This window comes from Mesorhizobium sp. M1143 (assembly GCF_040318435.1).
GTDB lineage: Bacteria > Pseudomonadota > Alphaproteobacteria > Rhizobiales > Rhizobiaceae > Mesorhizobium.
This window is the reverse complement of record NZ_JAMYMJ010000002.1, coordinates 114,280-171,534: the sequence shown is the minus strand read 5'-3', so window position 1 is coordinate 171,534 and position 57,255 is coordinate 114,280. Positions and strand designations below refer to the sequence as shown.

Sequence of the window (57,255 nt, the reverse complement as noted above, 5' to 3'; positions counted from 1 at the left end):
TTCAGCCGGCCTTGGCGGCGTCCTCGGCAGGGTTTTCGAACTGCCACCGCTGCTGTCACTGGGCCGCATCAGCTACGGCGTCTATCTTTACCATCCGATCCTTCTGTCGCTCGCCGTCAAGTCACAGCCCTGGATCCCGCTCAATGTCTCGGAGCAGGGGCCAGGGCGTTTCCTGGTCGCGAGCGCCGCCACGATCGCCGTCGCTTCGATCTCGTGGACGGCTTTCGAAAAGCCGCTCAACGGCCTCAAGCGCCGCTTCCCCTATGTAGCGCGCCGCCGCTCCCAGGCACGCTCTGGCGATGCCGGCTGGCTCGGCAGGGCGGCGGACGCCTATCCCGGCGGATCCCCCGATGGCCGCGCCGCACTCGAACTCCGGCGAACGGATGCACAGAGATGACCACCGCGCCGCTCGTCTCCGTCCTGCTGCCGGTCTACAATGCCGGGCCTTATCTCACCGCTGCGCTGGAGAGCATTCTGCGGCAAGACTACGATCGCCTGGAGGTCATCGCTATCGATGACGGATCGACTGACAACTCGCTCGAGATTCTCGAACGATACCGCCGGGCAGACAATCGCGTTTCTGTCATCTCGCGTGAGAACCGCGGCCTCGTCGCCACCCTCAATGAAGGGCTACGACTGGCCCAGGGCGAGCTTGTTGCGCGAATGGATGCGGACGATGTCGCCTATCCCCGGCGCCTCTCGCGCCAGGTCGCACTGTTCGAGCGGCGGCCCGATCTCGGCTTCTGCGGCGCCTGCGTCGATACCTTGCTTCACGGCCGTATCGCCAAAGGCAGGCTAGACCCGGTGTTCCGGCTCGGCCGGCTCGACATATTGTCGATGTTCTTTACGATATTCTTACATCCGACGGTGATCTATAACAGGAAGGTTATTGGGAACAACGATCTCTATTACGATCCAAAATATAGGCATGCCGAGGATTTCGATCTCTTCAGACGGCTTGCCGGCCGTTTCCCGGCGACCATATTGCCCGATAGCCTGCTCGTCTATCGCATCCATGCGGGAAGCGTGACCATGCGGCATGCCAAGGAAATGCGCAGGACGCATTTGCGGATCGTGGCCGAAAATCTCGAGCGTGAGGGGCTTGCGGAAACCACAGCGGATCTGCGCGACATCGGCGAGGCCGTCTCTTTCGACACGGTTTCGCGCGCAGCCGATTTCATCCGTGCGCTTGAAGAGCGGATTTCCGAGCTGCCGACCGACACACGGCCAAGCTTCGAGGCAGGCGCGCTGAACCTGTTCTATTTCCTCTACCAACTCGTCGGCGACGAAGGAGAACCGCCGCTGACCCACGAATTGCTCACGCGGACGGCGAGATGGAATTTCATCCGGCGCCGCGAACAATATGCGCTGCGTCCCGGCGTCTGGGCGCCTTGGCTGAGCCTGCTCTCGATAAGGGCCGGAAAGCGGGCGGACGCGGTGGCCTACTTCTTCAAAACCACGCCGGCCGAAGCGGTGCTTGCGCGTTATCAGCGGGGACTGGTATGACCGACAGGCCCCACCCGCTCCTGCGCGATCACCAGTTTGCGAGTGCGCCTGTCCCGACATCTCCCCGATCGGAGCGGCCGTCGCTCGAGGTCAGTTTCATCGTCTGCACGCGCGACCGCGCCGCTGTGCTGGAGGCTTGCATAGCCTCGATCCAGGCGGCATGCCGGGTGCACGCCACCTTCGCGGCAGAGTTGGTGGTGGTCGATAATGGTTCACGGGACGGCACGTCAAAGCGGCTGGCCGCTATCGCCGAAACTTCCGACATCCCAGTCACAGCCGTCTCGGAGACTCGCCCCGGATTAGCCGCTGCCCGCAATGCCGGATTGGCGCGAGCGCGAGGCCGCGTGCTGGTCTTCGTCGACGACGACTGCAAGCTCGACCGCGACTATCTCCGCGACCTGGAGCGGCACTACCGGAGTGGCGAGAAGTGGCTGATCCGCGGCGGCCGGGTCGAGCTCGGTGATGCCCGGGACCTGCCCTTCACCATAAAGCTCTACGAGGCAAGCGAGCGGCTGACCCCGGCGGTCCACCCCGGCGGCTTCGTGCTCGGCTGCAACATGACCATGCACCGCGACGTCGCGGCCCGCATCGGGTCGTTCGACGAACGCTTCGGCGCTGGCGGCCCGCTACGCTCGGCTGAAGATACTGATTATCTCGTGCGGGCGATGCTGCTCGGCATGCCGGTCGAGTATGTGCCCGACATGACGGTCTTGCATCATCACGGCCGGCGAGACCGCAAATCGATCGACAGGCTGCACCGCGACTATAGCCTCGGTAATGGTGCGCTGTGCCTGAAACATGTCCGCCACGCCCCTTGGCTGCTTCGCCATGTCTATTGGTCCGCGCGGGCCGCGTTCAGGGAACTGGCGGGCCGTCCTCGCTTTGACCGCGACCTCGATCTGTCGCACTGGCCTATTGTCGTTATGAATCTGGCAGGTGCCGCCAGATTTGCGCTGCTCGTCATGATGGGATGGCCAAAACGGCTGCCGCTGCGCCACGACCGAGAAGCCAGCGAAGCCAATGCGGAGGCCAGAGCGCGATAATGTCACTGATTCCGTCAGCCCTGCCAATGCTGCGCCGCGCACTTGGTGGCAGGCTGTTGCGGCTCGTTCCCGTCGTGGTGGGGCTCGGGCTTGCAGGCGCCGCGCTGGAAGGCCTCGGCATCGGTCTCATCATTCCGCTGCTCGGCATCATTATGGGACGTGGCGAAACATCAGGCATGGCCGGTTTCTCCGCCCTCCTCCAGCAGGTTGGAGCGGACCTCGGCGAGCGCCAGCGGCTGATCGCCATTTCGGCCGCGATCCTCGGTTCGATCGTACTGAAAAATGTCTTTGCCTTCGCCAACACTCTGCTGACCAGCTACATCTACGGCAAGGCAGGTTATTCGATCCGTAGCGCACTGTCGGAGCAGTTGCTCAGGGTCGGCTACCCCTTTTTCCTGCAGCAAAGCCCCGGGCGGCTGCTCAACATCATCTCCAACGAATCCTGGCGAGCATCCGACGCTATCCAGGCCCTGCTCGGCGCGATCGTCAGTGCCTCGGCCGCCGTCATCCTGCTCGCCTTCCTCCTGCTCCTCTCTTGGCAGATGACGCTGCTGGTGACTCTAGGGCTGGCGCTTGTCCAGCTGGCGCACGGGGTTTTGTCGTCCAATCTGAAGGCGCCGAGCCGCAGCGTCGTCTCGCGCAACAGCGCACTGGCGTCGCAGATGCTGCATCTGGTGCATGCCGGGCGCCTGATTCGCATCTTCGGGCAGGAGAACCGCGAAAAGGCGGTCTTCGCCAAAGCGTCCGACGGGGTGCGGCGGGCGGCTTTCGTGCTTTCAATCCGCCAGGGCGTCTTGCCGCCACTGACCGAGGTATTGCACGCAATGCTGTTCCTGGCGGTGGTGATCGGAGCCTGGCTGGCGAATGTAAGCTTCCCGCTGACCGTCGCCTTCCTCATCCTGCTCTACCGACTGCAGCCGCATATGCGCGCCTTGCAGATGTCCTGGAGTCAGTTGCAAGGCATGAGCGGCTCGCTGGAGGAGGTACAATGGCTGCTCGATCCTTCCGACAAGCCCGAGGCGCCGCAGGGCAGCCTGCCGTTCGACGGCTTGCGCCAAGGGATCAGCTTCGATGATGTGAGCTTCGCCTATTCCGGTCCCCTGTCAGGCCCCGACGCGCGCGAGGCGGTGCTGCATAAGGCGGTGTTCGACATCCGCAGCGGCCGCTCGACTGCGCTGATCGGCCGCTCGGGCGCCGGCAAGACGACGATCGTCAATCTCCTGTGCCGCTTCGTCAAACCCGACAGCGGCAGGATCCTCGTCGATGGGGCACCGCTCGATGAAGTCGACCCAAGCCAGTGGCGGCGGAACATTGCCCTGGCCAGTCAGGAGCTGGAACTGGTCGATGGCACCATTTTTGAAAACATTATCTACGGCTACGACACGGCCTCGGCCAGCGACGCCATGCGCGCCGCAAGGCTGGCCGAGGCACATCAATTCATCGAGCACCTGCCGCAGGGTTACGCGACGCTGGTCGGATACCGGGGCATCAACCTGTCAGCCGGACAAAGGCAAAGGATCGCCCTGGCGCGGGCGCTGGTGCGCGATCCCGATATTCTCATCCTCGACGAAGCCACCAGTGCGGTGGATGGGTTGTCAGAAGCCGCTATTGTCGAGACGCTGAAATCGCGGGCCGGCCGCCGCACCACCATTGTCATCAGTCATCATTACAGCACCATATCGTTCTGCGACGACGTGGTGATCTTGAGCCGCGGTCGGGTGAAAAAACAGGCCCCCTTCGCAACCCTGGCAATGCTCAGCATGGACGAGCTTTACCAGCACGGAGCGGGTGAGTGATGGGGCGCACCCCAACCTGCGACGCGGCTTGCGCCCGGCAGCTCGCAGATCGCGATCAATCCTGCCGGCAAACCACCGCCGCGACGCATTTCGATTGTTCAAAAACAATTCTCGGTGAGAGGTCAGGCGGCCTTCTTCTTCGCCAACCGCGCCTTGATCGAGGCGACGTCGGCGCGCGGCGTCGCGGCGAACAGCGTTCTGGTGTAGTTGTGCTTGGGGTCGGCGAAGACCTCCTCGCGCGAGCCGTATTCGACGGCTTCGCCGAAATACATCACCATCACATCGTCGGCGATGTAGCGCACGACCGACAGATCGTGGCTGATGAAGACATAGGTCAGCTGGAATTCGTCCTGCAGGTCGGCGAGCAGGTTGAGCACCTGCGCCTGCACCGAAAGATCAAGCGCGGAGACCGGTTCGTCAAGCACCAGCAGGCTCGGGTTCAGCATCAGCGCGCGGGCAATGGCGATGCGCTGGCGCTGGCCGCCCGAGAACATGTGAGGATAGCGATTGTAGTGCTCGGTTCCGAGGCCGACTTTCTTCAGCATCCTCATGGCGAGGTCGCGCCGCTCTTCGGCCGGCTTGTCGGTGTTGATGAGCAGCGGCTCGCCAAGCACATCTCCGATCTTTTGGCGCGGATTGAGCGATCCGTAAGGGTTCTGGAAGACGATCTGCACCTTGCGGCGCATCTCCCTGGTCAGGCCGTTCCTTGCGATGTCGACCTTGTTGCCGTCGATGAACAGTTCGCCCGACGTTGCCGGATCGATCAGCGTGATGATACGCGCCAGCGTTGACTTGCCGCAGCCCGATTCACCGACGATGGCCAGCGTCTTGCCCTTGTCGACGCTGAACGAGACGCCCTTGACCGCATGCACGGTGCGCGCGCCGCGAAACAGGCCGCCGCCGACGTGATAGTCGCGCACGATGTCCTTGCCTTCGACGACCTTGATGCTCATCAGAAGCCCCCGGCAGCTGGTTCGAACAGCATGTCCGAGACGGTCGGCAGCCGGTCGCCGACGGCATTATCCGGCAGCGCCGACAAAAGTGCGCGGGTGTAATTGCTCTTCGGCGATTCAAACAGCGACAGCACGTCGGCCTCTTCCATCTTGCGGCCCTTGTACTGGACGATGACGCGGTCGGCCGTCTCGGCGACCACGCCCATATTGTGGGTGATCATGATCAGGCCCATGCCGTATTTGACCTGCAGCGACACGAGGAGGTCGAGGATCTGCTTCTGGATGGTGACGTCGAGCGCGGTGGTCGGCTCGTCGGCGATCAGAAGCTTCGGATTGCAGGCGATGGCGATGGCGATCATCACGCGCTGGCACTGGCCGCCCGACATCTGGTGCGGAAACGAGTTCAGCCGTTCGGCCGGCTCGGCAATGCCGACCTGCGTCAGCAATTCGATGGCGCGCTCGCGACGCTGGGCCTTGTCCATGCCCATATGGAAGCGCAGCACCTCCTCGATCTGAAAGCCGACGGTGAAGCACGGATTGAGACTGGCCATCGGCTCCTGGAAGATTATCGACATGTCCTTGCCGACGATCTTTCGCCGGTCGGCCGGGCTCATCTTCAGGAGATCGCGGCCGTTGAAGCTCATCTCGTCGGCAGTGACCGTCGCCGTCCACGGCAACAGCCCCATCACAGCCAACATCGACACCGACTTGCCGGAGCCGGATTCGCCGACGATGGCCAGCACTTCACGTTCGTTCACATGGAGCGAGACGCCATCGACCGCGCGGAACGGGCCGGATGCGGTCTGGAACTCGACGACGAGATTGCGGATGTCGAGCAGCGCCATTACGACCTCCTCAGCTTCGGATCGAGCGCATCGCGCAGACCGTCGCCGATCAGGTTGATGGCAAGCACGGTGATGAGGATGGCCAGACCGGGGAAGGTCACCACCCACCAGGCGCGCAGGATGAATTCACGCGCCGAGGCGAGCATGGTTCCCCATTCCGGTGTCGGCGGCTGGGCGCCAAGGCCGAGAAAGCCGAGAGCGGCCGCCTCCAGGATGGCGTTGGAGAAGGACAGCGTGCCCTGGACGATCAGCGGCGCCAGGCAATTGGGCAGGATGGTGCGCAGCATAAGCCTTATATGGCCGGCGCCGGCGACCTTGGCGGCGACCACATATTCGCGGCTCTTTTCGGCCATGACGGCAGCGCGCACCAGACGGGCAAAGTGGGGTTGCAGGACGAGCGCGATGGCCAGCATGGCGTTGAACAGGCCGGGGCCGAGGATGGTGACCAGAACCAGCGCCAAGAGCAGCGACGGGAAGGACAGGATCAGATCCATGACGCGCATGATCGCCACGTCGACCCAGCCCCGGAAATAGCCGGCCAAAAGGCCGAGCGTGATGCCGCCGACAAGCGCCAGTGTGACCACGACGGCGCCGATGAGCAGCGAGAAACGCGCGCCATAGAGCAGGCGCGAGAGCATGTCGCGGCCGACCGCGTCGGTGCCAAGCAGATATTCCATGCTGCCGCCCGCCTGCCAGGCCGGCGGACGCAGGAAAGCGGTCTTGTCCTGGATGTCGGGCGCATAGGGCGCCAGCAGCGGTGCAAAGAGCGCGGCCAGCACCAAAAGGATGAAGACGAACAGGCCGATGACGGCGCCGCGGTTTACCGAGAAATAGTGCCAGAAGGTCCTGAAGCCGGTCAGACGGTCAGGGTTGCCGGCGGCCATCGGGGCGATTTCGGTGGACTGGCTCATCACGCCGCCCTGATGCGCGGGTTGATGACGGCATAAAGCACGTCGACAATCAGGTTCACCGCCATGACGATAAGGGCGATCAACAGCAAGCCTGACTGCACGACGACATAGTCGCGCTTGGATATGGATTCGACCATCCACTTGCCGATGCCCGGCCAGGCGAAGATGGTTTCTGTGAGAATGGCGCCGGCGAGCAGGGTACTGACCTGCAGGCCGATGGTGGTGACCACCGGGATCAGCGCATTGCGCAGCGCATGCACGCCGATGACGCGGGACGACGACAGGCCCTTGGCGCGGGCGGTCCGCACATAGTCTTCGCCCAGCACTTCGAGCATGGCCGAGCGCGTCTGGCGCGCGATCACCGCCAGCGGGATGGTGCCGAGCACAATTGTCGGCAGCACCAGGTGACTCAATGCCGAGCGGAAAGCATCCCACTTGCCGTAGAGCAGGCTGTCGAGGGTCAAGAAGCCGGTGATCGGCTTGATAAAGAACTGAAGGCCGATGCGGCCTGAAACCGGGGTCCAGCCGAGATAGCCGGAGAAAAAGATGATCAGCAGCAGGCCCCACCAGAAGATCGGCATGGAATAGCCGACGAGGGCGGTGCCCATCAGCCCCTGGTCGAACCAGGAGCCGCGTTTGACCGCAGCAATGATGCCGGCCGGGATGGCCAGCACCATGGCGAAGATCATGGCGAAGACTGAGAGCTCGATGGTTGCCGGGAAGAGCGTCATGAAATCTTCGATGACCGGCCGCTTGGACGAAATCGACACGCCGAAATTGCCGGTCGCGGCATCGCGGACATAATGCGCGTATTGCTGCCAGATCGGCAAATTGTAGCCGAACTGTTCCTTCAGTTCCGCGTAGCGCTCGGGCGACACGCCATGCTCGCCGGCCATGGCAAGAATGGGATCGCCGGGCAGCAGCCTGACGAAAGCGAAGGCGCAGATGGTGATGCCGATCAGCGTCGGCAGCACCAAGACGATTTTGTTTAGGAGATATCGGAGCATCTTGAAAAGCGGGCGGCGCCTGATTGCGCGCCGCCCGCCTAACAGTTCTATTCGGCCTTGTCGACGCCGTCGAAGCGATGAATGCCGAGCGGGTCCATCATGAAGCCGCTGACATTCTTGCGCACGACTGCGTAGACTTGGCTATGTGCCATGAGGAAGGCCGGAGCCTGCTTCTGGAAGACAACCTGCGCCTCTTCATAGAGCTTGGTGCGTTCGGCCTGGTCGCTGGTCTTCTTGGCCTTCTGGATCAGATCCTCGAAGTCCTTGTCGCACCAGCTGGAGTAGTTCGACACGCCGATGGCCGAGCAGGCGAACAGCGTGGCGAAGAAATTGTCCGGATCGCCATTGTCACCGGTCCAGCCGATCTGGAAGGCGCCCGGGCGTTCCTTCTTCTTGCCTTCTTCGCGGTACTTCGTCCACTCGTAGCTGACGATCTCCGCCTTGACGCCGACCTTGGCCCAGTCAGCCTGGATCAGTTCGGCGGCGCGTTGGAAGTTCGGGTTGTAGGGACGGACGCGGTCGGAGGCCCAAAGCTGGATCTCCTTCAATCCGGCATCGGCCAGCACCTTCTTGGCTGCTTCCGGATCATAGGCGTCGGACCTCACGTCCTTGTTCCACGACCACATGGTCGGCGGGATCAGGTTTACGGCCGGCGTGGCGCCGGCGTCCTGGAACAGCGACTTGATGAGCGATTCCCGATCGATCGCCTGGTTGAGCGCATGGCGCACTTCAGGCTTGTCGAGCGGCGGGATGGTGGTGTTGTAGCTCATATAGCCGATGTTGAGGCCAGCCTGATCCATCAGGGTCACGTCGGCGTTGGCCTTGATCGTGCCGATGTCGGCAGGATTCGGATAGGGCGCGATATCGCATTCGCCGGCGAGCACCTTCTGGATGCGGGCGGTGGCGTCAGGCGTGATCGCGAAGACGAGATCGTCGATCTTTTCCTTGCCCTTGAAGTAGTCCGGGTTGGCCGCATAGCGGATGACCGAATCCAGCTGGTAGTCGACGAACTGGAACGGACCTGTACCGACCGGCTTGGTCGAGAAGTCGGCCATCTTGCCGTCTTTTTCCAGCTGGTCGGCATATTCCTTCGACACGATCGAGGCGAAGTCCATGCCGAGATTGGCCAGCATCGGCGCGTTCGGCTCGGTCAGCGTCAGCTTCACGGTCAGGTCATCGACCTTTTCCCACTTGGCGACGTATTTCGGCATGTCCATGCCGGTGTAGTAGTCCCAGGTCAGGTTCGGCAGGTACTTCTCGCCGTTCCAGGGGTTTTCCTTGTTGAACTGGCGATCGAACGAAAAGACAACGTCGTCGGCATTGAAATCACGCGTCGGCTTGAAGAAATCCGTCGTCTGGAACTTCACGCCCGGATGCAGGTGGAAAGTATAGACCAGGCCGTCGTCCGAAATCTCCCATTTGTCGGCGAGACCGGGCACAACTTCGGTGCCGCCATGCTTGAACTCGACCAGGCGCGAATAGACGGTGCGCGACGAGGCGTCGAAGTCGTTGCCGCCCGTCGTGGTACCCGGGTCGAAGTTGGCCGGCGAGGCCTCCGAGCAATAGACCAGCGTCTTGGCATTGGCCACACCGCCGAGGACGCTTGCAGCCAGCAACGCGGCTGCAAAAGTCAGTTTCTTTTTCATTGAGCACTCCCTGATGTTCTTCCAAGCCCCTCTATAGGCTCGCGAAGCGCGCATATAAGCACCGTTTTTCCGGCTTTGGAACACCCTGTTTGCCTACCCCACCGTAAGCAGAAAATATTTCTCGGTCTTTGACGAACTGCAGAAACGAATAGCAAAATCTGCTAATCACGGGATTGTTAACGACCGCATTTTTTCGTTGATCGCAGCAATCGTAGCCAAAAATCCACAAGCCTGGGTTTCGCCACCGAGATGACAGGACGGCATTGCCTGAGCTGGCATCGCGGGAAGGATTTCGGCGGCAAATCTTTGCCGTCCTGCCGCTGGGGCAAGACTTGCACGGCCGCCGATAGTCGCAATAGATAGATGACACGCTGGATTTTCCGGAAATCCGCGACATCGCTGCAGCGGAGGACGCCTCACCACATCGAGGCGGCGCAGCAGGAGCAGGCAACAGAACGACCGAGGGAGGCTAGAGGTGGCGAAAGCAACAAAGACAACGGCCCCGGCGAAAGCAAAAGCGGCGAAAGCTTCAAAACCGGCCGCCGCTGCCGCCAAGTCGAAAGCGCCACCGGCCAAAGCCACTCCCGCTGTCAAGCCAACGGCAACCTCGACGCCGGCGAAGGCAAGCGCCAAGCCGGCAGCGAAACCTGTGGTCAAGCGCGCGGCGAAGACAGCACCCGCTGCAAAGCCCGCCCAGCCGCCAGCCGCCAAGACAGCTGCGGCGAAGCCCGCCTCGAAGCCGTCGCCGGGCGCGGCCAAAAAACTGCCGAATACGTTGACGGCGCTTGCCGCGGGCTTGCCGGAAAAGCCATGGCTAAAAAGCTATTCGAAAGTAGTGCCGGCGGAGATCGGCGCCCTGCCCTACAGTTCGATCGGCGACTTCCTCGTCGGCGCCTGTAAGCAGTTTTCCGGCCAGCCGGCATACGTCTGCATGGGCAAGTCGATCTCCTATGCCGAACTCGAGCGGCAATCGGCCGCCTTCGGCGCTTATCTGCAATCGAAGGGCCTGCAGAAAGGCGCACGCGTGGCGCTGATGATGCCGAATGTGCTGCAATATCCGGTGGCGATGATGGCCGTGCTTCGCGCCGGCTATGTCGTGGTGAACATCAATCCGCTCTACACGCCGCGCGAGCTCGAACATCAGCTCAAGGATTCCGGCGCGCAGGCGATCGTCATTCTGGAGAATTTCGCCAGCACCCTGGACGCGGTGATTGCCAGGACGGCGGTCAAGCATGTGGTGGTCGCGGCGATGGGCGACATGCTCGGCGCCCTCAAGGGCACGATCGTCAACCTCGTCGTGCGCCGGGTGAAGAAGATGGTGCCGGCCTGGTCGCTGCCCGGCCATGTCAAATTCAATGCGGCGGTGAAAGCCGGCGCCGGCATCGCCTTCAAACCGGCCAAGATGGAGGCCGGCGACGTTGCCTTCCTGCAATATACCGGCGGAACCACGGGGATTTCCAAAGGTGCTGTGCTGCTGCACTCCAATGTGCTGTCCAATGTCGCGCAGAACACGCTGTGGCTGCAGGACGCCTATGCGATCAAGCCGAAACCGGCGCATCTCAACTTCATCTGCGCACTGCCGCTCTACCATATCTTCGCGCTGACGGTGAACGCGCTGATGGGCATGCAGCAGGGCGCCCAGAACGTGCTCGTTCCCAACCCGCGCGACATTCCCGGCTTCGTCAAGGAGCTGCAGAAATACCCGATGCACATTTTCCCCGGCCTCAACACGCTGTTCAACGCGCTGCTCAACAACGAGGATTTCCGCAAGCTCGACTTCAAGCCGCTGATCATGACGCTGGGTGGCGGCATGGCGGTGCAGAGGGGGGTTGCCGAGCGCTGGAAGGCGCTGACCGGCAATTCGATCACCGAGGGCTACGGGCTGTCTGAGACCTCGCCCGTGGCCACCGCCAACAAGTTCAGCGACGGCAATTTCACCGGTACGATCGGCCTGCCGCTGCCGTCGACCGAGATCGTCATCCGCGACGATGACGGCAACAACCTGCCGCTGGGCGAAGTCGGCGAGATCTGCATCCGCGGGCCGCAAGTCATGGCCGGTTACTGGAACCGGCCGGACGAGACCGCCAAGGTGATGACCAAGGACGGGTTTTTCAAATCCGGCGACATGGGCTTCATGGACGAGCGCGGCTACACCAAGATCGTCGACCGCAAGAAGGACATGATCCTGGTCTCCGGCTTCAACGTCTATCCCAACGAACTCGAGGAAGTCGTCGCCCAGCATCTGGGCGTGCTCGAAGTAGCGGCGATCGGCGTGCCGGACGAGCATTCGGGCGAGGTGCCGAAGCTGTTCGTGGTCAAGAAGGACCCGACGCTGACCGTCGAGGCGCTGACCGCCTATTGCCGCGAGAACCTGACCGGCTACAAGCGGCCTAAATACATCGAGTTCAGGACCGAGCTGCCGAAGACTCCGGTGGGCAAGATCTTGCGCCGGGCGCTGCGGGAATAAATTTGAACGGCGAGCCTGGCGACGGCGGGATAGCGGACGATAGTCGGCGTCCCGATGCAGTAGTGTTCATCAAGGCGAACCTGCGGCTTGCGCCCGTTCCCGCACTTCCTGAAATCCAGCTCTATACGGCTCATCCCGGCAGCGGCCTGAGGCGGCTTGTCGAGTGGCGAGCTCATGGACCGGAAGACGGCAGCCAGACCGAGGAGCACGAAGCTGAGCCGCAGCCGCCCTACTGGGCCTATGCCTGGGCCGGCGGCGCCGTGCTTGCGCGCTATGTACTCGACCATCCGCAAAGCGTGGCCGGCCGCCGCGTGCTCGACCTCGGCGCCGGCGCGGGCCTCGTCGGCATCGCCGCCGCCAAGGCCGGCGCCAGCGCGGTGGTCGCGGCGGAGATCGACCGCAACGGCGTCGCCGCGATCGGCCTCAACGCGTTGGCCAACGGCGTCGAGATCACCATTGTCGACCAGGATATCACCACGGGCCCGCCGCCAGCGGTCGACCTCGTGCTTGCCGGCGACGTGTTCTACGGCCGCGAGGTTGCTCTGCGGGTGATCCCGTTCCTCGACCGCTGCCTGGCAGCCGGCATCGAGGTGCTGGTCGGCGATCCCCGCCGCGCCGATCTGCCGCTGTCGCGGCTACGATTGGTTGCGGAATATCAAGTGCCGGACTTCGGTGACGCGAAGGGCGCTGCGGGCAGGCTGAGCGGTGTGTTTTGGTTCGAGCCGGAAGATTTGCTAGCGCGACGCGGCAAAGCCCAGTCGCTCTGAATGGCCGGATTCTACTCATTGTGGACAAACCTCAAGGGGCAGAAAATAGATTCGATTAGCCGTTGATAGGAGAAGTCGAATGGCGTGGATTAAAGTTGTTCAACGTATCGGTTTCACAGTTTGCCCAAAGTGCGAAAATCGCGGCTTCGACCTTCAGCCGGGCGAAGACATCGATAACGCAAGCGCCAAGATCAGGTGCGGCAAATGCGGGTACGTTTGCTCTGCTGATGAGTGGCCCACTGTGTCCGAAAACAAACCAGAAGCTCCATAGTTTTCATGGGCTGCTTCGCCCAACTCGGCCATTGGCGGGAAATCTCGAGTCGAATTGAGTTTGCCCCAGGCCCCCTTCAGACCGTCTCCTTGACCCGCGCCGAGAGAAAGTCTGGCAAGTCGGCAACCGAATCCAGCACGACGTCGGCGATCGCCGACAGCGATTCACGCGTGCCGGTGCCGGAGAGCACGCCGACCGCCAGGCCGCAGCCGCCAGCACGCGCCATCTCCAGGTCGTGGCGGTTGTCGCCGACCATGGCGATCTCGGACGCCTTCAACCCGGTCAGGTCGCAAAAGGCGACGATCGTGTCCGGCGCCGGTTTCGGATTGGCGACCGCGTCATAGCCATAGGCGGCGGTGAACAGCTGGGCGACGCCGAGCGTGACCATGGTCTTTTCGGCACCGGCAGTCGAATCGTTGGTGGCGACGCCGAGCCGGTAGGATCGCTTGTGCAGAGCCGTCAGCGCCGCGACGATGCCGGGCAGGGCCACCGCCATCGATGAGCCTTGCACCGAGGTGATCTCGTTGAAGCGGGCGACGGCCAGCATCTGGTCCTCGTCGGACAGGCGCGGGAACCATAGTTCGACGACATCCATGTTGGTGCCCGAGGCGAAGATGGAATCCGGCTTGAAACGCTTGGCGACAAAATCGAAGCCCGCCGCCGAAAGCAGCCTGTCGGCTTTCCAGCGATCGCCCTCGGCGGCGTCCATGGCCATGAAATCGGCGATGCCGAGCCAGGTCGCGTTGAAATCGACAAGCGTGCCGTCCTTGTCGAACAAGATGCCCTTGATGTCGGCCGGATTTTTCATTGAGCCCCCCGCAGTTGCTGGATGCGCGCCACCAGCCCGACCGTCGATGCGTCGCGCTTGGCGGCGCTCTCCTTGCCTTCCACGACTGGCAACAGGCCGGTCGCCAGCTCCTTGCCGAGCTCGACGCCCCATTGGTCGAAGGAATTGATGTTGAACAGAGTGCCTTCGACGAAGACGCGGTGCTCGTAAAGCGCGATCAGCCGGCCGAAGGTGCGCGGGTCGAGCTTGCGGTAGAGGATCGTCACCGAGGGGCGGTTGCCGGAGAAGACGCGGTGCGGGGCTATTCTGTCGACATCGGCCGGCTTCATGCCCTTGGCCAGCATCTGCGCGCGCGCCTCGTCCAGCGTGCGGCCCTTCATCAACGCTTCCGATTGGGCCAGGCAATTGGCAAGCAGTAGATCGTGTTGGTGCTTGAGATCAGGCTCATGGCCGACGGCAGCGGCAAGGAACTCGACCGGGATGAAATCGGTGCCCTGGTGCAGCAGCTGGAAGAAGGCGTGCTGGCCATTGGTGCCGGGCTCGCCCCAGACCAGCGGTCCGGTCGGCGTCGTCACCGGCGTGCCGTCGAGGGTGACGCCCTTGCCGTTCGATTCCATGTCGAGCTGCTGCAGATAGGCCGGCAGCCTGGAAAGGCGCTGGTCATAAGGGATGACCGCACGCGCCGGATAACCGCAGATCACGCGATGCCACCAGCCGACCAGCCCCAGCAGCGCCGGCAGGTTCTTCTGCAGGGGTGCGGTGCGGAAGTGCTCGTCCATCTCATGCGCGCCATCGAGGAAGGCGCGGAAGTTGCGCGGGCCGATGGCGATCATCACCGGCAGGCCGATGGCGCCCCACAGCGAATAGCGGCCGCCGACCCAGTCCCAGAAGCCGAACACGCGATCCGCTTCGATGCCGAACTTGGAAACCAGGTCGAGCGCGGTCGAGACGGCGGCGAAATGCTTGCCGACTGCTTCCTTGCCGAGCGCCTTCTGCACCCATTCGCGTGCCGTCTCGGCATTGGTCATCGTCTCAACCGTGGTGAAGGTCTTCGAGGCGATGATGAACAGGGTGGTTTCGGCCGACAGGCCCTTCAGCGTGTCGTGGATATGGGCGCCGTCGATGTTGGAGACGTAGTGCGCGCGCGGGCCGTCGTGATAGGGCGCCAGCGCCAGCGTCGCCATGGCCGGGCCGAGATCGGAGCCGCCAATGCCGATGTTGACGATGTCGGTGATTTTCTTGCCGGTGGCGCCGGCGGCCTTGCCGGAGCGAATGGCATCGGCGAAAGCGCCCATGGCGTCGAGCACGGACAGCACATCCGCCTTGACGTCCTGGCCATCGCCCGGGCCGCCCGGGCCCGAGCGGGTCCGGAGCGCGGGGGGCAGCACGGCGCGATCCTCGGTGATGTTGATCTTCTTGCCGGAAAACATTGCGGCCCGGCGACCTTCGAGATCGGCGGCGGCGGCGAGCTTCTCGAGCAGTTCCATCGTGCGCTGGTCGACCGCGCATTTCGACCAGTCGAGCAAAAGGTCGCCGTCGCTGGCCGAAAATGTCTCGAAGCGCTTGGGGTCCGCGGCAAACGCCTCGCGCATCGTGCCCGATGCCGCCGCGCGCGCAGCACGCAAGGCGACAAGCTGTTTGTCGAAGGAGGAATGATCCACTGCCGGCTCCTGATCGTTTTTCACGACATCTTATCAGACCGGATGTTTCCGGCGCGTGTCGTCGCGCTGATCTTATTGAGCCGAATTCCCCATGTTTCAATGCGTGGGGATGACGCAGTGCAGCATAGTGCGATGTGATGGAGCTACGACGCTGCGCGTCGCGCTGGATGATGTGATGGGAGTAGCGACGACGCTTCGCATCGCGCTGGGAATAATGAGGCGCGACGACGCTGCGCGTCGCGCGGGCGTCGCGCTGCGGGATGACGCAAGCGTCACCCGGGGATGCGACGACGCTGCGCGTCGCGCATAGATCACTGGCATAAATCCCAGCGATCAGAAAAATTGATTGGCGCAACCCCTTGTGCCACGGTTACCTTCCGCTGGTCCAGCCAAGCAAAAAAGACTGGCCATCGAGGAACACCTTCCATGCCACAGCGTAACGACACGGCCATATGGTCCGGCCTGTTCCGGATTTCGGCGGAATCGGGCCAGACCCTGCAGGCGCAGATCCGTCAGGCGATCGTCGCCGCCATTCTCGACCGGCAGATCGCCGCTTCGATGCCGCTTCCGTCCTGCCGCATCCTGGCTGAAAAACTCGGCGTCGCACGCGGCACTGTGGTGCTGGCGTTCCAGCAATTGGTCGACCAAGGTTTCCTGGTGGCGCGCGAACGGCGCGGCCATTTCGTCAATCCGGATGTGCTGGCCACCCCCGCCAAGCCGCACCAGAAGGCGCCGGACCAGCAAAACGAGATCGACTGGAAGGCACGAAGGCAGATCGCCGCCAGCGACATGCCGCCACCGGCCAAGCACGACAACTGGATCAAGTCCTCCTACCCCTTCGTCTACGGCCAGTTCGACCCGGCGCTGTTCCCGACAGCCGAGTGGCGTGAGTGCAACCGCATGGCGCTGGCCGTGCTCGAAATCCGCAACTGGGCCTCCGACATGGTCGATCGCGACGATCCGCTCTTGATCGAGCAGATCCAGGCGCGGCTGTTGCCGCGGCGCGGCATCTTCGCCAATCCGGACGAGATCATCGTTACGCTGGGCGCCCAGAACGCGCTCTATATGCTGGCGACACTGCTGATGACAAAGGGCTCCAAGGTCGCGATGGAAGACCCGGGATACCCCGACGCGCGCTCGATCTTCCGCCTGGCAGGCGCCGAAATCCAGCCGGTTCCGGTCGATCAGTCCGGCATCGTCACCTCGTCCATCCCCAACGATTCCGGCTTTGTCTTCGTCACCCCCAGCCACCATTGCCCGACCATGGTGCCGCTGTCGGCAGAGCGGCGGCAGGACCTTCTGGCGCGCGCCAACCGCCACAACCAGATCATCATCGAGGACGGCTATGACAGCCAGCTTCTCGACGAGGCGCCGCAGCAGGCGCTGAAGAGCCTCGATCGCTCGGGTCGCGTCGTCTATGTCGGCTCGATGTCGAAGACGCTGGCTCCGGGCCTGCGGCTTGGCTACATCGTCGCTTCGGCTGGACTAATCTCCGAGCTTAGGGCGCTGCGCCGCTTCATGCTCAGGCACCCGCCGGCCAACAACCAGCGCGCGGTAGCGCTGTTCCTGTCGCTCGGCCATCACGAGGCGCTGGTGCGGCGGCTGTCGTCGGCCTTCGACGAGCGGCGCAAGCGTCTGGTCCATGCGATTTCCGCATTCCTGCCGGAATGGCGCTCGACCGATTCGGCCGGCGGCACATCGCTCTGGCTGGAAGGCCCGCGCGGCACCGATTCACGTGGACTGGCCGAGGCCGCGGCCTCGCGCAGCGTCATCATCGAGCCGGGCGACCGCTTCTTCGATCGCACCGAAAAGCCGTCGCGTTTCATGCGCTTGGGCATTTCCTCGATCGCACTGCAGCACATCGAGCCGGGTATTCGCGAGCTCGCGACCGCCGCCGGACGCAGGCCCGCTGCAGCCTGATTTGCCTGTGCCGGGGCTTTGAACAGCCCCGGCCCTAGGCATGATCACCAACATTCTGCACTAGCTCTCTGGCATACTCGGCTGCGTTGACTGGCCCATAGGCTGGGCCAATGGCAACGGCATAGTCGGCTGACAGAGGGACGAAGCAAGCCGACGGTGGACCAATCATCGCGTCGTGTTTCGCAAGCTAAAGGTGGAGTGCCCCCCCATGTCAGTGGCTGTTGAGAAGCAGGATGCGGCTCCTAAAGATGCATCAGCCGACCAGCGTTCGCGCCGATCCGGCGGGCGCGAAGCGCGCCGCGCCATGCGGGCCGCACCGCTTGCCGACGATATCCGGCCGGTGCGCGCCGGCCTCGAAGGCGGCAGCTACGGGCCGCTCAACCAGAACGACCAGGAACGCATCCATGAAGCGGTGCTGACGCTACTGGAGACCGTCGGCTTCGCCAATGCCATTCCCTCCTGCATCGAGGCTCTGACCGGGGTCGGCGCCGTCTATGGCGATGACGGCCGCGTCCGTTTCCCACGTGGGCTTGTGATGGACACGATCAGACGAGCCGCGCGAAATTTTACGCTGCACGGCCAAGACCCCAGGCATGACATGCTGATCCAGGGCAAGCGCGTGCATTACGGCACGGCGGGTGCGGCGGTGCATCTGGTCGATGTCGAAAAGCGCGAATACCGAGAGTCGCTGGTGCAGGACATTTACGACGCCGCCCGCCTCGTCGAAGGGCTCGACAACATCCATTTCTTCCAGCGGCCCATGGTGCCGCGCGACATTCCCGATCCGCTCGAAATGGACTTCAACACGCTCTACGCCTGCGTGATGGGGACGTCGAAGCATGTCGGCACCTCGTTTACGGTGCGCGAGAACGTGCAGCCGGCGCTGGAAATGCTTTATGCGATCGCCGGCGGCGAGGAGAATTTCCGCGCCCGGCCGTTCGTGTCGAACTCCAATTGCTTCGTCGTGCCGCCGATGAAGTTTGCCGAGGACGCCTGCGGCGTGCTCGAAGCCTGTGTCGAAGGCGGCATCCCGATCCTGCTGCTATCGGCCGGCCAGGCCGGCGCCACCGCTCCGGCGGCAATTGCCGGCGCTGTGGTGCAAGCGGTGGCCGAAGTGCTTGTCGGCCTCATCTACGTCAACGCCATTAAGCCCGGGCACCCGGCGATCTTCGGCACATGGCCGTTCGTCTCCGACCTCAGGACCGGTGCGATGTCGGGCGGCTCGGCCGAGCAGGCAGTGCTGACTTCGGCCTGTGCGCAGATGGCGCAGTTCTACGATCTGCCGGGCGGTTCGGCCGCCGGCATGACGGATTCGAAACTGCCCGACATCCAGTCCGGCTATGAAAAGGGGATCACCGATGTGATGGCCGGCCTTGCCGGCCTCAATCTGGTCTATGAATCGGCGGGCATGCACGCCTCGCTGCTCGGCTTTTGCCTGGAGAGCCTGATCATAGACAATGACATGCTGGGCCACTGCCTGCGCTGCGTGCGGGGCATCGAAGTGACCGACGAAGCGCTGTCGATCGACACCATCACCGAAGTCTGCATGAATGGCCCAGGCCACTATCTCGGCAACGAGCAGACGCTGCGCCTGATGCAGACCGAGTATTTTTATCCGGCCGTCGGCGACCGCTTTTCGCCCAAGGAATGGAACGAGAAGGGCCGGCCCGACATCTTGCAGCGGGCGATCATCGAAAAGAAGCGCGTGCTTGCCGAGCGCTTCCCGCGCCATGTGCCGAAGCTGCTCGACGACAAATTGCGTGCCCACTTCGGCGAGATGATCAAGCTGCCACGCAGCGGCATGGGCGGGTAAGCTTCACCTTACGAAGGTCAGTCCGCACTTAGCCCAAAGCGCTCGACGACTTCGGCGCTGATCAGCTTGCCATGCAGCGCCATCAACACGATCTGGGCATCCAGGCTGTCGCCGGTTTCAAGCGCAGCCTCGATGCGGCGCTCAGCCTCCAGCCGCCGCTCCGGCCCATTGGCCTGCTCGAAGGTTTGTGGGCCCGCGATGCAAAAGCCGAACAGCTGCGCCACGGACCGGTAGGCGTCGGGCGGCGGCTCGTCCGGCCAACGATCCTTCATCAAATTGACGATGGTGAGCTTTACCCCCTCGGGAACAATCGCCGGATGAAGATCGGCGCCGCGCAGCGCGTTGTCCAGTTCCCGCAAGTCACCCGAGCGGCCGAACATGCCGAGGAAACCGAGGGAAGAGCGCCGCTTCGTCATTGATGGGTGTTATCCCTCGTGCAGGACCTGTCGAGACGACGTATCTGTAGACTTGGCCCAATCGATACAAGAGCGTTGCCATGAGAAAAGGCGGCCTACCCGATGGCAAGCCGCCTTCGATTTCACCAAACTTGCAACGCTTAGTGGTTGTCCCTCGGCACGCCGCTGGTATGGGCGACGTCCTGGTATTTCACCGCCGGCTTCAGCACCATGCCCTCCGAGAACTGGTCGACCATGGAGCGCTGGATTTCCTGCCATGGCGTCTGGTGCTTGGGATAGTGATAGCCGCCATCGTCCTGCAGTTCGGCACGGCGCCGCGTGATTTCCTCGTCGGAGACGAGGATGTTGGCAGTGCCTTTGCGTAAGTCGATGCGCACACGGTCGCCGGTCTTGAGCAGCGCCAGGCCGCCGCCAATGGCGGCTTCCGGGGAAGCGTTGAGGATAGAGGGCGACCCCGATGTGCCCGACTGGCGGCCATCGCCGATGCAGGCCAGCGCGTGAATGCCCTTCTTGATGAGATAAGCGGGCGGCTGCATGTTGACGACCTCGGCGCCGCCGGGATAGCCGATCGGGCCGGCGCCGCGCATGAATAGGATGGTGTGCTCGTCGATGCCTTGCGCCGGATCGTCGATGCGGGCGTGGTAGTCCTCCGGCCCGTCAAAGACCATGGCGTTGCCTTCGAAGGCTTCCGGGTCGTTCGGGTTGGAGAGATAGCGCTCGCGGAATTCCGGCGAGATGCCACTCATCTTCATGATTGCGGAATCGAACAGATTGCCGCTGAGATTGATGAAGCCGGCATTGGCCTTCAGCGGCTCGGCGACGGTGCGGATGACGTCGGTGTTCTCGTTGGCGACACCCTTGCAATTGTCACCGATAGTCTTGCCATTGACGGTCATCGCTTCGGGATAAGGCAGCAGCTTGGCCTTCATCAACTCGGCCACCACAGCCGGCACGCCGCCGGCATGGTGATAGTCTTCGCCGAGATATTCGCCCGATGGCTGCAGATTGACGATGAGCGGCACATGGAGGCCGACCGTCTGCCAGTCATCATTGGTGAGCGGCACGCCGAGATGACGGGCAATCGCGTTGAGGTGGATCGGGGCATTGGTCGAGCCGCCAATCGCCGAATTGACGACAATGGCGTTCTCGAAGGCCTTGCGCGTCATGATGTCGGACGGCTTCAGATCCTCATGCACCATCTCGACGATGCGCTTGCCGGTCTCATAGGAGATCTGGCCGCGCTCGCGGTAGGGTGCGGGAATGGCGGCCGAACCCGGCAATTGCATGCCGAGCGCCTCTGCCAGCGAGTTCATCGTGGTGGCGGTGCCCATGGTGTTGCAATAGCCGGTCGACGGCGCCGATGAGGCGACGATGTCCATGAACTCGTCATAGTCGATCTCGCCGGCGGAGAGCCGCTGGCGCGATTCCCAGACGATGGTGCCGGATCCCGTGCGCTTGCCTTTGTGCCAGCCATTGAGCATCGGTCCGACCGAAAGTGCTATGGCCGGAATATTGACGGTGGCCGCCGCCATCAGCAGCGCCGGCGTGGTTTTGTCGCAGCCGATGGTCAGCACGACGCCGTCGAGCGGATAGCCGTAAAGCACTTCGACCAGGCCGAGATAGGCAAGGTTGCGGTCGAGTGCCGCGGTCGGGCGCTTGCCGGTCTCCTGGATCGGATGGCACGGGAATTCGAAGGGGATGCCGCCCATCGAGACGATGCCGTCGCGCACGCGCTTGGCGAGTTCGATATGGTGGCGGTTGCACGGCGACAGATCCGAGCCGGTCTGGGCGATGCCGATCAGCGGCTTGCCCGACATCAACTCGGCCCGCGTCAGGCCGTAGTTCAGGTAGCGCTCGAGGTAGAGCGCGGTCATGCCTGGATTGTCGGGATTGTCGAACCACTCCTGCGAGCGAAATTTCTTCTTTCCGGTGGGGGCGCCTGCCATCATGGTCTCCGTATTTGTAAGACAAATCGATATGGCAACGCGCGGAAGCAGGCAAGAGGGCGCACCGTCGCAACCGGACTTTGGTGCGATAGACACAGACCAGACCGTGCGTTAGGCCTTCGAAGTCTGTCCGGGAGGTGTCGATGGCTTTGGTGATCGAAGGCGAGGAACGCATTGTCGCCCCCCTGCAGAAAGTGTGGGACGCGCTGAACGATCCGAAGGTTTTGCAGGCGACCATTCCCGGCTGCCAGCACCTGGACATGAAATCGCCGACCGAAATGGCGGCGACGGTGGTGTTGAAGATCGGACCGATCAAGGCGACATTCAACGGCGAGGTGACGTTGAAGAACCTGAAGCCGCCGCACTCCTACACCATCCAGGGCGAGGGCAAGGGCGGTATTGCCGGCTTCGCCAAGGGTGGCGCCGACGTGACGCTGACGGCGGACGGGCCGGATGCGACGGTCCTCAAATACGCGGCCAAAGCCGAAGTCGGCGGCAAGATCGCCCAACTCGGCAGCCGGCTGATCGAATCGACTTCGAAGAAGCTGGCCGGGCAGTTCTTTTCAAGCTTTGGCGAGAAGGTGGGTTCCCCTCCCCCTTGAGGGGAGGGTGCCTCGTGAAGCGAGGCGGGTGGGGTCGCCTCAACTGCCTCAACGTGAGTTGAGCTGCCTCGACTTGTAAAGAAATAGCGTCGAGCGTGTCACCGCGGACCCCACCCGGCCCTTCGGGCCACCCTCCCCTCAAGGGGGAGGGACCATCCGAGCTACTCGAACACGATGTTCGGCACCGCCGCTTCGGCCGCGCCGCGTTCTTCGTTGACCCGGTCCCAGACCTTCGAAGCAATGCCGCGATAGATCTTCGCCTCGGCGCTGTCTGGCTTCGACGCCACCACCGGAGCACCTTCATCAGAACTTTCGCGAATGCCCATTTCCAGCGGCACTTCGCCGAGGAAGGTCACGCCGAGTCGCTCGGCCTCGCGCCGCGCCCCGCCATGGCCAAAGATGTCGTAGCGCTTGCCGGTATCGGGGGCTATGAAATAGCTCATGTTCTCGACGATGCCGAGCAGCGGCACGTCGACCTTCTTGAACATATTCAATCCCTTGCGGGCGTCGATCAGCGCCAGGTCCTGCGGCGTCGAGACGATGACGGCGCCGGCCAGCGGCACCTGCTGGGCCATGGTCAGCTGCGCGTCGCCGGTGCCGGGCGGCATGTCGACGACGAGCACGTCGAGGCGGCCCCATTCGACCTCGCGCAGCATCTGCGTCAGCGCCGACATCACCATCGGACCGCGCCAGATCATCGGCGTCTCCTCGTCGACGAGGAAGCCCATCGACATCACCTTAAGGCCGTAATTCTCCATCGGTTTCAGGATCTTGCCGTCGACGGTCTGCGGCCGGCCATGGATGTTGAGCAGCCTGGGCATGGACGGGCCATAAATATCGGCATCGAGCACGCCGACACGCAAACCGTTGGCGGCGAGGCCAAGCGCGATGTTGACAGCGGTGGTCGACTTGCCGACGCCGCCCTTGCCGGACGCCACCGCGATGATCGCCTCGATGCCGGGCACGCCGCGCTTGCCCGAGCTTTGCGAGGCCGGGGCGTGCGGGGCTGGGGAGTGTGGAGCTGGGCGCGGCGCGGCGGGCGCGGCCGTCGGTGCCGGCCTGGGCGCGGGGCGCGACGCAACCGGAGCCTCCATGCCGCCGCCCTTCTTCTCCGCCGTCAGCGCGACGACGGCGCCGGCGACACCAGGGATCGCCTTGACGACACGCTCGGCTGCAGCGCGCAGCGGCTCCATCTCCTGTGCGCGGGCGGCGGGAACGGTGATCGAGAAAAACACTTTCGAATCGGCGATGAAAATCTCCGAAACCATGCCGAGGTCGACGATGTTGCCGGTGAAGTCCGGCCCGTTGACCGTCTTTAGACGCTCGGTGACGATTTCCTTGGTGACGGACATGCATTATTCCCTAAGGCGTTTGGCTGCGGCTCAGATAGTGCAGATTGGCAGCGACTCCAAGCACCACGGTGTCCGCCTCACCTTGCCAGGCCAACCGCAAGGTAGGTGAGCGCCGAAATTGCAGCCGTGGCCGGCAAGGTGACGATCCAGGCGATGACGATGTTGCCGGCAATGCCCCAGCGCACGGCCGAGACGCGGCGGGCGGCGCCGACACCGATGATGGCCCCGGTGATGGTATGGGTGGTCGACACGGGGACGCCGAGCCAGGTGGCGGCAAACAGGGTGATGGCGCCGCCGGTCTCGGCGCAGAAGCCCTGCATCGGATTCAGCCGGGTGATCTTCGAGCCCATCGTGTGAACGATGCGCCAGCCGCCGAACAAAGTGCCGAGCGCCAGTGCTGTCTGACAGGTGAGGACGACCCACAGCGGCACGTAGAACGTCCCGCCGAGCATACCTTGCGAATAGAGCAGCACGGCGATGATGCCCATGGTTTTCTGGGCGTCGTTGCCGCCGTGCCCTAGCGAATAAAGCGAGGCCGAAAAGAACTGCATGACGCGGAAGGTGCTGTCGACGGCGAACGGTGTCTGGCGCACGAACAGCCAGGAAACGGCCAGGATCAGGACCAGCGCCAGAACAAACCCTGTCGCCGGCGACACGACGATTGCGGCGACCGTCTTGCCAAGCCCGGTCCAGACGATGGCGCCGGGCCCAGCCTTTGCAACGCCGGCGCCGACGAGCCCGCCGATCAGGGCATGCGAACTGCTGGACGGGATGCCGGCAATCCAGGTGACGATGTTCCAGACGATGGCGCCGACGAGCGCCGAGAAGATCACCGCCGGCGTGACGATGCTGACGTCGACGATACCTTTTCCCACGGTTTCAGCCACGTGAAGGCCGAAGAACATGAAGGCGATGAAATTGAAGAAAGCCGCCCACAGGACCGCATATTGTGGTCTCAGCACGCGGGTGGAGACGATGGTGGCGATGGAGTTCGCCGCATCGTGCAGGCCGTTGAGAAAATCGAAAAACAGCGCGACGGCGACAAGGCCGATCAGCACGGGAAAGGCGATGGTGGCTTCCATTGCCTAAACGTTCTCGATGACGATGCCGCTGATCTCGTTGGCGACGTCCTCAAAGCGGTCGACCACCTTCTCCAGCTGGCCGTAGATCTCCGAGCCGATCAGGTAGGCCATCGGATCGCTGCGGCCATGCCGCTTGAACAGGTCCTTCAATCCCTGCTCATGCAGATCGTCGGCGCGGCTTTCGACGCGCATCACCTCTTCGGCGATGGCGTTGAGGCGTACCGTGTGCGTGCCGACCTTGCTGAGCAGCGGGATTGCTTCGGCAACCAGCCTGGAGGCGGCAACGATGACGCCGCCCATCTCCTGCATCAGCGGGTCGAATTCCTTCTTTTCGAACAGCTTCACCGTCTTGACGGTCTTGTGCATCATGTCGATGGCGTCATCCATCGACTGGATCAGGTCCTTGATGTCGCCGCGATCGAAGGGCGTGATGAAGGAACGCCGCACCGCCAGCAGCACTTCGGCCGTGATATGATCGGCCTCGTCCTCGAGATCGATGATCTTCTGGCACCAACGATCGATGTCCTTGCCCTGCAGGAGCTGCTCCAGCGCCTCGGCGCCGCCGACCACGGTGCGGGAATGCCGTTCAAAGAGGTCGAAGAAGCGATCTTCGCGCGGCAAAAGCTTGCGGAACCAGCCCAGCATGTCCGATCTCCTCGTATTCCATCCAACCACATAGCGCCGTGTTCGGCCGGGGGAAACAGCCAGCCGGCCCAAAGATGTGGATGCATGGCCAATTGCGGGTAGAGCTTGCGGCGAAAGGCAATTTCCCCGACCTTGCGCGCAACGAACGGACGGATGGTATGATCGACAAGCTCGAATTCTTCATCGCGCTGGCCAAGGAGGAGCATTTCGGCCGGGCGGCGGAAGCGTGCGGCGTCACGCAGCCGACCTTGTCGGCCGGGATCAAGCAGCTGGAGGGCCAGCTCGGCGTCATGCTGGTCAATCGCGGTTCGCGCTTTCAGGGGCTGACGCCGGAAGGCAAGCAGGTGCTGGTGTGGGCGCGTCGCATCGTCGGCGATTCCAGGACCATGCGCGAAGAGATGCGGGCGGCGCGACATGGCCTGTCCGGGCGTATCCGTATTGCCGCCATCCCAACCGCCCTCGCCATGGTGGCGCGGCTTACGACGCCATTTCGCGAGAAGCATCCGGGCGTCACCTTCTCTATCCTGTCGCGCACCTCGATCGAGGTGTTGTCGCTGCTCGGCAATTTCGACGTCGATGCCGGCATCACCTATCTCGACAACGAGCCTCTCGGACGGGTGACCAGCGTGCCGCTCTATGACGAGCGCTACCAGCTGATCACGGCGGTCGGAAATCCCTATTCGGATCGCGACAAAGTGACATGGGCCGAAATCAGCCAGCTGCCGCTCTGCTTGTTGACGCCGGACATGCAGAACCGCCGCATCATCGACCAGCATCTGGCCGAGGCCGGCGTGCAGGTGCGGCCGACACTGGAATCCAACTCGATGATCGTGCTGTTCTCCCACATACGGACAGGCAAATGGTCGTCGATCATGCCGCTCAACCTGGCGGAAACATTCGGTTTTTCCGAACCGATCCGGGCCATTCCGATCGTCGAACCGGATGCCAGCCACACTGTCGGGCTGGTCGCCGCGCCGCGCGAACCGCACACGCCGCTGGTGCAGGCGCTGCTGGACGAGGCGATGGCGCTGGCAGACGATTTCCGCGCCAATCGCTGAGCTAGTCATAACTGGTCAATCGGCGCGATAGAAATTTTCTATCGTGCAACGAAACCGCTTTATTGATTTCAGAGGTTTTCTCTGATTTCTTAAGCACTTAGCGATTAAGCGGCGTAGGCATGTCGTTGTTCCAAAACTGCTTCATGCTTTTGGACGATTATATGCATCGGTCGCTACGATAGGGAGGGCGCTGCGTGACGATGCAGCCTGCAAGTACCGAGATACAGTCGCGCACGGCGGCGATCATCCAGGAGTTGAAGGGCCTCGAAGGCCCCCTGCTGCCGATCCTGCACGAGATCCAGGAAGAATTTGGCCACGTGCCGCAGGACGCCGTGCCCGTCATCGCCGATGGGCTGAACCTGTCGAGGGCCGAAGTGCATGGCGTCGTGACCTTCTATCATGATTTCCGTGCCCGGCCGGCTGGCCGGCATGTGCTCAAGCTTTGCCAGGCGGAAGCCTGCCAGTCGATGGGTTCGGATGCGATCGCCGCAAAGGTCAAGCAGTTGCTCGGCATCGATTTCCATGAGACCACCCGCGACGGATCGGTTACGCTTGAGCCTGTCTATTGCCTCGGGCTGTGCGCCTGTTCACCGTCGGCGATGCTGGATGGTGAGGTGATCGGGCGGCTCGATGACGAGAAGATCGAAGAGATCGTCGCGGAGGTACGCTCATGATCCCGCGCATCTACATTCCAGGTGACTCCGGCGCGCTGGCGCTCGGCGCCGAAAAAGTCGCCAAGGCTGTTCGTGCGGAACTGGCCGAACGGGGTGTCGAGGCCAAGATCGTCCGCAACGGCTCGCGCGGCGCCTATTTCCTCGAACCGATGGTCGAGGTCGCGACCGAAAAGGGCCGCGTCGCTTACGGGCCGGTCAAGCCATCGGACGTCAAGAGCCTGTTCGACAGCGGCTTTCTCACCGGCGGGCATCACAAGCGCTGGCTGGGCGCGCCCGACAAAATCCCGTTCCTGGCCAAGCAGACGCGCCTGACCTTTGCGCGTTGCGGCATCAACGACCCGCTATCGCTCGATGCCTACAAGTCACTGGGCGGGCTCAAGGGCCTGCAGAACGCGGTGGCCATGGCGCCGCTCGACATCGTCAAACAGGTCACGGAATCGGGCTTGCGCGGCCGAGGCGGCGCCGGCTTCCCGACCGGCATCAAGTGGAAGACGGTGCTCGATACGACATCTGACCGCAAATACATCGTCTGCAATGCCGACGAGGGCGACAGCGCCACCTTTGCCGACCGCATGATTATGGAGGGCGACCCCTTCGTGCTCATCGAAGGCATGACGATTGCCGGCATCGCCACCGGCGCGACCAAGGGGTTCGTCTATATCCGCTCGGAATATCCGCATGCGGTGGCTGTCATGAACAAGGCTGTCGAGGTCGCCCGCAAGGCAGGCGTGCTCGGCGTCAGCGTGCTGGGTTCGCCCAACGCCTTCGACATGGAAATCCGCGTCGGCGCCGGCGCCTATGTCTGCGGCGAGGAAACTTCGCTGCTGAACAGCCTTGAAGGCAAGCGCGGCGTGGTGCGAGCCAAGCCACCGCTGCCGGCAATCCAGGGTCTGTTCGGCAAGCCGACGGTGATCAACAACGTCATCAGCCTAGCCTCCGTGCCCATCATCATGGACAAGGGTGCTGCCTTCTACAAGGATTTCGGCATGGGCCGCTCGCGCGGCACGATCCCGATACAGATCGCCGGCAACGTCAAGTTCGGCGGCCTGTTCGAGGCGGCGTTCGGCATGACGCTGGGCGAGATCGTCGACGATATCGGCGGCGGTACGGCCACTGGTCGCCCGGTGAAGGCGGTGCAGGTCGGCGGCCCGCTCGGCGCCTATTTCCCGCGCGGCCTGTTCGACACGCCGTTCGACTACGAAGAGTTCGCGAAGCGCGACGGACTGATCGGCCATGCCGGCATCACCGTGTTCGACGACACGGCCGACATGCTGAAGCAGGCGCGCTTTGCCATGGAGTTCTGCGCCATCGAAAGCTGCGGCAAGTGCACGCCCTGCCGCATCGGCTCGATACGCGGGGTGGAGACCATCGACCGGCTTGCCGCCGGCATCGAGCCGGAGAAGAACCTGGCACTGGTCACCGATCTCTGCAACACGATGAAGTTCGGATCGCTCTGCGCGCTGGGCGGCTTCACGCCCTATCCGGTGATGAGCTCGATCACCCATTTCCCCGAAGATTTCAAGCCCGCGCCGGCGCGCGTGGCTGCTGAATAGGAGCTGGCAGATGAATATCAAGGCCGACTTCCCGACACTCATCGAAGAACTCGATTACGGAACCCCGGAATCGAAGGCGCAAAAGCAGGTTACGCTGATCGTCGACGGCCGCAGCATCAGCGTGCCGGAGGGTACGTCGATCATGCGCGCGGCGATGGAAGGCGGGGTCGAGATCCCAAAACTCTGCGCTACCGACATGCTGGACTCGTTCGGCTCCTGCCGCGTCTGCCTGGTCGAGATCGACGGGCGCGGCGGCACGCCGGCATCCTGCACGACGCCCGTCGGCGAAGGCATGGTGGTGCGCACGCAATCCGAGCGGCTCGACGCCATCCGCCGCGGTGTCATGGAGCTTTACGTCTCCGACCACCCGACCGGCTGGAACGAGAAGGCCGGCACCGGCGCCAGCGAGTTCGACGTTGTGGCGAAATCGGTCGGCCTGACCGAGAACCGCTTCGGCATTGAGGGCCGCAACCACGTCAAGCAGGAAAACGGCGTCGCGCCCGGCCATGGCTCGCTGGCGGTCGACTACATCGCCCGCGACGAGTCCAACCCATATTTCACCTACGATCCGGCGCAATGTATCGTCTGCTCGCGCTGCGTGCGGGCCTGCGAGGAGGTGCAGGGCACCTTCGCGCTGACGATCGAGGGCCGCGGTTTCGAATCGCGCATGGTCGCCGGCATGCACGAGGATTTCATCGCCTCCGAATGCGTGTCCTGCGGCGCCTGCGTGCAGGCCTGTCCGACCGATGCGCTGCGTGAAAAGACCGTGCTTGAGAAAGGCATGCCCGAGCGCTCCGCCGTCACCACCTGCGCCTATTGCGGCGTCGGCTGCTCGTTCAAGGCCGAAGTGAAGGACGACGAAGTCATTCGCATGATGCCCTACAAGGACGGCAAGGCGAACCACGGCCACTCCTGCGTGAAGGGCCGTTTCGCCTATGGATATGCCACCCACAAGGACCGCATCCTGTCGCCTATGATCCGGGAAAAGGTCAGCGATCCCTGGCGCGAGGTGAGCTGGGAAGAGGCCATCGCCCATACGGCCAAGGAATTCCGCCGTATCCAGTATCAATACGGCCGCACCTCGATCGGCGGTATCACGTCCTCGCGCTGCACGAATGAAGAGACCTATCTCGTCCAGAAGCTGGTGCGCCAAGGCTTCCGCAACAACAATGTCGACACTTGCGCGCGCGTCTGCCACTCGCCGACCGGCTACGGCCTCGGCCAGACCTATGGCACCTCGGCCGGCACGCAGGATTTCGATTCCGTCGATTTCACCGACGTCGCCGTCATCATCGGCGCCAATCCGGCTTCCGCGCACCCGGTGTTCGCCTCGCGGCTGAAGAAGCGGCTGCGCCAGGGCGCCAAGCTGATCGTGCTCGATCCGCGCCGAACCGAAATGGTCAAGTCGGCGCATATTGAGGCCGACTATCACCTGCCGCTGAAGCCGGGCACCAACGTGGCGGTGCTGACGGCGCTGGCGCATGTCATCGTTACCGAAGGGCTTTTCGACGAAGCCTTCATCCGCGATCGCTGCGACTGGGCGGAGTTCCAGGATTGGGCTTCTTTCGTCGCCTTGCCGGAAAACAACCCCGAAATCGTGGGCAAGCTGTCCGGCGTCGATCCCGAACTGATCCGAGGTGCTGCGCGGCTCTATGCCAAGGGCGGCAATGGCGCGATTTATTATGGCCTTGGCGTCACCGAACACAGCCAGGGTTCGACCACGGTTATGGCTATCGCCAACCTTGCCATGGCGACGGGCAATATCGGCCGTCCCGGCGTCGGCGTGAACCCGCTGCGCGGCCAGAACAACGTGCAGGGTTCCTGCGACATGGGCTCGTTCCCGCATGAACTGCCGGGCTACCGCCACATCTCCGGCGAGGCGGTGCGCGACATCTATGAGACGTTGTGGGGGGTGAAGCTCGACGACGAACCGGGCCTGCGCATCCCCAACATGCTGGATGCCGCCGTCGACGGCTCCTTCAAGGGCATCTACATCCAGGGCGAGGACATCCTGCAGTCGGACCCTGATACCAAGCATGTCGCGGCCGGCCTGGCGGCGATGGAATGCGTGGTCGTGCACGACCTGTTCCTCAACGAGACCGCCAACTACGCGCATGTCTTCCTGCCGGGCTCGACCTTCCTGGAGAAGGACGGCACTTTCACCAATGCCGAGCGCCGCATCAACATGGTGCGCAAGGTTCTGGAGCCGAAGGCGCGCTACGCCGACTGGGAAGCGACACAGGAGCTTGCCCGTGCGATCGGGCTGGACTGGAACTATCAGCATCCCTCCGAGATCATGGACGAGGTTGCAAAATCGACGCCGAGCTTCGCCGGCGTGTCCTTCGAGCTGCTCGACCGTGTCGGATCCGTGCAATGGCCCTGCAACGAGAAGGCGCCGCTCGGCACACCGATCATGCATATGGATGGCTTCGTGCGTGGCAAGGGCAAGTTCATCCGCACTGAATATGTCGCGACCGACGAGCGGACCGGGCCGCGTTTCCCGTTGCTGCTGACCACCGGCCGCATTCTCAGCCAGTACAATGTCGGTGCACAGACAAGGCGCACCGAAAACGTCATGTGGCACTCGGAAGATCGGTTGGAGATCCATCCGCACGACGCCGAGAACCGCGGCCTGCGCGATGGCGACTGGGTGCGGCTGACCAGCCGTTCGGGCGAGACGACGCTGCGTGCGCTGATCACCGACCGGGTGTCGCCGGGCGTGGTCTACACCACCTTCCACCATCCGGACACGCAGGCCAACGTCATCACCACCGACTTCTCCGACTGGGCGACCAATTGTCCGGAGTACAAGGTGACCGCAGTGCAGGTCGGCGCGTCGAACGGACCTTCGGACTGGCAGCGCGACTATAACGAGCAGGCCGAGCAGAGCCGCCGCATCGCTCCGCTACAGGCGGCGGAGTAGTCTGGGTAGACTCGCCGCCGGAGGAAACAAGAGTGACTCAAAAGGAAGCCTACGAAACGCTTCTGCGCCTATGTGAGAAGCAAGGCGCCGACCTGAACCAGTTTTTGTTCGATATCCAGGGACATGCTTCCGAGGAGGATTTCAACAACCTTCGCCGCATTGTCGCGTACATAATGGGCTACGGGCATCATAAGGCCTATGAATCCATCGCGCGCGATGTTCCGGAACTGACACCGGATTGGATGAAGGGACCCTGATGCGCTCCCGCCAGCCAATCAGCCAGATCTCTCGCCTCGCCCACCGTGCAAGTGGCACCGCGGCGGCCAACCGCATGGTGCCGGAGGAGACGCCGGTGGCGTTCTCGTTTGCCGGCACCACCCATGCGGTGATGATGGCGAGCCCGGCCGACTTCGAGGATTTCGCGCTCGGCTTCTCGCTGACCGAAGGCATCATCGGTTTGCCTGACGAGATCGAGGCGATCGAGGTCGAGGACCATGGCGCCGGCATCGATATCCAGATCCGGCTGAAGGACCAGGCCAATACGCGCTTCGAGGCGCGGCGGCGGCGGCTCGCCGGCCCGGTCGGCTGTGGGCTGTGCGGCATCGAATCCATCGAGGAAGCGATGCGCTCGGTCGATAAGGTTGGTGCGTCCAAGCTTACGCTTGAAGCCGACGACATCACCCGTTCGGTAAAGCTTTTGTCCAAGGTGCAGCCTCTGCATTCAGAAACCGGCGCCGTGCATGCAGCGGGCTTCTACATTCCCGGCAAAGGCATCGTCATGGCGCGCGAGGATGTCGGCCGGCACAATGCGCTGGACAAACTGGCCGGCGCGCTGGCCAAGGCCGGCATTGACGGTGCATCGGGCGCGGTGGTGGTGACATCACGCGTCTCAGTGGAGATGGTGCAGAAAACGGCGGCGATCGGCTCCGCCTTCATCATCGCCGTGTCGGCGCCGACAGCCCTTGCCATCCGCACCGCCGAAGAGGCCGGCATGACGCTGGTGGCGCTGGTGCGCGGCGACGATTTCGATGTTTTCACCCACCCGGAACGGGTGGTCTTGGGAGTTGCCCAGCATGTCGCATGACGAAGAACACATCACGAGCACCGGGGAAAAGCTGGTGCGCATGGCCAACCAGATCGCCGCCTTCTTCCATTCAAGGCCCCGCGAGGAAGGTGTGGCGGGCGTGGCCGAGCACATCAACAAGTTCTGGGAGCCCAGGATGCGCCGGCAGTTCTTCGAGATGCTGGACAGTGGCGGCGAAGGTTTTGACGAACTCGTCGTCGTGGCCTCGGCCAGGATCAAGCGGCCGAAGACCGAGGAGCAGGCCGATGTGAGCATCGGCTACGTCCAACCCACGGGTGCAGAGAGCGCCGCTCCCCAGAAATAGCCTCCCCCAGAAATGGCGGGCGAACACGGTTCGCCGCGGGCTATATTCCTGTCTTCTAAAGTTTGGCTGCCGCATCCGCCAGGCGTCTGCTATGGTCGGCGATCAGAAATCGTCTGGCCGGGCGGGATAGCAACGTGAGGCCGATCGAGACGCGATATGCCCTCAGCGGCGACGTGCGGATCGCCTATCAGGTGGTCGGCCAGGGATCGTTCGACCTGGTTTTCGTGCCCGGCTTCATCTCCAATCTCGACCTGCATTGGGAAGACGAGGGCTACGCCAGGCTCTTGAAACGGCTCTCGGCGTTCTCGCGGCTGATCCTGTTCGACAAGCGCGGCACCGGCCTGTCCGACCGCGTCGACCCACGCCACCTGCCCAGCCTTGAAACCCGCATGGACGATGTGCGCGCGGTGATGGATGCCACCGGCAGCGGCCGCGCGGCCTTGCTCGGCGCTTCGGAAGGCGCGCCGATGGCAATGTTGTTTGCCGCCACCTATCCGGAACGGACACGAGCGCTGGCGCTCTATGGCGGTTATGCGCATTTCCACAAATGGGTGATGTCGCCGGAGCGCCTCGAGGCCTTCATCGCGACGGCCGGCACGGAATGGGGCACGGGCGCCACACTGCCCAACTTCGCTCCCGGCCGGGTAGATGATGCGCATTTCACCCAGTGGTGGGGCCGCTTCGAGCGGCTGTCGGCCAGTCCGACGGCAGCGGCAGCCCTTGCCCGGATGAATGCCGGAATCGATGTGCGCGGCGTGCTTTCGGCGATCGGCGCACCGACACTGCTCATTCATCGCCGCAACGACGCGCGGGTCGACCCGGACGCCAGCCGCTTCCTGGCGAAAGAGATCGCCAATGCGCGATTGGTCGAGGTCCCCGGGCGCGACCACCCGATCTGGACCGGCGATGTCGACCGGGTGGCCGACCTGATCGAGGAATTCCTGACCGGCGAGCGTGCCGTGGCCGAAGCGGAGCGCGTGCTTGCCGCTCTTCTGGCGACACGCATCTACGACACGGCGCGGGTTGGCGACCGCATGTGGAGCGAACGTAGCGAGCGCTTCCAGGAGAGCTGGCAGCAGCTGGTCGGCCGTCATGGCGGACGCGTCGCCGGCATCCATGGCGAATTGATGATCTCGCGCTTCGACGGGCCGGCGCGGGCCATACGCTGCGCGGCGGCACTGCGCGATGCGGCGCAACATATGGGCATTGCAAGCGCCCAGGGCGCCCATGTCGGTGAGGTCGAAATGCGCGGGCCGCCGGTGGGGCTGATGGCACGGGTGACGATGCAGATCGCCGCCCATGCCGGGCGCGGCGATATTCTGGCGTCGCGGCTGGCCGCCGATCTGGCGGCGGGGTCCGGCCTGCATTTCATCGATGCCGGGCGTGTCACGGTGGATGAGCTGGACGAGCCGCTGGCGCTGGTCCAGGCAACGTCGGAACAGCACCTGGAGCCGGCCTGCCGCCCCAAGGCGAAACCCGCCGAGCCGGCTCAACTGACGGCGCGCGAAAGCGAGGTGGTGATCCTGATCGCCGACGGCAAGAGCAATGCCGCGATCGCCGCCGAGCTGAGGCTCAGCGAGCATACGGTCAAGCGTCATGTCGCCAACATATTGCTGAAGCTCGATTTGCCGTCACGGGCGGCGGCAGCGGCATTTTCCGCCAGGCAGGCTGGCCCGGACGGGCCATAGGGACCATGGCGCTTTCGGGCGAAGCGGCCAGGTGGGTCGAGGCGTACCAATCTCTCCATGCAGGCCAGGCGGATGTCGCCGGGAAAGGCACTGCGGATGGAGGATGCAATGCTGAAGTCAAACAGGTCGATCAAATCGCTGGTGATAGCGGCAGGCGTTGGCGCGCTGTTCACGATCGCTCCCGCCAGAGCCGAGGATGCCTCGGCGGCCGCCGCCTACAAGGACATCGAGGCGACGCTCGGCTCAGTGCCGGACATGTTCAAGACGCTGCCCGATGTCGCGGTTGCCGGCGCCTGGGCCGAGATCAAGGGTGTGCAGCTCAACCCCAAGACCGCGCTCGACGGCAAGACCAAGGAACTGCTGGGGCTGGCCGTCGCCTCGCAGATCCCCTGCCAGTACTGCATCTATTTCCACACCGAGGCCGCCAAGCTCAATGGCGCGACCGATGAGGAGATCAAGGAGGCGATCGCGATGGCGGCCATCGTGCGCCACTGGTCGACGATGCTCAACGGCAGCCAGGTCGATTTCGCGACCTTCAAACAACAGACCGACGGGGTGTTCGCAGCCGTCAAAGCCAAGTCGCAGTGAAAGAAAATGCCGGGCGGTGCGCCGGGCATTGCTTGTGATCATTCAACCGCCCGATCAACGGGCCATGGAGGAGAAGATGCTGACCAAGACGCAGAGCGTGGACGGCGCGGCGATCAAGAAAGCGATCGAAGGACGGGACGGCAGGATGCTCGCTAGCTTCTATGCCGACGACGCACTGGTGCGGGTGATCGACCGCAACAATCCGCCGAGCAAGCCGCGCGAGATCCGCGGCCGGGCGGCGATCAGCACCTTCTGGGACGACATCTGCAGCCGGGCGATGACCCACAAGGTCGACACCACCATCGCCGATGGCGACAATCTCGCCTTCACCCAGGCCTGCGCCTATCCGGACGGAACGAAAGTGTTCTGCGCGGCGATGCTGGAGCTGAAGAATGGGCGGATTGCACGACAGACCGTCGTGCAGGCCTGGGACGAGTAGTTCCACCGCGGAAAGATCAACCGCGGTTTGGGCCGCAAAACTGGAGGAGACAAAAATGTTCAGCGCCAGATGGCAGATCGACGCCAAGTTCGGGCACAAGCAGACCGTGCTCGACCTGTTGAAGAAATGGGAACGCGAGATCGGCTCTCAGGTCGGCATTGCCGATCTCGAGTTCCAGATCATGACCGGTTCGGTCGGAGCTCGGGAAGCGACGGTCGAATCGCATCATCAGGTCGAAAGCCTTGCCCAGCTGGAGGGATTCTTCGCGAGGATCGGCAAGATCGACGCGCACGCCAAATGGGGCAAGGAGATGGAGCCCTACGTCGTTTCAGGCACCAGCCTTTGGAACATCTACCGCATCGTGGAGTAGCCGTGGCAGGTGCAGCAGTTTTCGGCCATCAGTTGCGGCGGCCGAAACTCGTCCGCTGCCCGGAAAACCGCCCTTCCCTGGCCGATCCGGCAGCCGCGACACGTGCCGGCTGATTGGGCAGTGTGGCCTGCTTGGCCAGGGCCGCCGCTATCAAGGCGTCGGCCTGGCGCGCGCGCTGGTCCGCGCCGGCATCTCCGGCAGGGTTGCCCGCCACGGCGGAGGTCGACATCCGCCGGCGGGGTTTGAAAGCAAGATAGAGAAGCAACGCGCCGAGCAGTCCAGCCCCAATGACGATCGTCAAACGCGTGCCGGTCATGCCGGTGCGTTCGATCTGGGTGGGGTTGGCGGGGTTCTGGACGACGGTGAGCTTGTCGCCGACCTGCGGTTCGCGGGCACCGTTCTTGTTCAGCTCCATCGTGGCCTCGACGGCGTCGGCGCCGGTGCCGACGCGCAAGGTGCCGGTGAATTTCTGGGTCACCTTCCACTCTTTGTCAGCATGAACCGTCTTGAACGCATCCACCAGTTCGCACGGCATCGTGGCGGTGCTGACGGTCTTGTAGACAATCTTGTGGGCGGTCGATTCCATGTCGCATTCGACATTGACCGCGAGGATTTCAGCAGGCGCCTCGGGCCAGCCGCTCTTCTTGATCATGTCCTTGCCGCCGAACACAGCGATCAGCAGACAGAAGCCGCCAATGAGTACCAGCTTGATCTTGGTCGTGTTCATGCGCAAACCCCTCGCCGCTCGGTTTCCCGGCAAGAGGCTGCTCGTTCAGGTTGAATATTCAGTAAATCGTGAACTCCCGCCGTACCGCAAAAGTAACTCTCAGAAAACGGGTTGGCGAATATCTTAGAGATAGTGGCGGCCTCTACCCATGCGCCACCATCACATGACGAACGGCGGTATAATCCTCCAGCGCATAGAGAGACATGTCCTTGCCGTAGCCAGACTGCTTCAGCCCGCCATGCGGCATCTCGTTGGTCAGCATGAAATGGGTGTTGATCCAGGTGCAGCCATATTGCAGACGGGCGGCCGTCGCCATGGCGCGCGAGACGTTCTTGGTCCACACCGAGGATGCCAGGCCGTAGTCGCTGTCATTGGCCCAGTTCACGGCTTCATCGACTTCGGAGAAGCGGGTGATGGAGACGACCGGACCGAACACTTCGCGGCGCACGATCTCGTCTTCCTGCAGCGCGCCGGCAACCACCGTCGGCTGGTAATAGAAGCCGGAGCCTTCGCCCGGCTTGCCGCCGGTGGTGATCTCGATGTGCTTCAGTTCCGAAGCGCGCTCGACGAAGCTCGAGACTCGATCGCGCTGGCGGCGCGAGATCAGCGGCCCGATCTCGTTTTCGGTGTCGTCGGGCTGGTTGTATTTGATGGTCGAGACGGCAGATGAGAGATCGGCGACGAGCTTGTCGTAGATCTTCTTGCCGGCATAGATGCGGCAGGCGGCTGTACAATCCTGCCCGGCATTGTAGTAGCCGAAAGCGCGCAGGCCGTTGACCACGGCGCCGAGGTCGGCATCGTCGAAAACGATGACCGGCGCCTTGCCGCCGAGTTCCAGATGCGTGCGCTTGACCGACTTGGCGGCGGCCTGCAGCACCTTCTTGCCCGTGGCGACGTCGCCGGTGATCGAAATCATGTTGACCTTGGCGTGATTAATCAGCGTGTTGCCGACGCTGTCGCCGCGGCCGAGCACGACATTGACGACGCCCTCGGGCAGCACCTCGGCCAGGATCCTGGCCAGCTTCAGCGCCGTCAGCGGCGTCTGCTCCGACGGCTTGAAGACGACGGTGTTGCCGCCGGCAATGGCCGGCGCCAGCTTCCAGGCCATCATCATCAGTGGATAGTTCCACGGCGCGATGGAAGCGACGATGCCGATCGGGTCGCGCCGCACCATCGAGGTGTGGCCGGGCAGATATTCGCCGGCGACCACGCCCGGCATCGAACGTACCGCGCCGCCAAAGAAGCGATAGCAGTCGACGATCGCCGGGATTTCGTCATTGAGCACGGCGTTGATCGGCTTGCCGCAATTCAGCGCCTCGAGCGCCGCGAACTCCCGCGCGTTGGCCTCGATGCGGTCGGCGATCTTGAGGAGATAGCCGGAGCGCTGCGCCGGCGTTGTGCGTGACCACAAGACGAACGCTCGCTCGGCGGCAGTAACAGCCGCCTCGATCTGCGCCTGGCTGGCTTCAGGCAGGTTGAGAATGGTCGCCCCGGTCTTTGGATTCAGAATCGGCTCCTCGGTCTCGGTGCCGTTCTCGAAGCTCGAGCCGATCAGCATCTGGGTGTCCATGCAGGTTCTCCTCGGTCAGGAGCGAGTAGCGAATAGCGAGTAGCGAATAGGGCTGGTCGTGCAATCTCCCCTATTCGCTATTCGCTACTCCCTATTCGCTGTTCTTCATTTGCCCGAACCGGCGATCTGGTCGCCGTCGCGGGTCAGGTAATAGGCGGCAAGGATGGGCAGCAGCGTCACCAGCACCACGACCATGGCGACGACATTGGTGACCGGACGCTGGCGTGGGCGGATCAGCTCTTCCAGCATCCAGATCGGCACGGTCTGCTGCTGGCCGGCGGTGAAGGTGGTGACGATGACCTCGTCGAAGGACAGCGCGAAGGCGAGCATCCCCCCGGCAAGCAGAGCGGTGGCGATGTTGGGCAGCACGACGTGCCGGAAGGTCTGGAAGCCGTCGGCGCCGAGATCCATCGAGGCCTCGATCATTGAGCCGGAAGTGCGGCGGAAACGGGCGACCGCATTGTTGTAGACGACGACAACGCAGAAGGTGGCGTGGCCGAGCACGATCGTCCAGAACGAGAACGGGATGTCGGCTAGCGAGAAGGCCGAGCGCAACGCGATGCCGGTGATGATGCCGGGCAGCGCGATCGGCAGGATGACGAGCAGCGAGATCGTCTCGCGGCCGAAGAATTTCGTCCGTGACACGGCGGCGGCGCACAGCGTGCCCAGTATCAAGGCAATCGCGGTCGAGATTGCGGCGACGCGGACCGAAAGCGACAGCGCCTGCCAGACATCCGGCCGGTTCCAGGTGACGGCGAACCATTGTGTGGTCAGCCCCGGCGGCGGCCAGACGAAGCTCTTCTCTTCCGTGGTGAAGGCATAGACGAAGATCAGCAGGATCGGCAGGTGCAGGAAGAGCAGGCCGCAAGCGGCTGCGATCTTGAGGCCGAGCGGGGCGGATTGCGAACCGTCAGAGCGCATCGAAGGCCCCCATGCGCTTGGCGCCCCAGAGATAGAAACCCATGATGACGATGGGCACGACGGTGAAGGCGGCGGCGAGCGGGATGTTGCCGGCGGTGCCCTGCTGCGAATAGACGGCCTGGCCGATAAACAGCCGCGACGTGCCGATGATCTGCGGGATGATGTAGTCGCCCAGCGTCAGCGAGAAGGTGAAGATCGAGCCGGCGACGATGCCGGGCAGCGCCAGCGGGAACAGCACGTTGCGGAAGGTCTGGCCCGGCGATGCGCCGAGATCGGAGGACGCCTCGACCAGATTGCCGGGCACGCGCTCCAATGCCGCCTGCACCGGCAGGATCATGAACGGCAGCCAGACATAGACGAAGGCGATGAAGGTGCCGGTGGCGGAGACCGACAGCGAGTTGCCGCCGACGACCGGCAGCGACAGCCAGCCGTCGAGCACCCAGAGCAGATGCAATTTGGCCAGCAGCCAGGTCAGAATGCCTTCCTTGGCGAGGATCAACTTCCAGGCGTAGATTTTCACCAGATAACTCGACCACAGCGGCAGCATGATTCCGAGATAAAACAGCGCCTTCCAGCGGCCCCGGGCATAGCGCGCCGCATAATAGGCGATCGGGAAGGCGATGGCGGCGGAGGCCAGCGTGACCAGCACCGCCATCGTCACCGTGCGCAGGATGATGTCGAGATTGGCGGGCTGGAACAGGTCGCCATAGGTCTTCAGCGTGAACTCATGGTTGATGAGGCCGGAAAATTCGTCGATCGAGAAGAAACTCTGTGCCAAGAGCGCGAACAGCGAACCGATATAGACGACGCCGAGCCACAGCACCGGCGGCGCCAACATGAGGAACAGCAGCAGTTGCGGCTTGCGCCAGAACAGGTCGGACAGCGCACCGCGCACGCCGCCGCTGCCGGGCAGGATGGCGGGGGCGGAGGTTGAGTTGAGCGCGGCGATGGTCATGGGGAGACCGCGTGCTGAAGGAACCCTGAGAAGCCGGGTTCCTTCACACGCCCCTCTGTCCTGCCGGACATCTCCCCCTCAAGGGGGGAGATCAGCAGTTTCGCTGCCTCGCCAAATCCCCAACGTTGAAGATTGGCGAAACCGGGAGGAACAGCCAATCTCCCCGCTTGAGGGGGAGATGTCCGGCAGGACAGAGGGGGGTGCTTGGCGCAAACCTCAATCATGCCGGCTCGTCCATCAAATGCAAATGCTCGCGGTTGAACGTCAGCACCACCGCTTCGCCTTCCGCCGGCAGCTTTGTCCCGGCCGGCACGATGGCGTGCAGCCTCAAGCCGTCGGCGTCGAGCGCCAGCCTGGTCGTGGCGCCGAGATAGTTGGTTCCGACCAGGCGCGCGGCAACCCCTTCGCCTTTCGCAATGCTGCCGATGCGGATCGATTCGGGGCGCAGGCTGCCCCAGCGGTCCTGGCCGGAATAACGCTGGACGAAATCCGGCGGCAACACATTGGAGGAGCCGACGAAATCGGCGACGAAGCGTGTCCTGGGCCGCTGGTAGATGTCTTCCGGCGTGCCGATCTGCATGATCTTGCCGTCATTGAAGACGGCAACGCGGTCGGCCATCGACAGCGCTTCGCCCTGATCATGGGTGACGAAGACGAAGGTGATGCCGAGCGCCTTCTGCAGCGACTTCAGCTCTTCCTGCATGTTCTCGCGCAGCTTGAGGTCGAGCGCGCCGAGCGGCTCGTCGAGCAAAAGCACCTTGGGCTGGTTGACCAGCGCACGGGCCAGCGCGACGCGCTGGCGTTGGCCGCCGGAGAGCTGGCCGGGACGGCGGGCGCCATAGCCGGGAAGCCGCACCAGTGACAATGCCTCTTCCGCCGCCTTCTGCCGCTGCGGCTTGGCGATGCCCTTGACCATCAGCCCGTAGGCGACATTGTCCAGCACGTTCAAATGCGGGAACAGCGCGTAGTCCTGGAACACCGTGTTGACGTTGCGGCGATAGGGCGGCACGCCCTCGGCGCGGTCGCCGAAGATCGAGATCGAGCCCGATGTCGGCTGCTCGAAGCCGGCGATGAGGCGCAGGCAGGTCGTCTTGCCGGACCCCGACGGACCAAGCATGGCGAAGAACTCGCCCGGCACGATGTCGAGATCGACCGCATCGACGGCGCGCACGCTGCCGAAATGGCGAGAGACTTTCTGGAAGGAAACGGCCGAGGTCATGGGCTGTCCTGATCTGTTGCCGGTTTGTGGTTCGTCGAAATAGCTCTTGCCGCCACCAATCAGGCCAGCGGGCACGGCACTTCACCTCCCCCTCGATGGGGAGGTCGCGGCGCAGCCGCGGGGGGGGGTGACTAGCACCGGACGTCAGCGCTGCCCCCACCCCGACGCTGCGCGTCGACCCTCCCCACAAGGGGGTGGGTTAAAGGGAGCTCAACGCCCGCCGATGACGCCGATATAGTCGGACACCCAGCGGTAGTAAGGCACGCACTGGTCGTTCTGGGTTGCGCACTTGGAGACCGGGGTCTTCCAGAACTTGATCTTGTCGAAGTTCTCGTAGCCGTTGGTCTTGCAGCCTTCCTCGCCGAGCAGCTCGTTGCCCTTGCAGGCAGCGGGCACCACGGGGAGCGAGCCGAACCAGGCCGAGACATCGCCCTGGACCTTGGGCGACAGCGAATGCTCAAGCCACATATAGGCGCAGTTGGGATGCGCGGCGTCGGCCTCCATCATGGTGGTGTCGGCCCAGCCGGTGACGCCTTCTTCCGGCACGGTCGAGGCGACCGGCTTCTTGGCGGCAACCAGCGTGTTGACCTGGTAAGGCCACGAACCGGAAGCGACGACGCCTTCGTTCTGGAAATCGTCGACCTGGATGGCGGCGTCATGCCAGTAGCGGCCGACCAGCGTCCGCTGAACACGCAGCAGCTCGAGCGCTGCCTTGTACTGGTCTTCGTTCAATTCGTACGGGTCCTTAATGCCGAGTTCCGGCTTGTGGAACATCAAATAGTTGGCGGCGTCGGCGATGTGGATCGGGCCGTCATAGGCCTGGACGCGGCCCTTGTTGGACTTGCCGTCCGGCAGGTTCATTTCCTCGAAGACGACGTTCCAGCTCTTGGGCGCTTCCTTGAAGACATCGGTGTTGTACATCAGGATGTTCGGGCCCCACTGATAGGGAACGCCGTAATGCACCTTGTCGACGGTGAACCAGGGCGCATCCTTCAGACGGTCGTCTACCGCCTTCCAGCTCGGGATGAGATCGGTGTTGATCGGCTGCACGCGCTTGCCGGCAACGAGGCGCAGCGATGCGTCACCCGAAGCGGTGACTAGATCGAACCCACCCTCATTCATCAGCGAGACCATCTCGTCGGAGGTGTTCGCGGTCTTGACGTTGACCTTGCAGCCGCTCTCCTTCTCGAAGGAGGTCACCCAGTCATAGCCCTTGTCGGTTTCGCCGCGCTCGATGTACCCCGGCCAGGCAACGATGCTGACCTCCCCTTCGCCCTTGCCAAGTTCCTTGACCTGGGCGACAGCCTGACCGGAAAAGGTCAGCGCGACCATCAAGGCGGTGCACGTCTTCAGGAATGAATTCATCGTCAATCTCCCATTTGGCGCCTGACTGCGAAGCGAGTCGCCGCCGCGGTCAGCCGCAGGCTGAAAAGCGTCAGTTCATCCGATGGCACGTTGCCGCTCTGATGGCGGCTTTCGTCCCTGACATGAAAAGTGCTCGGAAAATTCCGGTTTCGCAAATTCATTTATCAGAAACGCGATATCGGTTTTTCCGATAGATAACCACGCACCCTATCAACGCTGCTGGCGGACCATACGCTGCGACTGGGCAAGGCCGATGAAGTCGCGCGACGCCTGCGGCAGACCGGAGCCGCGGCGCCAGACGATGCCGACCTGGACGACCGGCAGGGAACCCGAAATGTCGCGCGATTCGATGCGGTCGCCTTCCAGCGACCACGGCCGGTAGACTAGGTCGGGCAGCAACGCCACGCCCGCACCTGTGGCGACGAGGCTGCGAACGGCTTCGACCGAGCGGGTGCGAAAGGCGACATGCGGCCTGGCGCCGATCGCCGCCAGAAGCTTGCCGGTGTTCTCCTCGATCTCGTCGACGGTCAGCATGATCAGCGGCTCGCCGGCAATGTCGCCTATGCCGATAATGTCGGCGCTGGCCAGCTTGTGGCCGAGCGGGACCCACAGCCGGTAGGCCGAGACCTCGAGGATTTCCGACTGCAGCGCGGTGCGGTCGCGCAAATTGGAGGTGACCATGACGGCAATGTCGAGCTTGCCGCCGATCAGCAGATGTTCGAGATAGTCGCCATTGTCCTCGATGGCCGAGACATCGACGCCGGGATAGGCGCGGCGGTAGCGCGCCAGCAGATCGGACAGCACATAGCCCGCGACCAGCGAGGTGACGCCGAGCTGCAGGCGCCCGCCGGCCACCACCTGGTCGTCGGAGAAAGCGCGGCGCGCATCGGAGACGTCGGCCAGGATCTTGGTCGCATGGCGCAGGAACTGGTGGCCTTTGTGAGTAATGTTGAGGCCACGCGGATGGCGCTCGAACAATTCGACGCCGAGATCGCTCTCCAGCTCCTTGATCGCCTCGGTGACCGAGGATTGCGAGATGGAGAGGTTTTGTGCGGCGCCCGACACCGTGCCTTGCTCGGCGACGGCAATGAAGAACTGCAGCTGACGGATGGTGAAAGCCATGGCCGGACTAAACACCGGCGCGACGGGGAAGGAAAGCCGAAGGCGGAGCTTATACCCATACGGCTTGAGGCGCCTCCTGGTCAGCCGAACCCGAGGCGCCGCCGGCAGGCAGGACCGTAGCGAAGCGCGAGCATGAACGCCGTCTCCAGCGCCAGGACGATGACGATGATGCGAAAGCCGATGGCATAGGAATCCCGGCCGCTGCCGCGCATAAGGTAGCCGGTGACGAGGAAGCCGGTGTTCCATAGCGTGGCGCCGAGCAGCGTCGCCGCCGCGAAGGGCAAGAGTGGAAGACGGAGCGCGCCGGCCGCGATCGGCAGATAGTTGCGAACCGTCGGGATGAACTGCGCCAGCAAGGAGACCCGGACATGATGGCGGCGGTAGGCCTGACCAAACTTGCTGTAGGTCGCATAGCGCAAGCAGACATATTTGCCGAAACGCTCGACCAGCCTGTCGGCACGATCCAATCCAATCCTACGGCCCACACTATACCAGACAAGGCAGCCTGTGATGGCGGACAGCGTCGTCACCAGAAGCAGGATCGCCAGCGCCAGGAGATCGGAGGCTGCCGTCATGCCGAGGAACAGCAGCAGCACATGCGAGGGCGGCAGCGGCAGGATCTTTTCAGTGAAGGCGAGACAGCCGACACCAAGCAGGCCGAAGCCCAGGATCGCCGACAGTGGATCAGTCATGCGAAGCGCCAGTCATAGGTTTTGAGGTTCTTGATCCTGGACACCTTATACACCGTCATACACCGTCGCCGGCGGAAAGTTGCGGAATGTCCGGCCAAGCCGGGTCCGCTTCCAGGTCGGAGCGCGCAAGCGTCCAGGAAAGACAAGGCATCGTTTGCAGCATGGTGGCCTCATTGCTGATGCGGGCGATTCGCCCGGCCCGCATTTCGACGAGGCGCTGTTTGCGGCTGCCAAGTTGCATGGACATTGCGAAGAGCGGGATGATTGAAAAACAATTTTTCACCAGAACGACATCTTATGCGGCCGGCGACGCGGCGCGCATGATGCACAACATCGCCTTCGTGGTATCGGGTGGCGGCATGGGCCGGGATCGCGGCGCGCCAGTCGCTGGTGTTTGGCTAGGCCGCAGCGATGCTGAGGCGCGCTCCAGCCTCGGCAAGTGCCGAGGCAATGTCGCGCGGCGGCGGCTGGTCGGTGGCGAGTTCGGAAAAACCGTCGAAGCCGCAGACCTGGACCAGACCCTGGCGACCGAACTTGGTGTGGTCGGTGATGACCAGCGAGCGCTGGCCGCGCGACAGCACCATGCGGGCGAACTCCGCCTCTTCCAGATCGTAGTCGGCAAGGCCTGCGGCGGCATCGACGGCGCCGATCGAAATCACCGCATGGCTGACCGAGAAGCGGCTGACGAAATCGATCGCCGAGGCGCCGAAGGCGGCCCCGGAATCGCTGCGCAATTCGCCCCCGGCCATATAGACCTTGTTGCCGTTGACGGTGGCCAGCGTGCGGGCGATGTCGGATGAATTGGTGACGACCGTCAGCCGCCGGTGGCCGAGCAGTTCGCGGGCCAGGAACGAGGTCGTGGTGCCGGTGTCCAGCATGACCGATTCACCGTCGCGAATGGTGGCAGCGACCATGCGGGCGATCAGACGCTTGGCCTCGGCATTGTCGCGCATGCGCCGCTCGAAGGGCGCTTCGCCGGCCATCGACGGCAGGCCGATGGCGCCATGCATCTTGAGCACCGAGCCATTGCCGGTCAGTGGCTTGACATCCCGGCGCACCGTTTCAAGCGAAACCCCCAGCCGGTCGGCGAGGCTGGCAATGGTGACGGTGCCCTCTTCCTTGAGGAGGCGGAGGATTTCGCCATGCCGTTTCGAATGGATCATCTGGCTTCCTCAATTTGCGGCCTGCCCGGTTTTAGGGCAATGCCGCCGTTTTTAAAGGAATTGCTCGTGGTTTCGGGCAAAACACCCAAAAAAAGTCGCAACATTTCATTGACAGTTAGGTAGCACTGGCGTGACATTGACGGCGTGACAGCTTCGGAACTGCCACGGGAGGGTGATGGCAGAGCCGCAATTCACGGACCGGACCGTCTGGCCAGACCGTCTGGGTTTGAACTGGCACAAAAGTTTCTCAAATCCGCGGGGGCGGAGACCGGGTATCAAAACCTGGCCAGAGGGGCTCGTCGGTGCGGCGCGGGATAGGAGTTCCTGCGTCCCGCACCGACGAGATTTTTTGCGTTTCCCAACGCTCGTTGCGCGGCGCATGGCGCCCAGGAAAGCTCCGCAAAAGTCAGGGATGGCCCCGTGACTGCTGAAGACCGCATCCGGGCCTTGCCTTGCTGGAATGGCAGCATCGACATTGCGCCGCTGCCGGGCGGCCTCAGCAACGCCAACTATCTGGTCAAGGACGCGGCCGGGCGGCATGTCGTGCGCTTCGGCCAGGACTATCCATTTCACCACGTCTTTCGCGACCGCGAGGTGATGACGGCCCGCGCGGCGCACGCCGCAGGCTTCGCGCCGGCGGTCCACCATTCCGAACCCGGCATCATGGTCACGGAATTTCTCGGCGCGAAAACCTATGTTGCCGAGGACGTGCGCGCCAATATCGGCCGCGTCGCGGCCCTTATGCGCGGGTTCCATCGCGAGATGCCCAATCACATCTCCGGCGCCGGCTTCATGTTCTGGGTCTTCCATGTCATCCGCGACTATGCGCGAACGCTGAGCGAAGGCGGCAGCCGCAAGCGCGACGAGCTGCCCAGGCTGCTGGCTCTGGCCGACGAGTTGGAGCGGGCCCAGAAACTGCTGCCGATCGTCTTCGGCCACAATGATCTTTTGCCGGCAAATATTCTCGACGATGGCGACAGGTTGTGGCTCATCGATTTCGAATATGCCGGTTTCAACACCGCGATGTTCGATCTTGCCGGCGTTGCCTCCAACGCCGAGATGAGCGACGCGGAGTCCTTCACTTTCCTCACGGCGTATTTCATGCGCGAGCCGGATGAGGCGATCCGCCGCTCGCACGCGGCCATGCAATGCGCCTCGCTGCTGCGCGAGGCGATGTGGAGCATGGTTTCCGAACTTTACCTAGACGCGCCCGGCATCGACTACGTCGCCTACACCGCAGAGAACCTGACGCGGCTTGACGCGGCGCTGGGCAATTACCGCACGAAGTACGGGACCCAGTCATGACATTGCCCACACATGCCGGCATCGTCGTCATCGGCGGCGGCATTATGGGCTGTTCGACGGCCTATCACCTGGCGCGCGACCACAAGGCCGATGTCGTGCTGCTGGAACAGGGCAAGCTGACCTCGGGCTCGACCTGGCATGCGGCCGGGCTGGTCGGCCAGCTGCGCTCGTCGGCCTCGATCACCCGCGTGCTCAAATATTCGGTCGAGCTCTACAAGGGACTGGAAGCCGAAACCGGGCTCGCTACCGGCTGGAAGATGACCGGGTGCCTCAGGCTTGCGACCAATGCCGACCGCTGGACCGAATATAAACGGCTGGCGACGACGGCCAGGAGCTTCGGCATGGACATGCAGTTGCTGTCGCCGGGGGAGGTCAAAAAGATGTGGCCGCTGCTGGAGACCGGCGACCTCGTCGGCGCCTCCTGGCTGCCGACCGATGGGCAGGCCAGCCCCTCCGACATCACGCAGTCGCTGGCCAAGGGCGCGCGCATGCATGGCGCCAAGCTGTTCGAGGACGTCCGCGTTACCGGCTTTGACGTGACGGACGGGCACATCACCGCGGTGAAGACCAACAAGGGCGATATTGCTTGCGACAAGGTGGTGAACTGCGCCGGGCAATGGTCACGCCAGGTCGGCGCGATGGCCGGCATTTGCGTGCCGCTGCAACCGGTCAAGCACCAGTACATCATCACCGAGAAGGTCGACGGGCTGGCGACCGACGCGCCGACAATCCGCGATCCCGACCGCCGTACCTATTTCAAGGAAGAGGTCGGCGGGCTGGTGATGGGCGGCTATGAGCCGAACCCGCAGGCCTGGGCGACCGGCCTGCCCGGCGGCGATGTCCCCGATGACTGGGAGTTCCGCCTGTTCGACGACGACTACGATCATTTCGAACAGCATATGAGCCAGGCGATCGCGCGCGTGCCGGCGCTGGAGACGGTCGGCGTCAAGCAGATGATCAACGGGCCGGAGAGTTTTACGCCGGACGGCAATTTCATCCTCGGTGTCGCGCCCGAATGCGCCAACATGTTCGTCGGCGCCGGCTTCAACGCCTTCGGCATCGCTTCCGGCGGCGGCGCCGGCTGGGTGCTGGCGCAATGGGTTGTCGATGGTGAAGCGCCGCTCGACCTTTGGGTGGTCGACATCAGGCGCTTTTCCAATTTGCACCGCGACCGGCAATGGGTCAGCGATCGCACGCTGGAAGCCTATGGCAAGCATTACACGATCGGCTTTCCGCATGAGGAGTACGTCTCGGGCCGGCCGCGCATCGTCTCGCCGCTCTACGAGCGGCTGAAAGCGCACCGCGCGGTGTTCGGCTCCAAGCTCGGCTGGGAACGGCCGAACTGGTTCGCGCCGCAGGGCGCCACATCCGAAGACATTTATTCCATGGGCCGGCAGAACTGGTTTGGCCCGGTCGGCGAAGAGCATCGCCATGTGCGCGAGAAGGTCGGCATCTTCGACCAGTCGTCCTTCGCCAAATACGAAATGACGGGTTCGGATGCGGCTAAGGCGCTGGACTGGATCTGCGCCAACGATGTCGCCAAGCCGGTGGGACGGCTGACCTACACGCAGCTTCTCAACACGCGCGGCGGCATCGAGGCCGATTTGACGGTGGCCAGGCTCGCCGAAGACAAATTCTACATCGTGACCGGCACCGGCTTCCGCACGCATGATCTCTCCTGGATCGGCGACCATGTCGGCAAGGGCCTCGACGTGACGTTGAAAGATGTCACCGAGGATTTCGGCACGCTGTCGCTGATGGGGCCGCGCGCCCGCGATGTGCTTTCGGCCGTCACCGACGCGGATGTCTCGAATGTCGCCTTCCCGTTCGGCCATGTCAGCGAGATCGCCATTGCCGGTCATACGGTTCGGGCGCTGCGCGTCACCTATGTCGGCGAGCTTGGTTGGGAATTGCATGTGCCGATCGCCGCCACCGGCGAGATTTTCGACACGGTGATGGCGGCAGGCAAGCCGCACGGCATCCGGCCGATCGGCTACCGGGCGCTGGAATCACTTCGGCTGGAGAAAGGCTACCGCGCCTGGGCCTCCGACATCACCCCCAACGACACGCCTCAGGAGGCCGGCCTCGGCTGGGCGGTGAAGCTGAGAAAGAACACGGATTTCGTCGGCCGGCGGGCGCTCGAAAAGATCAGCGGCGCCGACCTGAAGAAACGCTTTGCCGGCTTCACGGTCGACGATCCCGATATCGTGCTGGTCGGGCGCGAGACGATTTTGCGCAATGGCGAACCGGTCGGCTATCTCACCAGCGGCGGTTATGGCTACACGCTGGCTAAGAACATCGGCTATGGCTATGTCCGCAACGCCGATGGCGTCAGCGACGATTTTCTCAGCTCAGGCGACTATGAGCTGGTGGTGGCGATGGAACGGACGCCGGCCAAGATCCATCTCGAGCCGATGTACGATCCTTCGATGAGCAGGATCAAGGCATAGCCCGAGCCCGGATTTGAGGTCAAAGGATTCAGCTCACGCGCAGCACAAGGCCGCGGCTGGGCACGGTATCCGCCTCGCCCGGCATCGAGACATAGGGCGCCGTCTCCTCGGCGGGGACAACCCTGCCCTCAGCTTCGAGTACAGCGATGCGTTCGGCGAAGCCGGCGTTCCACAGCGTGTTCTTGATGGTCAGCACGATGACGCCACCGGGACGGCAGACGCGGATCAGTTCGTCCAGCCCCTCGGCGCCGACATGGCCGGAGGTGAAAACGCCGGCCGAGACGATGCCGGCATAGGCATTGTCGGCAAAGGGCAGTGGCCCGCCGAGCGCCAGGCAATGCAGCGCCGAATAGACGCCCTTTGCCGCCGCTTTAGACAGCATGCCTTGCGAAATATCGAGCGCTTCGACCTGGGGATAGCCGGTGATGGCTAGCCACTCGCCGATCAGCCCGGTGCCGGCGCCGGCGTCGAGAAGCGGTGCGGCGCCGCGCGGCAGATGCCGTGCGAGCAGGGCCAGGCAGATCGTCGGATGGCGGTAGCCGGCGGCCGACATGTCGGCATCGTAGGTTTCCGACCAACTGTCATAGATCGCGGCGACGTCCTCGGGCCGTTGCGCCGCATAGGCGGCGCCAAGCCCGCCATGATCCTTGTTGCCCGCCATGGCTGTTTCTCCGCCAGCTCGCTGCTCACCCTCGATCGGATGATAGCCAAACGGCGAAAACTGTGGAACCGTTGTCGCAAGAAATAACACGCCAGGGGCAACAGGCATGGGGACCGACGAGGCACGCGCAACACTTGCGGCAATTCCGGCATTAGCGGGCTACGACGGACCGCTGGAGCGGCTGGGCGGGATGACCAATCTCGTCTTTCGGGCCGGCGATATCTGCCTGCGTATCCCCGGCAAAGGCACCGAGGAGTATATCAACCGCGCTAATGAGGCGGTGGCGGCGCGTGAGGCGGCCAAAGCGGGCGTCAGTCCCGAGGTGCTGCATGTCGACCCCGCGACAGGCGTGCTGGCGAGCCGCTTCGTTGCCGGCGCCGTGACGATGTCGCCGGAAAAGTTCAAGCTGCGCGCCGGCAGCCCGGCCCGCGCCGGCGAAGCCTTCCGCAGGCTGCACGCGTCCGGTGCGGTGTTTCCGTTCCGCTTCGAGCTGTTTGCGATGATCGACGACTATCTCAAGGTCTTATCGACCAAGGACGTCGCCTTGCCGCCGGGCTACCACGACGTGGTGCGCGAATCCGACACCGTGCGTGCCGCCCTTGCCGCGCATAGACTGCCGCTTGCGGCCTGCCATTGCGATCCGCTGTGCGAGAATTTTCTCGATACGGGCGAGCGGATGTGGATCGTCGACTGGGAATATTCGGGGATGAACGATCCGCTCTGGGACCTCGGCGACCTCTCGGTCGAAGGCCGGTTCGACACCGCGCAAGAGGAAGAGATGATGCGCGCCTATTTCGGCGGCGAGGCGAAACCGGCCGAGCGCGGCCGCGTCGTTATCTACAAGGCGATGTGCGACCTGTTGTGGACGTTGTGGGGGCTGATCCAGCTTGCCAACAACAACCCGGTCGAGGACTTCCGCGCCTATGCCGACGGCCGCTTCGCCCGTTGCAAGGCGCTGATGGAAACGCCTGAGTTTTCACGGCATCTGGCGGCGGTGCGCCAAGGTGAGGTCAATTCACGCCTTTCGGCACGTTCTCCGGCGGCACGACTGTTTCGACCACCTTCTGGCGGTGGAAGATGAACAGGCCGGCGAGCACGACGATGGCCGAGCCGATCAGGATGCGCGGTCCCGGCACGTCGCCGAAGAATGCCAGGCCGAAGATCACCGCCCATAGAAGCAGGCTGTAGTGCAGCGGCGCCAGCGTCGAGGCAGGGGCCAGTTTCAGCGCCCTGGTAATCATCAGATGCGCGCTGCAGGAGACGATGCCGAGCAGGAGCATGGCGCCGAAATCGAGTGCCGAGGGCGTCTGCCAGGCGCCTATGGTCATCACGCCGCCGACCAGCAGCGTGCCGATAGTCTGCCAGGTGACCAGCGTTGTGTCGCTGGTGCCGCGCAGGCGGCGGCTGAGGATGATGGCAAAGGCGAAGGCGATGCTGCCGACCAGCGCGAACAGCGAGGACTGCGAAAACGCCGCCGAAGAGGGTTTCAAGATGATCAGCACGCCGCAGAAGCCGACCAGGATGGCGGCCCAGCGACGCCAGCCGACCTTTTCGCCGAGCAGGAAATGCGACAGCGCCGCCACATAGATCGGCCCGGCCATGTAGAAGCTCATCACATCGGCCAGCGGCAGATAGACGACGGCCGCGTAAAACAAGGCTGTGTCCACCGTGGTCGCCAGCACGCGAAGAATCTGGAGGACCGGCCGCTCCATCTGGAACAGTCTGCCGGCGCCCTGGTTGGCGATCATCGGGCCGAGCACGATGAAGGCCCCGATCGATCGGATCAGCACCACCTGGCCGACCGAGAAGCTGGCGACCAGCCATTTGCCCATCGCGTCGTTCAGCGCGAACATGAAGTCGCCGGCCAGCATCAAAAGGATGCCGGCCAGAAGCGCGTTCCTGATGGTAAAGGTGCGGACGAGCGACTGGGCCATGCGGCTCCCTAGCTGCAAGCGGCCGCTTTGACGAGGCAAATCGGTAAGACCAGCGGCGGAAATCGGCTGTTTCTACGCAGTTTTGTGCCGCCGGTTCACCTGTCCGGGACGGCCGGCGATCGACAGCCGTGTCTCCTGTTTCGTGCGCTCGGCCACCACCTTGCCCCTGGCGACGACGCACAGCCGTTCGGCACGCAGCCTCAAGGCCTCGATCGGGTTGCCTGCATCGAGGATGACGAAGCTGGCGCGCTTGCCCACGGCAAGGCCGAGATGATCGAGGCCCATGATGGCGGCGTTGACATTGGTGACCATGTCGAAGCAGCGTGCCATGTCGGCAGGGCTCGACATCTGAGCGACGTGAAGCCCCATGAAGGCGACGTCGAGCATGTCGGCGGTGCCCAGCGAATACCAGGGGTCGAGAACGCAATCCTGGCCCCAACCGACGCGGATGCCGAGCGCCAGCATCTCCTTCACCCGGGTCATTCCGCGGCGTTTGGGAAACGTGTCGTGGCGGCCCTGCAGCATGATGTTGATCAACGGATTGGGGATCGCCGACACACCGGCCTCGGCAATCAGCGGCAGGAGCTTGGAGACGTAATAATTGTCCATCGAGTGCATTGAAGTCAGATGCGAGCCGGCCACCTTGCCCTGAAGGCCAAGGCGCTGCGTCTCACAGGCAAGCTGCTCGATGTGGCGCGACAGCGGATCGTCGGTCTCGTCGCAATGCAGGTCGACCATCAGCCCGCGCTTCGCCGCGATTTCGCACAATTCGGTCACCGAGCGCGTGCCGTCGACCATGGTGCGTTCGAAATGCGGGATGCCGCCGACGATGTCGACGCCCATGTCGAGCGCGCGCAGCGTGTTCTGGCGCGCCGTCGGCGAACGGTAGAAGCCATCCTGCGGGAAAGCGACCAGTTGCAGATCGATATAGGGCGCGACAATCTTCTTGACGTCGAGCAGCGCCTCGACCGCCAGCAGCCGGTCGTCGCAGACATCGACATGGGTACGGATGGCGAGCAGGCCCATCGAGACCGCCCAGTCGCAATAGGCGAGCGCCCGCTCGCGAACCGCGTTATGGGTCAACAGCGGCTTCAGTTCGCCCCACAGCGAAATGCCTTCCAGCAGCGTACCCGAAGCGTTGATGCGTGGAATGCCGTAGGACAGCGTCGCATCCATATGGAAATGCGGATCGACGAAGGGAGGCGAGATCAGATTGCCACGGGCGTCGATCGCCGTGCCGGCGCTGACATGCAGTTCGGGCTCGATGGCGACGATCGTCTCGCCGATGATGCCGAGGTCGGCGACGGTGCCGTCGGGCAGCGTTCCGCCGCGCACAACAAGGTCGAAATCCATCTGTCGTCATCTCCCTGAAGCTCGAACGCCGCAATCGTGGCGCAAAAGACACCGTGCCGCAGCCGATTGTCTCCGCGACAGCGAAAGGTTCCATCCGGCCACAACTCGCTCTATAAGCCGCCTTTCGCCCTGGTGGCGAATCCGAAATTCGTCAGTCAGGCATGGGATCGGCCATTTGTTTCGCTTCTTCCGTTCGACGGAAAACCAGCGCCTTATCGCAAGGCTTTTGCGGGAATCCTTTCACGCGCATAGATTTGGCTACGCTGCGGCCATTCTGTCGATGCTGGTTGTGGCGGCAACGACAGCAGCCAGCGCCTATATGCTGCGCGAAATCACCAATGAATTCGTGGTTTATAAGAGGATTGGGCAGGTCAATCTGATCGCGGCGGCGACCGGAGCGATTTTCATTCTCAAGGGCTTCGCAAACTTCATCCAGGCCTACTTCATGAGCAGGGTCGGCAATGCCATCATCGCCGACCGGCAGCGCAAGATCTATGACAGCATTCTCGCGCAAGGCATCGAATTCTATCATTCGACATCTTCGTCCGAACTGATTTCGCGCATGACGAACAATGCCCAGGCCGCGCGCAGCGTGCTCGACCAAATCGTCACGTCCTATGTTCGCGACCTGGTGACGCTGGCTGCGCTGGTGGGGGTGATGGTCTGGCAGCAGCCGGCGCTGTCCCTGATCTGTCTGGTGATCGGGCCGATCGCCATTTACGGCGTCAATCGTATCCTGAAGCGCGTCCGAAAAATTGCCTCGCAAGAATTCCGTTCGCTCGGCCAGATCGTGCAGGTGATGCAGGAAACTGCGATCGGCGTGCGCGTCGTCAAATCCTTCGGCCTCGAAGGCGCCATGCGGAAGCGCATGTACAAGGCCGTGTCGGACGTGGAGAGCCGCGCCAACAACATCGCCACGCTGGAGGCCGCCACCAGCCCGGTTATGGAAACGCTTGCGGGGCTGGCCATCGCTGGCGCCGTTTTTGTCAGCGGCTTCCTGGTTCTGGGCGGCGGCGGTCAGATGCCGGGCAACATCATGGCCTTCATCGCGGCGCTGCTGTTGGCCTATGAGCCGGCCAAGCGCCTGGCCCGCGTACGCATCTCGCTTGAAACCGGCATTGTCGGCGTGCGCATGATGTTCCAGCTCGCCGACCGGCCGCTGACGCTGGCCGAAAAGCCGGATGCAAAGCCGCTGCGGGCCGGGCCGGGCGAGATCCATTTCGACAATGTCAGCTTCGCCTACCCCGAAAGCTCGCCGGTGTTCGAGGGACTGGACCTGACGCTTGCCGCCGGCAAAATGACGGCGCTGGTCGGACCCTCGGGCAGCGGCAAGTCGACCATCCTCAACCTGATCATGCGCATGTACGACCCGCAGGTCGGCAGGGTGATGTTCGACGGGCAGGACATTTCTTGTGCCACGCTCACCTCGGTCAGGGAAAAGATCGCCTATGTCAGCCAGGACACGTTCCTGTTTGCCGGCACGATCATGCACAACATCAGGCTCGGGCGCGAGGGCGCCACGGACGAGGAAGTAATGGCCGCCGCAAGGGCCGCCAATGCACATGACTTCATCAGCGCCCAGGCGAAAGGGTACGACACGGATGTCGGCGAGAATGGCGCGCTGCTGTCAGGCGGCCAGCGCCAGCGCATCTCGATCGCGCGCGCCATGCTGCGCAATGCCGAAATCCTGCTGCTAGACGAGGCGACCAGCGCGCTCGACGCCGAATCCGAGGCGCTTTTCCGCGACGCGCTGCAGCAGCTGACGGTCGGGCGCACCACCATCGTCATTGCCCACCGCCTGTCGACCGTGCACCAGGCCGACACGATCGTGGTGCTGGAGGCCGGCAAGGTGGTGGAAAGCGGCGCGCATCGCACGCTGCTCAACCAAGGCGGGCTGTATCAGAAGCTTTATGAATATCAGTTGATGCCATAACGGAGTGCGAGTATGCGCGCTGCTCGGTTCATGTCCTTTCTACGATCCGTCTTGTTGGGCACCTTTGCCGCGCAATCTCCTGCCATGGCTCTCGACTACGACAAGGCGCATCACCTCGACGCGGAGAACCTCGCCGAACAAGGAATCGCAAAGACCTACCAAGAAGTTTTGCCCGAGCTTCGGCAATATGTGAAAGACCCAATCGCAATCGAGGAAAGCGTAGACATGTACGCTTCACGATATGCCGTGCGCTCGGCTGGCCAGGAGTTCGTGATATACGCCCCGGATAGTGTGGGCAGCGAAGACAAAAGCTGGGGCACGGCCACTTATGTCTTCTTCAAAATCATCAATGACCAACTCACCCATTCGGGCGTGCGATACTACGCGCTCAACGGTGGAAACGACCTGTTCGGCATCTTCTTGACACCATCACAGGCGGAAGACGCAAAGCGATCGCTGCCAACCCGCACGGATTGGCCCTATCTTCCCGATCCGAAATCGCCTTGGTACGGCCAGTACCACTAGCCGGGCTGGATCACTCCGGCACGTGCCGCACCGCGCCCTTGTCGGCGCTGGTGGCGAAGGCGGCGTAAGCGCGCAGCGCGGTCGTCACCTTGCGCTTGCGCTTTTCCTCGGGCTTCCAGGCCATGGCGCCCTTTGCCTCCATGGCCGCGCGGCGCGCGTCGAGTTCAGCGTCGCTGACAGCAAGCCGGATCGTGCGGTTGGGGATGTCGATCTCGATCGTATCGCCTTCCTGCACCAGTCCGATCGTGCCGCCTTCCGCTGCTTCGGGCGAGGCATGGCCGATCGACAGGCCTGATGTGCCGCCGGAGAAGCGGCCGTCGGTGACCAGCGCGCAGGCTTTGCCGAGGCCTTTCGACTTCAGATAGCTCGTGGGGTAGAGCATTTCCTGCATGCCGGGGCCGCCACGCGGCCCTTCATAGCGGATGACGACGACATCGCCGGCCTTGATCTCGTTGGACAGGATCGCTTTGACGGAAGCGTCCTGGCTTTCGAACACGCGGGCCGGGCCGGTGAACTTCAGGATCGACTCGTCGACGCCGGCCGTCTTCACGATGCAGCCGTCGAGCGCCAGATTGCCTTTCAGCACGGCAAGGCCGCCGTCTCTCGAGAACGGCGTCTCGGCTGAGCGGATGACGCCCTTCTCGCGGTCGAGGTCGAGCTCGTCCCAGCGGCGGTCCTGGCTGAAGGCGACCTGTGTCGGCACGCCACCCGGAGCGGCGAGAAAGAAGTCGCGGACGCTCTGGCTTGAGGTGCGGGAAATGTCCCAATGGTCGAGCGCTTCGCCGAGGCTTGCCGTATGCACCGTCGGCAGGTTGCGGTTGAGCAGCCCGGCATTGTCGAGCTGGCCGAGGATCGCCATGATGCCGCCGGCACGATGGACATCTTCCATATGCACGTCGGACTTGGCCGGTGCGACCTTGCACAGCACCGGAACGCGGCGTGACAGCCGGTCGATGTCTTCCATGGTGAAATCGACCTCGCCCTCATGGGCGGCGGCCAGGATATGCAGCACGGTGTTGGTCGAGCCGCCCATGGCGATATCGAGCGTCATGGCGTTCTCGAAGGCGCCTTTGGAGGCGATGCTGCGCGGCAGTGCCGACTCATCATCCTGCTCGTAGTAGCGCTGGGCGAGATCGACGATGAGATGGCCGGCCTCGACGAACAGCCGCTTGCGGTCGGCGTGGGTTGCCAGGGTCGAGCCGTTGCCGGGTAGCGACAGGCCGAGCGCCTCGGTCAGGCAATT

At 63.3% G+C, this 57,255-nt stretch carries 51 protein-coding genes (2 of these 51 cut by a window edge); 25 read left to right on the top strand and 26 right to left on the bottom strand.

What is annotated here, in order from left to right; all coding sequences use genetic code 11:
* The 4 genes in view from NKH35_RS02560 to NKH35_RS02545 are tightly spaced (each overlapping or abutting the next) and all read left to right on the top strand, a layout consistent with a single transcriptional unit that may run on beyond the window.
* Nucleotides 1–397: the end of an acyltransferase family protein gene (locus NKH35_RS02560; RefSeq protein WP_023732469.1), read on the top strand. Its footprint begins 785 nt before the window's first position; only the last 397 of its 1,182 coding nucleotides appear in the window; its start codon lies off the left edge, out of view; its stop codon occupies nt 395–397.
* Entirely contained in the window at nt 394–1,506 is a 1,113-nt protein-coding gene (locus NKH35_RS02555) for a glycosyltransferase family 2 protein (protein ID WP_023682047.1), read from the top strand. Before NKH35_RS02560 ends, NKH35_RS02555 begins: the two co-directional genes overlap by 4 nt.
* Nucleotides 1,503–2,549 carry a glycosyltransferase family 2 protein gene (locus NKH35_RS02550; RefSeq protein ID WP_023732470.1) on the top strand — a complete coding sequence of 349 codons (1,047 nt, stop codon included), beginning with the start codon at nt 1,503–1,505 and terminating at the stop codon, nt 2,547–2,549. The genes NKH35_RS02555 and NKH35_RS02550 overlap by 4 nt, the downstream gene beginning before the upstream one ends.
* Nucleotides 2,549–4,345: an ABC transporter ATP-binding protein gene (locus tag NKH35_RS02545; protein ID WP_027049321.1), complete on the top strand. Its 1,797-nt coding sequence runs from the start codon at nt 2,549–2,551 to the stop codon at nt 4,343–4,345. The genes NKH35_RS02550 and NKH35_RS02545 overlap by 1 nt, the downstream gene beginning before the upstream one ends.
* Nucleotides 4,346–4,467: 122 nt before the next feature.
* Here NKH35_RS02545 and NKH35_RS02540 read toward each other — a convergent pair whose 3' ends face one another.
* From NKH35_RS02540 to NKH35_RS02520, 5 genes are read right to left on the bottom strand one after another with little or no spacing between them, the layout of a single operon-like run.
* On the bottom strand, nt 4,468–5,298 hold the full coding sequence (locus NKH35_RS02540) for a dipeptide ABC transporter ATP-binding protein (protein WP_023682050.1): 831 nt from the start codon (nt 5,296–5,298) through the stop codon (nt 4,468–4,470).
* Entirely contained in the window at nt 5,298–6,143 is an 846-nt protein-coding gene (locus tag NKH35_RS02535) for an ABC transporter ATP-binding protein (protein WP_023732471.1), read from the bottom strand. The genes NKH35_RS02540 and NKH35_RS02535 overlap by 1 nt, the downstream gene beginning before the upstream one ends.
* Nucleotides 6,143–7,027, bottom strand: coding sequence for an ABC transporter permease subunit (locus tag NKH35_RS02530; RefSeq protein WP_050485757.1), 885 nt, complete (start codon nt 7,025–7,027; stop codon nt 6,143–6,145). Before NKH35_RS02530 ends, NKH35_RS02535 begins: the two co-directional genes overlap by 1 nt.
* 26 nt (nt 7,028–7,053) lie before the next feature.
* Nucleotides 7,054–8,061 carry an ABC transporter permease subunit gene (locus tag NKH35_RS02525; protein WP_023669492.1) on the bottom strand — a complete coding sequence of 336 codons (1,008 nt, stop codon included), beginning with the start codon at nt 8,059–8,061 and terminating at the stop codon, nt 7,054–7,056.
* 47 nt (nt 8,062–8,108) lie between these two features.
* Complete coding sequence (locus NKH35_RS02520; RefSeq protein ID WP_352913288.1) at nt 8,109–9,707, bottom strand: ABC transporter substrate-binding protein; 1,599 nt, start codon at nt 9,705–9,707, stop codon at nt 8,109–8,111.
* Nucleotides 9,708–10,182: 475 nt separating this feature from the next.
* Between NKH35_RS02520 and NKH35_RS02515 the strand changes: the two genes are divergently transcribed.
* On the top strand, nt 10,183–12,174 hold the full coding sequence (locus NKH35_RS02515; protein WP_352913286.1) for a long-chain fatty acid--CoA ligase: 1,992 nt from the start codon (nt 10,183–10,185) through the stop codon (nt 12,172–12,174).
* 2 nt (nt 12,175–12,176) lie between these two features.
* A complete protein-coding gene (locus NKH35_RS02510; protein WP_502906970.1) occupies nt 12,177–12,941 on the top strand; it encodes a class I SAM-dependent methyltransferase in 765 nt (254 codons plus the stop codon).
* A 347-nt stretch (nt 12,942–13,288) separates the two neighbouring features.
* Here the strand turns inward: NKH35_RS02510 and NKH35_RS02505 are convergent, their stop codons facing one another.
* Both NKH35_RS02505 and pgi read right to left on the bottom strand, forming a co-directional pair.
* Complete coding sequence (locus tag NKH35_RS02505; protein ID WP_023709202.1) at nt 13,289–14,020, bottom strand: HAD family hydrolase; 732 nt, start codon at nt 14,018–14,020, stop codon at nt 13,289–13,291.
* Nucleotides 14,017–15,660 (bottom strand): glucose-6-phosphate isomerase, encoded by a 1,644-nt coding sequence (gene pgi / locus NKH35_RS02500; protein WP_502906969.1) that lies wholly within the window; start codon nt 15,658–15,660, stop codon nt 14,017–14,019. The genes NKH35_RS02505 and pgi overlap by 4 nt, the downstream gene beginning before the upstream one ends.
* 426 nt (nt 15,661–16,086) lie before the next feature.
* On the opposite strand from pgi, the gene pdxR reads away from it, so the two are divergent.
* Nucleotides 16,087–17,580 (top strand): MocR-like pyridoxine biosynthesis transcription factor PdxR, encoded by a 1,494-nt coding sequence (pdxR, locus tag NKH35_RS02495; RefSeq protein WP_023669484.1) that lies wholly within the window; start codon nt 16,087–16,089, stop codon nt 17,578–17,580.
* Nucleotides 17,581–17,788: 208 nt separating this feature from the next.
* Nucleotides 17,789–19,393, top strand: a complete 1,605-nt coding sequence (locus NKH35_RS02490) for a trimethylamine methyltransferase family protein (protein WP_352913284.1) — start codon at nt 17,789–17,791, stop codon at nt 19,391–19,393.
* Between the two features lie 17 nt (nt 19,394–19,410).
* On the opposite strand, the gene NKH35_RS02485 is transcribed toward NKH35_RS02490, so the two are convergent.
* Both NKH35_RS02485 and NKH35_RS02480 read right to left on the bottom strand, forming a co-directional pair.
* Nucleotides 19,411–19,809 carry a hypothetical protein gene (locus tag NKH35_RS02485; RefSeq protein WP_023696770.1) on the bottom strand — a complete coding sequence of 133 codons (399 nt, stop codon included), beginning with the start codon at nt 19,807–19,809 and terminating at the stop codon, nt 19,411–19,413.
* A gap of 140 nt (nt 19,810–19,949) precedes the next feature.
* The gene (locus NKH35_RS02480; RefSeq protein WP_352913282.1) at nt 19,950–21,755 is read right to left on the bottom strand and encodes an IlvD/Edd family dehydratase; all 1,806 of its coding nucleotides are present in this window, start codon (nt 21,753–21,755) and stop codon (nt 19,950–19,952) included.
* A gap of 143 nt (nt 21,756–21,898) precedes the next feature.
* Between NKH35_RS02480 and NKH35_RS02475 the strand changes: the two genes are divergently transcribed.
* Nucleotides 21,899–22,357 (top strand): SRPBCC family protein, encoded by a 459-nt coding sequence (locus NKH35_RS02475; protein ID WP_023669480.1) that lies wholly within the window; start codon nt 21,899–21,901, stop codon nt 22,355–22,357.
* A gap of 161 nt (nt 22,358–22,518) precedes the next feature.
* Here NKH35_RS02475 and NKH35_RS02470 read toward each other — a convergent pair whose 3' ends face one another.
* From NKH35_RS02470 to NKH35_RS02460, 3 genes are all read right to left on the bottom strand, one after another.
* Nucleotides 22,519–23,709 carry an Mrp/NBP35 family ATP-binding protein gene (locus NKH35_RS02470; protein WP_027049316.1) on the bottom strand — a complete coding sequence of 397 codons (1,191 nt, stop codon included), beginning with the start codon at nt 23,707–23,709 and terminating at the stop codon, nt 22,519–22,521.
* Between the two features lie 77 nt (nt 23,710–23,786).
* On the bottom strand, nt 23,787–24,791 hold the full coding sequence (locus tag NKH35_RS02465; protein ID WP_023688789.1) for an inorganic phosphate transporter: 1,005 nt from the start codon (nt 24,789–24,791) through the stop codon (nt 23,787–23,789).
* Nucleotides 24,792–24,794: 3 nt separating this feature from the next.
* The gene (locus tag NKH35_RS02460) at nt 24,795–25,436 is read right to left on the bottom strand and encodes a DUF47 domain-containing protein (protein WP_023673429.1); all 642 of its coding nucleotides are present in this window, start codon (nt 25,434–25,436) and stop codon (nt 24,795–24,797) included.
* Nucleotides 25,437–25,594: 158 nt separating this feature from the next.
* On the opposite strand from NKH35_RS02460, the gene NKH35_RS02455 reads away from it, so the two are divergent.
* The 11 genes from NKH35_RS02455 to NKH35_RS02405 all read left to right on the top strand — a co-directional run bounded on the left by NKH35_RS02455 (nt 25,595) and on the right by NKH35_RS02405 (nt 36,117).
* Nucleotides 25,595–26,494, top strand: coding sequence for a LysR family transcriptional regulator (locus tag NKH35_RS02455; protein WP_023688790.1), 900 nt, complete (start codon nt 25,595–25,597; stop codon nt 26,492–26,494).
* A 194-nt stretch (nt 26,495–26,688) separates the two neighbouring features.
* Nucleotides 26,689–27,168, top strand: a complete 480-nt coding sequence (locus NKH35_RS02450; RefSeq protein ID WP_023738147.1) for a formate dehydrogenase subunit gamma — start codon at nt 26,689–26,691, stop codon at nt 27,166–27,168.
* Nucleotides 27,165–28,721: a formate dehydrogenase beta subunit gene (locus NKH35_RS02445; protein WP_023673426.1), complete on the top strand. Its 1,557-nt coding sequence runs from the start codon at nt 27,165–27,167 to the stop codon at nt 28,719–28,721. Before NKH35_RS02450 ends, NKH35_RS02445 begins: the two co-directional genes overlap by 4 nt.
* 10 nt (nt 28,722–28,731) lie before the next feature.
* Entirely contained in the window at nt 28,732–31,644 is a 2,913-nt protein-coding gene (fdhF, locus tag NKH35_RS02440) for a formate dehydrogenase subunit alpha (RefSeq protein WP_352913279.1), read from the top strand.
* 32 nt (nt 31,645–31,676) lie between these two features.
* Nucleotides 31,677–31,901 carry a hypothetical protein gene (locus NKH35_RS02435; protein WP_023688794.1) on the top strand — a complete coding sequence of 75 codons (225 nt, stop codon included), beginning with the start codon at nt 31,677–31,679 and terminating at the stop codon, nt 31,899–31,901.
* Nucleotides 31,901–32,728: a formate dehydrogenase accessory sulfurtransferase FdhD gene (gene fdhD / locus NKH35_RS02430; protein ID WP_023698930.1), complete on the top strand. Its 828-nt coding sequence runs from the start codon at nt 31,901–31,903 to the stop codon at nt 32,726–32,728. The genes NKH35_RS02435 and fdhD overlap by 1 nt, the downstream gene beginning before the upstream one ends.
* Nucleotides 32,718–33,032 carry a formate dehydrogenase subunit delta gene (locus NKH35_RS02425; protein WP_023688796.1) on the top strand — a complete coding sequence of 105 codons (315 nt, stop codon included), beginning with the start codon at nt 32,718–32,720 and terminating at the stop codon, nt 33,030–33,032. Before fdhD ends, NKH35_RS02425 begins: the two co-directional genes overlap by 11 nt.
* Nucleotides 33,033–33,166: 134 nt before the next feature.
* Entirely contained in the window at nt 33,167–34,720 is a 1,554-nt protein-coding gene (locus NKH35_RS02420; protein WP_023732485.1) for an alpha/beta fold hydrolase, read from the top strand.
* A gap of 108 nt (nt 34,721–34,828) precedes the next feature.
* Nucleotides 34,829–35,308, top strand: coding sequence for a carboxymuconolactone decarboxylase family protein (locus tag NKH35_RS02415; protein ID WP_023688798.1), 480 nt, complete (start codon nt 34,829–34,831; stop codon nt 35,306–35,308).
* A gap of 76 nt (nt 35,309–35,384) precedes the next feature.
* Entirely contained in the window at nt 35,385–35,747 is a 363-nt protein-coding gene (locus tag NKH35_RS02410) for a nuclear transport factor 2 family protein (RefSeq protein ID WP_023688799.1), read from the top strand.
* Nucleotides 35,748–35,802: 55 nt separating this feature from the next.
* Nucleotides 35,803–36,117 (top strand): hypothetical protein, encoded by a 315-nt coding sequence (locus tag NKH35_RS02405; RefSeq protein WP_023738143.1) that lies wholly within the window; start codon nt 35,803–35,805, stop codon nt 36,115–36,117.
* A gap of 28 nt (nt 36,118–36,145) precedes the next feature.
* On the opposite strand, the gene NKH35_RS02400 is transcribed toward NKH35_RS02405, so the two are convergent.
* The 10 genes from NKH35_RS02400 to NKH35_RS02355 all read right to left on the bottom strand — a co-directional run bounded on the left by NKH35_RS02400 (nt 36,146) and on the right by NKH35_RS02355 (nt 45,851).
* The gene (locus tag NKH35_RS02400; RefSeq protein ID WP_023749987.1) at nt 36,146–36,844 is read right to left on the bottom strand and encodes a DUF3592 domain-containing protein; all 699 of its coding nucleotides are present in this window, start codon (nt 36,842–36,844) and stop codon (nt 36,146–36,148) included.
* Nucleotides 36,845–36,986: 142 nt separating this feature from the next.
* Nucleotides 36,987–38,414: a gamma-aminobutyraldehyde dehydrogenase gene (locus NKH35_RS02395; RefSeq protein WP_352913277.1), complete on the bottom strand. Its 1,428-nt coding sequence runs from the start codon at nt 38,412–38,414 to the stop codon at nt 36,987–36,989.
* 105 nt (nt 38,415–38,519) lie between these two features.
* Nucleotides 38,520–39,335, bottom strand: coding sequence for an ABC transporter permease (locus NKH35_RS02390; RefSeq protein WP_023673416.1), 816 nt, complete (start codon nt 39,333–39,335; stop codon nt 38,520–38,522).
* The gene (locus NKH35_RS02385) at nt 39,325–40,290 is read right to left on the bottom strand and encodes an ABC transporter permease (RefSeq protein WP_023692630.1); all 966 of its coding nucleotides are present in this window, start codon (nt 40,288–40,290) and stop codon (nt 39,325–39,327) included. The genes NKH35_RS02390 and NKH35_RS02385 overlap by 11 nt, the downstream gene beginning before the upstream one ends.
* 220 nt (nt 40,291–40,510) lie before the next feature.
* Nucleotides 40,511–41,509, bottom strand: coding sequence for an ABC transporter ATP-binding protein (locus NKH35_RS02380; protein WP_023692631.1), 999 nt, complete (start codon nt 41,507–41,509; stop codon nt 40,511–40,513).
* Between the two features lie 210 nt (nt 41,510–41,719).
* Complete coding sequence (locus tag NKH35_RS02375; protein WP_023698923.1) at nt 41,720–42,874, bottom strand: ABC transporter substrate-binding protein; 1,155 nt, start codon at nt 42,872–42,874, stop codon at nt 41,720–41,722.
* Nucleotides 42,875–43,084: 210 nt separating this feature from the next.
* Nucleotides 43,085–43,996, bottom strand: a complete 912-nt coding sequence (locus NKH35_RS02370) for a LysR family transcriptional regulator (RefSeq protein WP_352913275.1) — start codon at nt 43,994–43,996, stop codon at nt 43,085–43,087.
* Nucleotides 43,997–44,076: 80 nt separating this feature from the next.
* The gene (locus NKH35_RS02365) at nt 44,077–44,688 is read right to left on the bottom strand and encodes a DedA family protein (protein ID WP_352913273.1); all 612 of its coding nucleotides are present in this window, start codon (nt 44,686–44,688) and stop codon (nt 44,077–44,079) included.
* 55 nt (nt 44,689–44,743) lie between these two features.
* Complete coding sequence (locus tag NKH35_RS02360; RefSeq protein WP_156933986.1) at nt 44,744–44,929, bottom strand: hypothetical protein; 186 nt, start codon at nt 44,927–44,929, stop codon at nt 44,744–44,746.
* A 157-nt stretch (nt 44,930–45,086) separates the two neighbouring features.
* Nucleotides 45,087–45,851 carry a DeoR/GlpR family DNA-binding transcription regulator gene (locus NKH35_RS02355; RefSeq protein WP_023685103.1) on the bottom strand — a complete coding sequence of 255 codons (765 nt, stop codon included), beginning with the start codon at nt 45,849–45,851 and terminating at the stop codon, nt 45,087–45,089.
* 420 nt (nt 45,852–46,271) lie between these two features.
* Here NKH35_RS02355 and NKH35_RS02350 point away from each other — a divergent pair, with 420 nt between their 5' ends.
* Nucleotides 46,272–47,156, top strand: a complete 885-nt coding sequence (locus tag NKH35_RS02350) for a phosphotransferase family protein (protein WP_023732493.1) — start codon at nt 46,272–46,274, stop codon at nt 47,154–47,156.
* Nucleotides 47,153–49,606: a GcvT family protein gene (locus NKH35_RS02345; protein WP_023732494.1), complete on the top strand. Its 2,454-nt coding sequence runs from the start codon at nt 47,153–47,155 to the stop codon at nt 49,604–49,606. The genes NKH35_RS02350 and NKH35_RS02345 overlap by 4 nt, the downstream gene beginning before the upstream one ends.
* A 28-nt stretch (nt 49,607–49,634) precedes the next feature.
* On the opposite strand, the gene NKH35_RS02340 is transcribed toward NKH35_RS02345, so the two are convergent.
* The gene (locus NKH35_RS02340) at nt 49,635–50,267 is read right to left on the bottom strand and encodes a class I SAM-dependent DNA methyltransferase (RefSeq protein WP_023732495.1); all 633 of its coding nucleotides are present in this window, start codon (nt 50,265–50,267) and stop codon (nt 49,635–49,637) included.
* A 106-nt stretch (nt 50,268–50,373) separates the two neighbouring features.
* Here NKH35_RS02340 and NKH35_RS02335 point away from each other — a divergent pair, with 106 nt between their 5' ends.
* Entirely contained in the window at nt 50,374–51,348 is a 975-nt protein-coding gene (locus tag NKH35_RS02335; RefSeq protein ID WP_023702650.1) for a phosphotransferase family protein, read from the top strand.
* Here NKH35_RS02335 and NKH35_RS02330 read toward each other — a convergent pair.
* Nucleotides 51,278–52,201 (bottom strand): DMT family transporter, encoded by a 924-nt coding sequence (locus tag NKH35_RS02330; protein ID WP_023688809.1) that lies wholly within the window; start codon nt 52,199–52,201, stop codon nt 51,278–51,280. The two genes, NKH35_RS02335 and NKH35_RS02330, sit on opposite strands and share 71 nt — an antisense overlap.
* Before the next feature lie 72 nt (nt 52,202–52,273).
* A complete protein-coding gene (locus NKH35_RS02325) occupies nt 52,274–53,554 on the bottom strand; it encodes an amidohydrolase family protein (RefSeq protein WP_352913270.1) in 1,281 nt (426 codons plus the stop codon).
* Nucleotides 53,555–53,729: 175 nt separating this feature from the next.
* Between NKH35_RS02325 and NKH35_RS02320 the strand changes: the two genes are divergently transcribed.
* Both NKH35_RS02320 and NKH35_RS02315 read left to right on the top strand, forming a co-directional pair.
* Complete coding sequence (locus NKH35_RS02320) at nt 53,730–55,487, top strand: ABC transporter ATP-binding protein (RefSeq protein WP_023702647.1); 1,758 nt, start codon at nt 53,730–53,732, stop codon at nt 55,485–55,487.
* Between the two features lie 54 nt (nt 55,488–55,541).
* A complete protein-coding gene (locus NKH35_RS02315; protein WP_156033682.1) occupies nt 55,542–56,012 on the top strand; it encodes a hypothetical protein in 471 nt (156 codons plus the stop codon).
* 10 nt (nt 56,013–56,022) lie between these two features.
* On the opposite strand, the gene ilvD is transcribed toward NKH35_RS02315, so the two are convergent.
* A protein-coding gene (ilvD, locus tag NKH35_RS02310) for a dihydroxy-acid dehydratase (protein ID WP_023702645.1) crosses the window boundary here: on the bottom strand, nt 56,023–57,255 show its 3' portion. It continues 612 nt past the right edge of the window; only the last 1,233 of its 1,845 coding nucleotides appear in the window; its start codon lies off the right edge, out of view; it ends in the stop codon at nt 56,023–56,025.

What these genes read in the sequence shown, in the direction of transcription:
- NKH35_RS02425 (WP_023688796.1), top strand. Translation starts at nt 32,718, where the DNA reads ATGTCGCATGACGAAGAACACATCACGAGCACCGGGGAAAAGCTGGTG.
- NKH35_RS02455 (WP_023688790.1), top strand. Translation starts at nt 25,595, where the DNA reads ATGATCGACAAGCTCGAATTCTTCATCGCGCTGGCCAAGGAGGAGCAT.
- NKH35_RS02325 (WP_352913270.1), bottom strand. Translation starts at nt 53,554, where the DNA reads ATGGATTTCGACCTTGTTGTGCGCGGCGGAACGCTGCCCGACGGCACC.
- NKH35_RS02415 (WP_023688798.1), top strand. Translation starts at nt 34,829, where the DNA reads ATGCTGAAGTCAAACAGGTCGATCAAATCGCTGGTGATAGCGGCAGGC.
- NKH35_RS02525 (WP_023669492.1), bottom strand. Translation starts at nt 8,061, where the DNA reads ATGCTCCGATATCTCCTAAACAAAATCGTCTTGGTGCTGCCGACGCTG.
- pdxR (WP_023669484.1), top strand. Translation starts at nt 16,087, where the DNA reads ATGCCACAGCGTAACGACACGGCCATATGGTCCGGCCTGTTCCGGATT.
- NKH35_RS02330 (WP_023688809.1), bottom strand. Translation starts at nt 52,201, where the DNA reads ATGGCCCAGTCGCTCGTCCGCACCTTTACCATCAGGAACGCGCTTCTG.
- NKH35_RS02345 (WP_023732494.1), top strand. Translation starts at nt 47,153, where the DNA reads ATGACATTGCCCACACATGCCGGCATCGTCGTCATCGGCGGCGGCATT.
- NKH35_RS02395 (WP_352913277.1), bottom strand. Translation starts at nt 38,414, where the DNA reads ATGGACACCCAGATGCTGATCGGCTCGAGCTTCGAGAACGGCACCGAG.
- NKH35_RS02390 (WP_023673416.1), bottom strand. Translation starts at nt 39,335, where the DNA reads ATGCGCTCTGACGGTTCGCAATCCGCCCCGCTCGGCCTCAAGATCGCA.
- NKH35_RS02385 (WP_023692630.1), bottom strand. Translation starts at nt 40,290, where the DNA reads ATGACCATCGCCGCGCTCAACTCAACCTCCGCCCCCGCCATCCTGCCC.
- NKH35_RS02475 (WP_023669480.1), top strand. Translation starts at nt 21,899, where the DNA reads ATGGCTTTGGTGATCGAAGGCGAGGAACGCATTGTCGCCCCCCTGCAG.
- NKH35_RS02355 (WP_023685103.1), bottom strand. Translation starts at nt 45,851, where the DNA reads ATGATCCATTCGAAACGGCATGGCGAAATCCTCCGCCTCCTCAAGGAA.
- NKH35_RS02505 (WP_023709202.1), bottom strand. Translation starts at nt 14,020, where the DNA reads ATGAAAAATCCGGCCGACATCAAGGGCATCTTGTTCGACAAGGACGGC.
- NKH35_RS02535 (WP_023732471.1), bottom strand. Translation starts at nt 6,143, where the DNA reads ATGGCGCTGCTCGACATCCGCAATCTCGTCGTCGAGTTCCAGACCGCA.
- NKH35_RS02530 (WP_050485757.1), bottom strand. Translation starts at nt 7,027, where the DNA reads ATGGCCGCCGGCAACCCTGACCGTCTGACCGGCTTCAGGACCTTCTGG.
- fdhF (WP_352913279.1), top strand. Translation starts at nt 28,732, where the DNA reads ATGAATATCAAGGCCGACTTCCCGACACTCATCGAAGAACTCGATTAC.
- NKH35_RS02445 (WP_023673426.1), top strand. Translation starts at nt 27,165, where the DNA reads ATGATCCCGCGCATCTACATTCCAGGTGACTCCGGCGCGCTGGCGCTC.
- NKH35_RS02555 (WP_023682047.1), top strand. Translation starts at nt 394, where the DNA reads ATGACCACCGCGCCGCTCGTCTCCGTCCTGCTGCCGGTCTACAATGCC.
- NKH35_RS02490 (WP_352913284.1), top strand. Translation starts at nt 17,789, where the DNA reads ATGTCAGTGGCTGTTGAGAAGCAGGATGCGGCTCCTAAAGATGCATCA.
- NKH35_RS02370 (WP_352913275.1), bottom strand. Translation starts at nt 43,996, where the DNA reads ATGGCTTTCACCATCCGTCAGCTGCAGTTCTTCATTGCCGTCGCCGAG.
- NKH35_RS02520 (WP_352913288.1), bottom strand. Translation starts at nt 9,707, where the DNA reads ATGAAAAAGAAACTGACTTTTGCAGCCGCGTTGCTGGCTGCAAGCGTC.
- NKH35_RS02470 (WP_027049316.1), bottom strand. Translation starts at nt 23,709, where the DNA reads ATGTCCGTCACCAAGGAAATCGTCACCGAGCGTCTAAAGACGGTCAAC.
- NKH35_RS02460 (WP_023673429.1), bottom strand. Translation starts at nt 25,436, where the DNA reads ATGCTGGGCTGGTTCCGCAAGCTTTTGCCGCGCGAAGATCGCTTCTTC.
- NKH35_RS02360 (WP_156933986.1), bottom strand. Translation starts at nt 44,929, where the DNA reads ATGCAACTTGGCAGCCGCAAACAGCGCCTCGTCGAAATGCGGGCCGGG.
- NKH35_RS02340 (WP_023732495.1), bottom strand. Translation starts at nt 50,267, where the DNA reads ATGGCGGGCAACAAGGATCATGGCGGGCTTGGCGCCGCCTATGCGGCG.
- NKH35_RS02480 (WP_352913282.1), bottom strand. Translation starts at nt 21,755, where the DNA reads ATGGCAGGCGCCCCCACCGGAAAGAAGAAATTTCGCTCGCAGGAGTGG.
- NKH35_RS02465 (WP_023688789.1), bottom strand. Translation starts at nt 24,791, where the DNA reads ATGGAAGCCACCATCGCCTTTCCCGTGCTGATCGGCCTTGTCGCCGTC.
- NKH35_RS02400 (WP_023749987.1), bottom strand. Translation starts at nt 36,844, where the DNA reads ATGAACACGACCAAGATCAAGCTGGTACTCATTGGCGGCTTCTGTCTG.
- NKH35_RS02405 (WP_023738143.1), top strand. Translation starts at nt 35,803, where the DNA reads ATGTTCAGCGCCAGATGGCAGATCGACGCCAAGTTCGGGCACAAGCAG.
- NKH35_RS02485 (WP_023696770.1), bottom strand. Translation starts at nt 19,809, where the DNA reads ATGACGAAGCGGCGCTCTTCCCTCGGTTTCCTCGGCATGTTCGGCCGC.
- NKH35_RS02550 (WP_023732470.1), top strand. Translation starts at nt 1,503, where the DNA reads ATGACCGACAGGCCCCACCCGCTCCTGCGCGATCACCAGTTTGCGAGT.
- NKH35_RS02375 (WP_023698923.1), bottom strand. Translation starts at nt 42,874, where the DNA reads ATGAATTCATTCCTGAAGACGTGCACCGCCTTGATGGTCGCGCTGACC.
- NKH35_RS02545 (WP_027049321.1), top strand. Translation starts at nt 2,549, where the DNA reads ATGTCACTGATTCCGTCAGCCCTGCCAATGCTGCGCCGCGCACTTGGT.
- NKH35_RS02335 (WP_023702650.1), top strand. Translation starts at nt 50,374, where the DNA reads ATGGGGACCGACGAGGCACGCGCAACACTTGCGGCAATTCCGGCATTA.
- NKH35_RS02540 (WP_023682050.1), bottom strand. Translation starts at nt 5,298, where the DNA reads ATGAGCATCAAGGTCGTCGAAGGCAAGGACATCGTGCGCGACTATCAC.
- NKH35_RS02380 (WP_023692631.1), bottom strand. Translation starts at nt 41,509, where the DNA reads ATGACCTCGGCCGTTTCCTTCCAGAAAGTCTCTCGCCATTTCGGCAGC.
- NKH35_RS02410 (WP_023688799.1), top strand. Translation starts at nt 35,385, where the DNA reads ATGCTGACCAAGACGCAGAGCGTGGACGGCGCGGCGATCAAGAAAGCG.
- fdhD (WP_023698930.1), top strand. Translation starts at nt 31,901, where the DNA reads ATGCGCTCCCGCCAGCCAATCAGCCAGATCTCTCGCCTCGCCCACCGT.
- NKH35_RS02365 (WP_352913273.1), bottom strand. Translation starts at nt 44,688, where the DNA reads ATGACTGATCCACTGTCGGCGATCCTGGGCTTCGGCCTGCTTGGTGTC.